Annotated in this window: 57 protein-coding genes and 1 riboswitch (1 of these 58 cut by a window edge); of the genes, 24 read left to right on the top strand and 33 right to left on the bottom strand. The window is 72.8% G+C overall.

Annotated elements, in window-relative coordinates:
- Nucleotides 1–396: 396 nt before the first annotated feature.
- Together ACFW2G_RS13890 and ACFW2G_RS13895 are read right to left on the bottom strand one after the other, a co-directional pair.
- The gene (locus ACFW2G_RS13890; protein WP_384455734.1) at nt 397–1752 is read right to left on the bottom strand and encodes an acyltransferase family protein; all 1356 of its coding nucleotides are present in this window, start codon (nt 1750–1752) and stop codon (nt 397–399) included.
- A 232-nt stretch (nt 1753–1984) separates the two neighbouring features.
- Complete coding sequence (locus ACFW2G_RS13895) at nt 1985–2059, bottom strand: 50S ribosomal protein bL37 (protein WP_099895366.1); 75 nt, start codon at nt 2057–2059, stop codon at nt 1985–1987.
- 124 nt (nt 2060–2183) lie between these two features.
- On the opposite strand from ACFW2G_RS13895, the gene ACFW2G_RS13900 reads away from it, so the two are divergent.
- Together ACFW2G_RS13900 and ACFW2G_RS13905 are read left to right on the top strand one after the other, a co-directional pair.
- Nucleotides 2184–2828 carry a hypothetical protein gene (locus tag ACFW2G_RS13900; RefSeq protein ID WP_384455731.1) on the top strand — a complete coding sequence of 215 codons (645 nt, stop codon included), beginning with the start codon at nt 2184–2186 and terminating at the stop codon, nt 2826–2828.
- Nucleotides 2829–2844: 16 nt separating this feature from the next.
- A complete protein-coding gene (locus ACFW2G_RS13905) occupies nt 2845–3069 on the top strand; it encodes a DUF2277 domain-containing protein (protein ID WP_037927469.1) in 225 nt (74 codons plus the stop codon).
- A 20-nt stretch (nt 3070–3089) separates the two neighbouring features.
- On the opposite strand, the gene ACFW2G_RS13910 is transcribed toward ACFW2G_RS13905, so the two are convergent.
- The 4 genes from ACFW2G_RS13910 to ACFW2G_RS13925 form a co-directional block, all read right to left on the bottom strand.
- Nucleotides 3090–3620, bottom strand: coding sequence for a hypothetical protein (locus ACFW2G_RS13910; RefSeq protein WP_384455728.1), 531 nt, complete (start codon nt 3618–3620; stop codon nt 3090–3092).
- Between the two features lie 191 nt (nt 3621–3811).
- A complete protein-coding gene (locus ACFW2G_RS13915; RefSeq protein ID WP_384455725.1) occupies nt 3812–4453 on the bottom strand; it encodes a DedA family protein in 642 nt (213 codons plus the stop codon).
- A 207-nt stretch (nt 4454–4660) separates the two neighbouring features.
- Nucleotides 4661–6319 carry an alkaline phosphatase D family protein gene (locus ACFW2G_RS13920; RefSeq protein WP_384455722.1) on the bottom strand — a complete coding sequence of 553 codons (1659 nt, stop codon included), beginning with the start codon at nt 6317–6319 and terminating at the stop codon, nt 4661–4663.
- Nucleotides 6320–6493: 174 nt separating this feature from the next.
- Complete coding sequence (locus tag ACFW2G_RS13925; protein WP_384583674.1) at nt 6494–7138, bottom strand: DUF1524 domain-containing protein; 645 nt, start codon at nt 7136–7138, stop codon at nt 6494–6496.
- 530 nt (nt 7139–7668) lie between these two features.
- On the opposite strand from ACFW2G_RS13925, the gene ACFW2G_RS13930 reads away from it, so the two are divergent.
- Nucleotides 7669–8250, top strand: a complete 582-nt coding sequence (locus tag ACFW2G_RS13930; RefSeq protein ID WP_384583668.1) for a TMEM165/GDT1 family protein — start codon at nt 7669–7671, stop codon at nt 8248–8250.
- 231 nt (nt 8251–8481) lie between these two features.
- On the top strand, nt 8482–9003 hold the full coding sequence (locus tag ACFW2G_RS13935) for a DinB family protein (RefSeq protein WP_384455737.1): 522 nt from the start codon (nt 8482–8484) through the stop codon (nt 9001–9003).
- Between the two features lie 74 nt (nt 9004–9077).
- Here ACFW2G_RS13935 and ACFW2G_RS13940 read toward each other — a convergent pair whose 3' ends face one another.
- Nucleotides 9078–9782, bottom strand: a complete 705-nt coding sequence (locus ACFW2G_RS13940; protein WP_384583664.1) for an HAD-IA family hydrolase — start codon at nt 9780–9782, stop codon at nt 9078–9080.
- 207 nt (nt 9783–9989) lie between these two features.
- Nucleotides 9990–10871 (bottom strand): peptidoglycan-binding protein, encoded by an 882-nt coding sequence (locus ACFW2G_RS13945; RefSeq protein ID WP_052031222.1) that lies wholly within the window; start codon nt 10869–10871, stop codon nt 9990–9992.
- Between the two features lie 224 nt (nt 10872–11095).
- On the opposite strand from ACFW2G_RS13945, the gene ACFW2G_RS13950 reads away from it, so the two are divergent.
- Nucleotides 11096–13165: a DHA2 family efflux MFS transporter permease subunit gene (locus ACFW2G_RS13950; protein ID WP_384583661.1), complete on the top strand. Its 2070-nt coding sequence runs from the start codon at nt 11096–11098 to the stop codon at nt 13163–13165.
- A gap of 16 nt (nt 13166–13181) precedes the next feature.
- On the opposite strand, the gene ACFW2G_RS13955 is transcribed toward ACFW2G_RS13950, so the two are convergent.
- Nucleotides 13182–13649, bottom strand: a complete 468-nt coding sequence (locus tag ACFW2G_RS13955; RefSeq protein ID WP_384455708.1) for a GNAT family N-acetyltransferase — start codon at nt 13647–13649, stop codon at nt 13182–13184.
- Nucleotides 13650–13841: 192 nt separating this feature from the next.
- On the opposite strand from ACFW2G_RS13955, the gene ACFW2G_RS13960 reads away from it, so the two are divergent.
- Entirely contained in the window at nt 13842–14237 is a 396-nt protein-coding gene (locus tag ACFW2G_RS13960) for a nuclear transport factor 2 family protein (RefSeq protein WP_037927737.1), read from the top strand.
- Nucleotides 14238–14434: 197 nt separating this feature from the next.
- On the opposite strand, the gene ACFW2G_RS13965 is transcribed toward ACFW2G_RS13960, so the two are convergent.
- Both ACFW2G_RS13965 and ACFW2G_RS13970 read right to left on the bottom strand, forming a co-directional pair.
- On the bottom strand, nt 14435–14779 hold the full coding sequence (locus tag ACFW2G_RS13965) for an antibiotic biosynthesis monooxygenase family protein (RefSeq protein WP_384583658.1): 345 nt from the start codon (nt 14777–14779) through the stop codon (nt 14435–14437).
- Between the two features lie 344 nt (nt 14780–15123).
- A complete protein-coding gene (locus ACFW2G_RS13970) occupies nt 15124–15429 on the bottom strand; it encodes a hypothetical protein (protein WP_037927455.1) in 306 nt (101 codons plus the stop codon).
- A 326-nt stretch (nt 15430–15755) separates the two neighbouring features.
- Between ACFW2G_RS13970 and ACFW2G_RS13975 the strand changes: the two genes are divergently transcribed.
- The gene (locus ACFW2G_RS13975; protein WP_384583655.1) at nt 15756–17828 is read left to right on the top strand and encodes a bifunctional glycosyltransferase 87/phosphatase PAP2 family protein; all 2073 of its coding nucleotides are present in this window, start codon (nt 15756–15758) and stop codon (nt 17826–17828) included.
- A gap of 291 nt (nt 17829–18119) precedes the next feature.
- Here ACFW2G_RS13975 and ACFW2G_RS13980 read toward each other — a convergent pair whose 3' ends face one another.
- Complete coding sequence (locus tag ACFW2G_RS13980) at nt 18120–19364, bottom strand: cytochrome P450 (protein WP_037927452.1); 1245 nt, start codon at nt 19362–19364, stop codon at nt 18120–18122.
- 242 nt (nt 19365–19606) lie between these two features.
- Between ACFW2G_RS13980 and ACFW2G_RS13985 the strand changes: the two genes are divergently transcribed.
- Nucleotides 19607–20776 carry a steroid 3-ketoacyl-CoA thiolase gene (locus ACFW2G_RS13985; RefSeq protein ID WP_384456164.1) on the top strand — a complete coding sequence of 390 codons (1170 nt, stop codon included), beginning with the start codon at nt 19607–19609 and terminating at the stop codon, nt 20774–20776.
- A gap of 168 nt (nt 20777–20944) precedes the next feature.
- On the opposite strand, the gene ACFW2G_RS13990 is transcribed toward ACFW2G_RS13985, so the two are convergent.
- The 7 genes from ACFW2G_RS13990 to ACFW2G_RS14020 form a co-directional block, all read right to left on the bottom strand.
- On the bottom strand, nt 20945–21349 hold the full coding sequence (locus ACFW2G_RS13990; protein WP_052031221.1) for a transglycosylase SLT domain-containing protein: 405 nt from the start codon (nt 21347–21349) through the stop codon (nt 20945–20947).
- A gap of 311 nt (nt 21350–21660) precedes the next feature.
- Entirely contained in the window at nt 21661–22527 is an 867-nt protein-coding gene (locus ACFW2G_RS13995; protein WP_384456168.1) for an ECF transporter S component, read from the bottom strand.
- Nucleotides 22524–24362 (bottom strand): ABC transporter ATP-binding protein, encoded by a 1839-nt coding sequence (locus tag ACFW2G_RS14000; RefSeq protein ID WP_384583652.1) that lies wholly within the window; start codon nt 24360–24362, stop codon nt 22524–22526. Before ACFW2G_RS14000 ends, ACFW2G_RS13995 begins: the two co-directional genes overlap by 4 nt.
- On the bottom strand, nt 24359–25519 hold the full coding sequence (locus ACFW2G_RS14005; protein ID WP_037927441.1) for an energy-coupling factor transporter transmembrane component T: 1161 nt from the start codon (nt 25517–25519) through the stop codon (nt 24359–24361). Before ACFW2G_RS14005 ends, ACFW2G_RS14000 begins: the two co-directional genes overlap by 4 nt.
- Nucleotides 25520–25632: 113 nt before the next feature.
- The gene (locus tag ACFW2G_RS14010; RefSeq protein WP_384583649.1) at nt 25633–26286 is read right to left on the bottom strand and encodes an SCO2322 family protein; all 654 of its coding nucleotides are present in this window, start codon (nt 26284–26286) and stop codon (nt 25633–25635) included.
- A complete protein-coding gene (locus tag ACFW2G_RS14015; RefSeq protein ID WP_384583646.1) occupies nt 26286–27560 on the bottom strand; it encodes a prenyltransferase/squalene oxidase repeat-containing protein in 1275 nt (424 codons plus the stop codon). Before ACFW2G_RS14015 ends, ACFW2G_RS14010 begins: the two co-directional genes overlap by 1 nt.
- Nucleotides 27561–27688: 128 nt before the next feature.
- Nucleotides 27689–27770: riboswitch (cobalamin riboswitch) on the bottom strand.
- 155 nt (nt 27771–27925) lie between these two features.
- Entirely contained in the window at nt 27926–28975 is a 1050-nt protein-coding gene (locus tag ACFW2G_RS14020) for an MBL fold metallo-hydrolase (protein WP_037927435.1), read from the bottom strand.
- A gap of 181 nt (nt 28976–29156) precedes the next feature.
- On the opposite strand from ACFW2G_RS14020, the gene ACFW2G_RS14025 reads away from it, so the two are divergent.
- Nucleotides 29157–30620, top strand: a complete 1464-nt coding sequence (locus tag ACFW2G_RS14025) for an aldehyde dehydrogenase (protein ID WP_384583644.1) — start codon at nt 29157–29159, stop codon at nt 30618–30620.
- Nucleotides 30620–30853, top strand: coding sequence for a ferredoxin (locus ACFW2G_RS14030; RefSeq protein WP_037927426.1), 234 nt, complete (start codon nt 30620–30622; stop codon nt 30851–30853). Before ACFW2G_RS14025 ends, ACFW2G_RS14030 begins: the two co-directional genes overlap by 1 nt.
- A gap of 57 nt (nt 30854–30910) precedes the next feature.
- Here ACFW2G_RS14030 and ACFW2G_RS14035 read toward each other — a convergent pair whose 3' ends face one another.
- Nucleotides 30911–31282 carry a VOC family protein gene (locus tag ACFW2G_RS14035; protein WP_384452349.1) on the bottom strand — a complete coding sequence of 124 codons (372 nt, stop codon included), beginning with the start codon at nt 31280–31282 and terminating at the stop codon, nt 30911–30913.
- Between the two features lie 158 nt (nt 31283–31440).
- Complete coding sequence (locus ACFW2G_RS14040; protein WP_037927420.1) at nt 31441–32064, bottom strand: TetR family transcriptional regulator; 624 nt, start codon at nt 32062–32064, stop codon at nt 31441–31443.
- Nucleotides 32065–32281: 217 nt separating this feature from the next.
- Between ACFW2G_RS14040 and ACFW2G_RS14045 the strand changes: the two genes are divergently transcribed.
- The 3 genes from ACFW2G_RS14045 to ACFW2G_RS14055 all read left to right on the top strand — a co-directional run bounded on the left by ACFW2G_RS14045 (nt 32282) and on the right by ACFW2G_RS14055 (nt 35479).
- The gene (locus ACFW2G_RS14045) at nt 32282–33601 is read left to right on the top strand and encodes a glycosyltransferase family 4 protein (RefSeq protein WP_384452354.1); all 1320 of its coding nucleotides are present in this window, start codon (nt 32282–32284) and stop codon (nt 33599–33601) included.
- Between the two features lie 64 nt (nt 33602–33665).
- Nucleotides 33666–34400, top strand: coding sequence for a class I SAM-dependent methyltransferase (locus ACFW2G_RS14050; RefSeq protein ID WP_030852354.1), 735 nt, complete (start codon nt 33666–33668; stop codon nt 34398–34400).
- Nucleotides 34397–35479, top strand: coding sequence for a prenyltransferase (locus tag ACFW2G_RS14055; protein ID WP_037927409.1), 1083 nt, complete (start codon nt 34397–34399; stop codon nt 35477–35479). Before ACFW2G_RS14050 ends, ACFW2G_RS14055 begins: the two co-directional genes overlap by 4 nt.
- 88 nt (nt 35480–35567) lie before the next feature.
- On the opposite strand, the gene ACFW2G_RS14060 is transcribed toward ACFW2G_RS14055, so the two are convergent.
- Nucleotides 35568–35870, bottom strand: a complete 303-nt coding sequence (locus ACFW2G_RS14060; RefSeq protein WP_384452360.1) for a hypothetical protein — start codon at nt 35868–35870, stop codon at nt 35568–35570.
- A gap of 112 nt (nt 35871–35982) precedes the next feature.
- Between ACFW2G_RS14060 and ACFW2G_RS14065 the strand changes: the two genes are divergently transcribed.
- The gene (locus ACFW2G_RS14065; RefSeq protein WP_037927401.1) at nt 35983–36618 is read left to right on the top strand and encodes a hypothetical protein; all 636 of its coding nucleotides are present in this window, start codon (nt 35983–35985) and stop codon (nt 36616–36618) included.
- A gap of 123 nt (nt 36619–36741) precedes the next feature.
- Nucleotides 36742–37125: a hypothetical protein gene (locus ACFW2G_RS14070; protein ID WP_037927398.1), complete on the top strand. Its 384-nt coding sequence runs from the start codon at nt 36742–36744 to the stop codon at nt 37123–37125.
- A gap of 128 nt (nt 37126–37253) precedes the next feature.
- Here the strand turns inward: ACFW2G_RS14070 and ACFW2G_RS14075 are convergent, their stop codons facing one another.
- The 5 genes from ACFW2G_RS14075 to ACFW2G_RS14095 all read right to left on the bottom strand — a co-directional run bounded on the left by ACFW2G_RS14075 (nt 37254) and on the right by ACFW2G_RS14095 (nt 43108).
- The gene (locus tag ACFW2G_RS14075) at nt 37254–38264 is read right to left on the bottom strand and encodes an LLM class F420-dependent oxidoreductase (RefSeq protein WP_384452367.1); all 1011 of its coding nucleotides are present in this window, start codon (nt 38262–38264) and stop codon (nt 37254–37256) included.
- Nucleotides 38265–38495: 231 nt separating this feature from the next.
- Entirely contained in the window at nt 38496–39317 is an 822-nt protein-coding gene (locus ACFW2G_RS14080; RefSeq protein WP_037927392.1) for a membrane protein, read from the bottom strand.
- A 154-nt stretch (nt 39318–39471) separates the two neighbouring features.
- A complete protein-coding gene (locus ACFW2G_RS14085; protein ID WP_384583639.1) occupies nt 39472–40467 on the bottom strand; it encodes an N-acetylmuramoyl-L-alanine amidase in 996 nt (331 codons plus the stop codon).
- 83 nt (nt 40468–40550) lie between these two features.
- Nucleotides 40551–41192 (bottom strand): class I SAM-dependent methyltransferase, encoded by a 642-nt coding sequence (locus ACFW2G_RS14090; RefSeq protein ID WP_037927386.1) that lies wholly within the window; start codon nt 41190–41192, stop codon nt 40551–40553.
- A gap of 92 nt (nt 41193–41284) precedes the next feature.
- On the bottom strand, nt 41285–43108 hold the full coding sequence (locus ACFW2G_RS14095; RefSeq protein WP_384583636.1) for a protein kinase: 1824 nt from the start codon (nt 43106–43108) through the stop codon (nt 41285–41287).
- Between the two features lie 111 nt (nt 43109–43219).
- Here ACFW2G_RS14095 and ACFW2G_RS14100 point away from each other — a divergent pair, with 111 nt between their 5' ends.
- From ACFW2G_RS14100 to ACFW2G_RS14110, 3 genes are read left to right on the top strand one after another with little or no spacing between them, the layout of a single operon-like run.
- Nucleotides 43220–44065: a helix-turn-helix transcriptional regulator gene (locus tag ACFW2G_RS14100; protein WP_037927380.1), complete on the top strand. Its 846-nt coding sequence runs from the start codon at nt 43220–43222 to the stop codon at nt 44063–44065.
- Nucleotides 44025–44291 carry a DUF397 domain-containing protein gene (locus ACFW2G_RS14105; protein WP_037927377.1) on the top strand — a complete coding sequence of 89 codons (267 nt, stop codon included), beginning with the start codon at nt 44025–44027 and terminating at the stop codon, nt 44289–44291. The genes ACFW2G_RS14100 and ACFW2G_RS14105 overlap by 41 nt, the downstream gene beginning before the upstream one ends.
- Nucleotides 44292–44325: 34 nt before the next feature.
- Nucleotides 44326–44616, top strand: coding sequence for a hypothetical protein (locus ACFW2G_RS14110; RefSeq protein WP_384583633.1), 291 nt, complete (start codon nt 44326–44328; stop codon nt 44614–44616).
- Between the two features lie 57 nt (nt 44617–44673).
- Here the strand turns inward: ACFW2G_RS14110 and ACFW2G_RS14115 are convergent, their stop codons facing one another.
- Nucleotides 44674–45015: a hypothetical protein gene (locus tag ACFW2G_RS14115; RefSeq protein ID WP_384452383.1), complete on the bottom strand. Its 342-nt coding sequence runs from the start codon at nt 45013–45015 to the stop codon at nt 44674–44676.
- A 147-nt stretch (nt 45016–45162) separates the two neighbouring features.
- Between ACFW2G_RS14115 and ACFW2G_RS14120 the strand changes: the two genes are divergently transcribed.
- Together ACFW2G_RS14120 and ACFW2G_RS14125 are read left to right on the top strand one after the other, a co-directional pair.
- Entirely contained in the window at nt 45163–47295 is a 2133-nt protein-coding gene (locus ACFW2G_RS14120; RefSeq protein ID WP_384583630.1) for an acyl-CoA dehydrogenase, read from the top strand.
- Nucleotides 47296–47310: 15 nt separating this feature from the next.
- Nucleotides 47311–48498, top strand: a complete 1188-nt coding sequence (locus ACFW2G_RS14125) for a lipid-transfer protein (RefSeq protein WP_037927366.1) — start codon at nt 47311–47313, stop codon at nt 48496–48498.
- Nucleotides 48499–48602: 104 nt separating this feature from the next.
- Here ACFW2G_RS14125 and ACFW2G_RS14130 read toward each other — a convergent pair whose 3' ends face one another.
- From ACFW2G_RS14130 to ACFW2G_RS14145, 4 genes are all read right to left on the bottom strand, one after another.
- Nucleotides 48603–48785, bottom strand: a complete 183-nt coding sequence (locus ACFW2G_RS14130) for a hypothetical protein (RefSeq protein ID WP_384583627.1) — start codon at nt 48783–48785, stop codon at nt 48603–48605.
- 9 nt (nt 48786–48794) lie between these two features.
- Nucleotides 48795–49133 (bottom strand): hypothetical protein, encoded by a 339-nt coding sequence (locus tag ACFW2G_RS14135; RefSeq protein WP_078556972.1) that lies wholly within the window; start codon nt 49131–49133, stop codon nt 48795–48797.
- Nucleotides 49120–49665, bottom strand: a complete 546-nt coding sequence (locus ACFW2G_RS14140; protein WP_384452392.1) for an RNA polymerase sigma factor — start codon at nt 49663–49665, stop codon at nt 49120–49122. Before ACFW2G_RS14140 ends, ACFW2G_RS14135 begins: the two co-directional genes overlap by 14 nt.
- Nucleotides 49666–49822: 157 nt before the next feature.
- Entirely contained in the window at nt 49823–50176 is a 354-nt protein-coding gene (locus tag ACFW2G_RS14145) for a DNA-binding response regulator (protein ID WP_384583671.1), read from the bottom strand.
- A gap of 217 nt (nt 50177–50393) precedes the next feature.
- Here ACFW2G_RS14145 and ACFW2G_RS14150 point away from each other — a divergent pair, with 217 nt between their 5' ends.
- The 3 genes from ACFW2G_RS14150 (at nt 50394) to ACFW2G_RS14160 (ending at nt 53378) form a co-directional block, all read left to right on the top strand.
- Nucleotides 50394–51248: a MaoC/PaaZ C-terminal domain-containing protein gene (locus ACFW2G_RS14150; RefSeq protein WP_384583624.1), complete on the top strand. Its 855-nt coding sequence runs from the start codon at nt 50394–50396 to the stop codon at nt 51246–51248.
- 21 nt (nt 51249–51269) lie between these two features.
- The gene (locus ACFW2G_RS14155) at nt 51270–52346 is read left to right on the top strand and encodes a Zn-dependent alcohol dehydrogenase (RefSeq protein WP_384583621.1); all 1077 of its coding nucleotides are present in this window, start codon (nt 51270–51272) and stop codon (nt 52344–52346) included.
- A gap of 90 nt (nt 52347–52436) precedes the next feature.
- A complete protein-coding gene (locus tag ACFW2G_RS14160) occupies nt 52437–53378 on the top strand; it encodes a 3-oxoacyl-ACP reductase (protein ID WP_384452401.1) in 942 nt (313 codons plus the stop codon).
- Nucleotides 53379–53398: 20 nt separating this feature from the next.
- On the opposite strand, the gene ACFW2G_RS14165 is transcribed toward ACFW2G_RS14160, so the two are convergent.
- Nucleotides 53399–54478, bottom strand: coding sequence for a hypothetical protein (locus tag ACFW2G_RS14165; protein WP_384452404.1), 1080 nt, complete (start codon nt 54476–54478; stop codon nt 53399–53401).
- Nucleotides 54479–54702: 224 nt separating this feature from the next.
- Here ACFW2G_RS14165 and ACFW2G_RS14170 point away from each other — a divergent pair, with 224 nt between their 5' ends.
- On the top strand, nt 54703–54766 hold the 5' portion of the coding sequence (locus ACFW2G_RS14170) for a Nif3-like dinuclear metal center hexameric protein (protein WP_078556970.1). It continues 803 nt past the right edge of the window; 64 of the gene's 867 nt are visible here — the first part of the coding sequence; the start codon lies at nt 54703–54705; the stop codon falls past the right edge of the window.

The following is a 54766-nucleotide window of genomic DNA, read 5'->3' on the forward strand; positions in this document are numbered from 1 at the left end:
GGCTCAAGCCGGGCCCACTGGCCATTCGTCAGATCTCCACGTCCCACAAGACGTGATCATGAACGAACAAGATCCACTTTCGCAACAGACCCTAGAAGTGATGGCGGTCCCACATCCCGCTCGGCCACAGCCGACGCGGCAGCCGGTCCCGGTGCTCCGTATGCTGATGGGCCCGCACGATCCTGGAGTCGACGGAGACGCCCCGGTCGCCCTCGCGCGCTGCGAGGAAGAAGCATCGAAGGGCTGCGCGATAGTTCCAGCACGCCGCATCACAGCCCGAACGCCACCGATGCCCGGCATCGCGAACAAGATCGCCTGCTCGCGGCAGAACCGGTGGTACCTCGTCCAGCCGGCCTGTTGGTCAGGGCGACGGTCTTCGCAGGGCTGCTGTCCTGATCAGCTCCGGGACAGGCTGAACGGGGTCGCGTCGGCCTCGGCAGGAGCCGCAGGTGCGGCGGGTTCGATGGGTGGCCAGCGGCGGTCCGCCGCCTTCTGTACGCGGCGGCCCAGGCGCTGCATCGGCATCTCGACCAGGCGGTACATCAGATGGCTGACGGCCACCACGACACCGAGGAAGATCGCAGTCCAGGCGATCTTGCCGAAGGTCGAGGACGGCTGCGGTGGAACGCCCAGCAGCGGTTCGATGGTGCGCAGCAGCGGGATGTGCAGCAGGTACACGGAGAAACTGATCGCACCGAGCCAGGTCAGCACCTTCGGGAAGCGGCGGGCCCGCAGGAGGAAGCCGACACCGAAGAGCGCCCAAGCCGTGAGGTAGGCGACCGACCAGGCCTTCCAACCGGAGGACCAGGTCAGGTCGAGGACCCTGCCGTGGTTGTAGAGCCGGCCGACCAGGACGCCCGCGACGACGACGAACCCGCAGGCGAGCAGGGCCGGTACCCGGGCGAGCTGTCCGTGCTGCGCCCGGTAGACGACCGTACCGGCGAACATCGTGGCGAAGATCATCCAGGTCTCGAAGGCGGGGGCTCGGCTGTTGAGCGTGACCAGAACCAGTCCGATGCCGCCGAGTAGCAAGGCGCCCACCCCGCTCAGCCGGCGGTTTCCGCTGAGTACACCGGCAAGGCCTAGGAGCACGATGGGCGTCACGATCAGCAGGAGCTTGCGGGTCGAGCCGAGTTCCGTGTTCAGGAGCTGGGTGCCGACGGCCGTACCTGCCAGCAGCGCCACGCCGGCCAGGCCCACGGCGATCGGCCCGCTGTGCCGGTGCAGACCACGGGTGAACAGGGCGGTGACGAGGAAGTAGAAGACCATCTCGTAACAGAGCGTCCAGGTGACGTTCATGCCATTGATCACGCCGAGCAGGTCCTGGAGCATCAGGCCGTTCGCCACCAGCGAGGCCAGGTCGTCTCCCGTGCGCAGCAGCGCGACCGACCCGTCCCCGTCCGGCAGCATCATCATCGACAGGACGAACGCGGCGATCAGCGCCGGGTAGATGCGGAAAATCCGGCCGATCCAGAAGGCCCGGACGTCCCCCCGCCGCTCCAGCGAGGCGGGGATGATGTAGCCGCTGACGATGAAGAAGAGCATGACGCCGAACAGGCCCATGTCGAAGTTCCGCCAGACAGCACCACCGAAGGGCAGCATCCTCAGCACGTCGAAGTGGTGCAGTGCCACGATCAGCGCGGCGATGCCGCGCAATGCGTCCAGCCAGCCGAGCCGGGCACCCGGCGTGGGTGCCCGTGGCGCATCGGACGCGTCTGACATCCGCCGGGTGAGTTTGGGTATGAGCTTCACCGCAGGGACGATATCTGATGCCTCGGCGGGCCACCCGTCGTCCACGAACCGGCCGCGGCCAGCGGCTCGACCCGGGCGTCATGCCGCAGGATGCCTTGGTCGCTGTGCATGCAGTTCGCACAGGCCCCGGGCCGGGCGGGTGACGTCGTGGCCGACATCACCGACGATCACGATGCACGCACATGGCATGCGAAGACCCCCGGCCCGGTGGGTCGAGGGTCTTGGGGTCGGCTCAGGCGTTGGGACGCTTGCCGTGGTTCGCCTTCTTCTTCTTGCGGGCCCGCTTCTTGTTGCCTCGCTTGGCCATGGTGACAGTCTCCCTACTCTCGGTGACGTTCACGACGCCGCCAGTCTAGGCGCCGTCCGGGACGGCCGCATCAGTATCCGCGCGCGCCCTTGGCCGTCGCCGCGGTGCGTGGGATCGTCGGGGGATGGGCGACTGGCTCGCATGGGGTGCGCCGGCCGCGGCAGTGGTCGCGGCCGTGCTGGTAGTGGTGGTCACGGAGCGTTCCCTCGGAGGAGCCTTCGAACGGAAGCGGAACGAGGAGCGGGAGCGGTTGCTCGCGCACCTCGCCGAACCCACCGCCGCCGTACCGGGCCCCCGGAAGTTCGAGGACGTCGGCGGCATTCGGGCCCCGGACCCGCAGGTGCAACTCGGCGACCGGCGGGACGACTTCACCCCGATCCTCGTGGAGTACTACGCCTACGGGCTCACTCAGGCGCGCAGCAGCTTCGGGACGAGCCAGCGGTTCGCCGGCGCGGGGGCCGCCATCCTGCTCCTCGGTATCGGGCTCGCCGTCCGGAAGGCCGAAGCCGGCGGCGAGCTGTACCTCGGCATCGTCACCAGTGCGACAGGCCTGGTCACGACCCTGATCGGGCAGCTCTTCCACCGGCGGGCCGACATCGCACTGCAACACATGGCCGACCAGACGGTCGCGCTGCGCGACGACCGCCGGGCCGCCGCGACGACCCAGCAGGCCATCGGGCTGCTGGGGACCGTCGACGACCCGGAGCTGAAAGCCCGCCTCCAGGCAGGCCTCATCATGAAGCTTTCCGGGGCCGAACTGCCCCGGTGAGCGGGATAGTGGAAACATGTGCCGATCGATCAAGACCCTGCGTCCGCCCGCCATCCCCGAGAAGGCGACCGAGGAGGAGATCCGGGCCGCCGCCCTGCAGTACGTACGGAAGGTGTCCGGGTTCCGGGTGCCCGCCGCGCACAACCGCGAGGTCTTCGACGCGGCGGTGGACGCCGTCGCCGAAGCCACCGCGGCCCTGCTCGACGGGGTGCACGTACGGGGGCAGACCGCACCCGGGTGATCCCGGTCCGGGTGTGTGTCCTACGAGGCCGCGCGGCGGCGCAGTACCCACACACCGCCGATCAGGGCGCCGGTGGCGAGCGTGGCGCCGACGGCGACCTGGGCCGTGCTCATCGAGCCGACGCTGCCGCCCGTTCCGCCGCGCGCGGCACCCGGGGTGACCTGGAGGGAGACGGTGACGCTCTGGCCGCCCGGGCCGCCGCACTCGAACCGGACCGGGTGGGCGCCGGGGTTGGCGTTGGAGAACACCGTGGCGCTGCCGAAGAGGTTGCTGGCCTCGAGGTTGCCGGGAGTCAGCCGCACCTCGCTGAACGCGGTCGACGTGACCCTGGCGACCTTGGTCCCGCACCCGGCGATGTTCAGGGCGACCCGGCCGCCCGGGGCGACCGTGGTGGGGGAGACGCTGGCGGAGGGAGCGGCGTGCGCGAGCGTGACAGGGGTGGCGGCGGCGATGAGGACGGCGGCGGCCGCGGCGGTGATCAGACGGCGCGGAGCGGCGGACCGTGAACGGTGGGCGATGGCCGGCGACTGGGCGAGCGGCATGGCGGGCATGGAGACAACTCCTCGGCTCCTCGAAACGGCGCGGCCAGGCCACGGATGTGACGCGGATTCGGTCCGCACCGTTCTCCGGACGCTAGGAGCCAGCCCCGCGGGCGGCGATCGGGGCCGGGTGAACGGGTGAGCCACTGCTCCGCCCGGGGGAGCCCGCCGCCCGAGACCGGTGCCCGGGACCGGTGCCCGCCCTACGCCGCGGGGGTCGCGCCCGGAGCCGAGGGCGGGCGGCGTACCAGGAACGCCGCGAGGGCGCCCGCGGCGAACAGCGCCACGATCGACACAGCGGTGCCGAGCCACTGGGTGCCCAGCCACTGGGTACCGAAATAGCCGAGGGCCACGCTGTAGCCGGCCCATGCCATGCCCGCCAGGACCGACCAGGGCAGGAACTCCGCGACCCTGCGCTGGGTCTTGCCCGCGCCGAGCGACACCACCGAACGCCCCGCGGGGGCGAAACGGGCGATCACCACGAGGGCGCCGCCACCGCGGGTGAGTGCCGCGCCCAGGCGCTCCTGGGCGCGCGTCAGACGGCGCGAGCGGGCGATGGCCCGGTCCAGCCGGGGCCCGCCGCGCCGGCCCAAACGGTAGGCGGCCATGTCACCCAGCACCGATGCTGTTGTCGCGATCACGAGCAGCAACAGGATGTCCGGCACCTGCTCGGGCCCCGGGACCTGCACCGGCCCGGCCGCCCCGGCGGCAGCCGCTGCCGCCGCGGCGGTGATCACCAGGACCCCGCTCGGCAGCACCGGAAGGAAGACGTCGAGCAGGATGGACAGCGCCACCAGGGCGTAGATCCATGGGCTCGTGGTCAGCGACCCCAGAGTCTCAAACACAGCGGGACTCCCCAGTCCGGTTGACGTGCTGCGGCATGAAGCGCCGCGACGTCGCGGGGGAGCGGCAGGGGCGGCTGACAGCCATACAGCGTACGCCCGGCATTCCCGCCCCGGCGGCCGGCCCGGGGCGGATCCCCCACCACGGCCGCGTCGACCCCGTCGACCCCTGCCCCTCCGGCCCGCCGACGTTGTGCCCGCCCGGACCGCCTACTCGACCGCCGTAAGCTCCCGGTCCAGCACCGTCACCAAGTGGGCCCCCGCACGCTTCTTGCGCGCCTGGTCCAGCCGTAGCCGCGCCGTCCGCCCAGACAGTGCCAGCGTCATCAGCTGGTTCCCGAACCAGGGACCCCCCGTACGCCGCCAGTTCAGCGGCGGCCGTCCCGTGCGCCCGTGCAGGGAGAAACCGCGCCCCAGCCACCGGCCGGTCCGCGACCAGCCCAGCCGGAACCCCCACTTGACCAGGGTGTGGATGGAGTTGTGAACCGGCGAGCACGTCAGCTGGAACACCCGCGCCGTACTGGGTATGTGAGGCTCGGCCACATACGCGTGGTGCACGTCCCCCGACAGCACGCACACCGTCGCCGGCGCCCGGGGCCCCGTCCCCACCTCCTCGATCAGATCGGTCAGTGCCGCGAACGATGCCGGGAAGGCCGCCCAGTGCTCCAGGTCGCTGCGCCGCCGCAGATCCTCGCCGATCCGGGCCCACCGCGGACCGCGCTCCCCGCGGCACAGGGCCGCATTCCACGTCTCCGCGTCATGGACCAGCGGTGGCATCAGCCAGGGCAGTGAGGACCCGATCAGCAGGTGGTCGTAGCCCCCGAGCCCGGCGAGGGCGTTCTCCCGGAGCCACTGCTGCTCCGCCGGATGGAGCATCGCCCGCCCGCCCTCGGCCAACACCCGAGCGGTCCGCGTGTCCACCATCAGCAGCCGGGTCCGCCCGAAGTCTCGCCGGTAGCTCCAGCGCACCGCGGCCGGATCGGCGTCCGCCGCGGACGCGAAGGCCCGCAGCGCGTCCGTGCCGTCGGGGTCCTCGCGGACCGCCTCGTACAGTTCGTCCGCCGCGAGCTCGGCAACCGAGAGATTGCCCAGGTGCTGGTACACCCAGTACGACATCAGGCCGCTCAGCACCCGCTCCCGCCACCACGGGGTCGCCCGCATCTCCGCGAGCCATGCCGCGCTCGTGTTCCAGTCGTCGATGACGTCGTGGTCGTCGAACATGTGCAGGCTCGGCACGGTTGACAGCAGCCAGCGGATCTCCGGGTCGCGCCACGACTCGTAGTAGAGCCGGGTGTACTCCTCGTAGTCCGCGACCTGGGCGCCGGGTGCCTCCCGCAGGTCCCGGCGGGCGGCGAGCCACTTCCGGGTCTCCCGCGACAGGGCATCGGCGTACACCTGGTCGCCCAGCAGGAGCAGGAGGTCCGGGCGCTCCGCGGCCGGGTCGGCGGCCAGCCTCGCTGCGAGGGCGTCCAGGGCGTCCGTGCCGTGTGGACCGCGCCGGCCGGCGGGCGGGGCGGCCTGCCGGCAGGAGCCGAAGGTGACGCGCAGCCCGGGCGCGGGCCTGCCGGGTCCGGGCGCGGCCGGAGTGGTGATCGTGCTCGGCGGGAAGCCGCTGCCGGGCAGCGGCCACACCTGCCGGCCGTCGAGCCGTACCTCGTACGGCGACGTGGAGCCCGGGGTCAGGCCGGTCACCGGCACCAGCGCGTAGTGGTGCCCGGCTATCTGGAAGGTCCGCGTGCTCCCGCCGGCCCCGCCCGCGCAGCGCACTTCGGCCGTGCACGGGCGGTCCGTCTCGACCCATACGGTGGCCGATCCGCCCGTTTCCCAGTCGACGTGGCGCAGCAGCGGCCCCAGACGCAACCCGGCCATGCGACTCCCCCTCCTCCGTAGCCCCTTCGATCACGGTACGACGGGGAAGGGGAGCCACGCCTCCCCCTGACGGGGGAAAGGCGGGGCCGGCGGCCCGGCGGGCACCGCCGGCGGCCGACCGGCGGTCCGACGGTGTTCCAGCCGAGAGGCGAGTGGGCGTGGGTCAGCCGCCGGTCAGCAGCCGTTGAGGACGTTGACCAGGGCCGTCTTCTCGCCCGAGTCCATGCTCAGGCCCCAGTACTGCTTCACGTTGACCCACATCCGCGCGTAGGTGCAGCGGTAGGCCGTCCTGGGTGGCAGCCACTTGCCGGGGTCGAGGTCGCCCTTGGCCTGGTTGACGTTGTCGGTGACCGCGATGAGCTGCGGGCGGGTGAGGTCGTTGGCGAACTGTTGGCGCTTGGACGTCGTCCAGGAGGAGGCGCCGGAGCGCCAGGCCTCGGCCAGCGGGACGACGTGGTCGATGTCGACGTCGGAGGCGGCCGTCCACGTGGCGCCGTCGTACTCCGAGTACCAGCTTCCGCTGACCGCGGCGCAGGAGGAGTTCTGGACGACGTTCACCCCGTCCCGCTTGAGCACGGTCTCGCGGGTGTTGCAGGTGCCGGAGACGGTACTCCAGTGGGGGAAGAGGGAGCGGCTGTACCCGCTGGTGGATCCCTCCGCCCTGGGGGTGACCGTGGCCAGGTAGGCGCGGGCGGCCGACGCGCTCATGGGCGTGGGCGGGGCGGCCTGGGCGGTCGGGGCGTTGAGGAGGGAGGTGAGCGCCGCCAGCGTGGCTGCTGACGCGAGCACGCCAATTCGACGCGCGTAGACGTTGGGCATGAGTGCCATGAGGGGCTCCCAGGGTGCGGGGGGTCAGGCCGATTCGCCCCGGCGGGGCGTGGCCATGCTGGCGCCATCGGGTTGCGAGGGGATGGGCGCCAGGTGACAGCGTGGCGACATGAACACGTCACATCAAGCCATGCAAGGCCCCGGATTTAAATGGCAATTGAGGTTCCGCCGATGTCCGACCGGCCAGGCCGGAGTGCGGCACGGGCAGGGCGGGGCATGGCGGGACGAAAGGCCCATTCCAGCCGGGCGTCGGCATCGCGTACTCTGTCGGGAGCAGAAGGGGAGTAGCTCTTCGCCGGACCGTCGACATACTGCTGGGTCACCCAGCCGGCGCCCGGAGGCAGGTCGCGCACCAGCGGCCGGCCAGCGAGACCTTCGGCCGCAGTGTCCTGTCCCGTCGTGGGCGCGTTTCGCATGCGCACGCACACACCAGGGCGCCGCCGAGCCGAAGCGACCCCTGACACACCCCAGGTCTCTCGGTACCGATGGCGTCCTGCCCGACCGATTGAGGTTCCGCCTCCGTGTTCAGCTTCACCGTCACGGCGATCGCCTTCGGCGTCGTCTTCCTCGCCGAACTCCCCGACAAGACGGCCCTGGCAGGGCTGATGCTCGGCACGCGCTACCGCGCCTCCTACGTCTTCGCGGGTGTCGCCGCCGCCTTCGCCGTACACGTCGCCCTCGCCATCGCCGCGGGCAGCGTGCTCACCCTGCTTCCGCACCGACTCGTCCAAGCCGTCGTCGGCATCCTCTTCCTCCTCGGCGCGGCCATGCTGCTCCTGAAGAAGGACGACGGGGACGAGGAGATCAAGCAGCCCGCCGACCAGTCCTTCTGGAAGGTCTCCGGGGCCGGCTTCATGCTCATCCTGGTGGCGGAGTTCGGCGATCTGACCCAGATCATGACCGCCAACCTGGCAGCGCGCTACGACGACCCCGTCTCCGTCGGCATCGGCGCCGTGCTGGCGCTGTGGGCGGTTGCGGGCATCGGCATCCTCGGCGGCCGCACCCTCATGAAATACGTTCCGCTGCGGCTCATCACCAAGATCGCCGCTGCCGTGATGGCGGCGCTCGCCGTGTTCTCGCTGTACGAGGCGATCGCGGGCTGAACGGACCGGGAGGGGCGGGGGAGGGGGTCACGGGGCGGTGCGGGCGCCCGCGGTGGAAACTCCGTTGCGGACGGTGCGTGCGGGCGGCACGCTCTGCGCGTGATCGACTCGACCTCCTCCACCGGCCCCGGCTCTTCCACCTGCCCCGGCCCCTCCGCCGACACCGGCCCCGACGCTGACACCGGCCGTGGCCCCGTGCCCGCCCCGCACCGCCGCTTCGGCTGGTCCAACATGTTCGTCGACCCGGACGCGGACCCGCGCGCCGACGGCGGCTTCCGGGGCGAGCGGGACGTGCTCATCGGCTACCTCACCGACCAGCGGCTGACGCTGGAGCTCAAGTGTGCGGGGCTCGATGCCGAGGCCCTCGCGCGGCGCTCCGTGGAGCCCTCCGACCTCTCCTTGCTGGGCCTCGTACGCCATCTCGCGGGCGTCGAGCAGTACTGGTTCCGGCAGGTCATGGCGGGGCAGGACGTACGCCGGCACTACCGCTCGGAGGAGGAGCCCGCCGGGGAGTTCACGGGCGCGGTGGCCGACCCGGAGGTGGTCGCCGACGCATGGGCGACGTGGCGGGCCGAAGTCGCCTTCGCCGAAGGGTTCGTCGCGCAGGCACCCGGCCTGGCCGTCACGGGCGACTGCGGCGGTGAGCCGATGGAACTCCGTGAGGTGCTGGTCCACATGATCGAGGAGTACGCCCGCCACAACGGCCACGCGGACTTCCTGCGAGAGCGCATCGACGGGCGCGTGGGCCAGTAGGTCGCCGGGGCCGGGGCCCGGACCCGGATCAGGGCCCGGGCAGCCCGGGCCGGAGCCGTGCGGGTGTCGCGCCGCTACCGTGCGGGCGTGTCCTGGTGCTCGGGCCGCAGCGTGACGCGGACGGAGCCGTCGGGGTCGGCACTGACGGTGAGGGACGTCAGGTCCGGGACGTGCACGGTCGGGCCGTGTGCGGCGGCGCGGGGACCCACGCCGATCACCCGCATGCCCGCCGCCCGGCCCGCGGCGATGCCCGCGGCCGAGTCCTCGAAGACGATGCACTCCGCCGGGTCCACTCCCAGCGCGGCGGCGCCCTTGAGGAAGCCTTCGGGGTCCGGCTTGCTGGCTCCGACGGACTCGGCCGTGACCCGTACCTCGGGCATCGGGAGCGCGGCGGCCGTCATCCGGGCGGTGGCGAGTGCGGCGTCGGCGGACGTGACCAGGGCGTGCGGCAGGCCGGCGAGCGAGGCCATGAAGGCCGGCGCGCCCGGGACCGGGACCACGCCGTCGGTGTCGGCCGTCTCGCGCGCCAGCATCTCCGCGTTCTCGGCGAGGTTGATCTCCATGGGGCGGTCCGGCAGGAGCACGGCCATGGTGGCGTAGCCCTGGCGGCCGTGGACCACCTTGAGGGCTTCCTGCGGGTCCAGCCCGTGGGAGAGGGCCCAATCGCGCCAGCAGCGTTCGACCACCGCGTCGGAGTTGACGATCGTGCCGTCCATGTCGAGGAGCAGGGCCCTGGCGGTGAGGGTTACGGGTGCGGTGGTGGTGGTGCTGGCCGGCATCGACGGGGCTCCAGACGGGCGGGAAAAGAGAACAAGTGGTTCCGTCCACCGGTCAGGGAGTGAGGACGGAACCACTTTGTTCCATCACGATACAAAACGCGGGGCGGTCTGCGCCACTCGCGGGCGTGTGACCCCTGTCGCCCGACCCGACCCGACCCGACCCGACCCGACCCGGCCCCGACCCGCTCGCTCTGCCGTACTTCCCGCCTATCCCTCCAGCGCCTTGCGGGTGAGGGGCCCGTAGACGCCCCACTCCTGGTGGTCGATCCCGTTGTAGTACTGGAACATCGACAGCGCGTCCTCGACCTTCGAGTCGAACCTTCCGTGGAACCTGCCCCGGTAGAGGCCTTCCGCCGCCAGCAGCCGCTGGAGCTTCTCCACCTCCGGCCCCGAATCCCCGTAGCGCAGGATCGGCGCCTGGGTGGGCGGGGGCGTGCTGGCGGAACGGCTCGTGCGGGGCGATGCGCTCGGCGACGGGGGCGCTGAGGAGGCGGAACGGGACGCGGACGGCGACGGGGACGCGGACGGGGACGCCGACTTCGAGGCACTCGGCGACGCGGACACCGACGGGGACGCACTGTCGAGGCTCGGGCTGCCGGTCGGTGCGACCGAAGGCGCGCTCACCGCAGGCGCCGCGGCTTTCGCGTCCAGCAGGGTCGTCTCGCTGTCCGGGGAAGCGGGCAGCACCAACACCGCCACGGCCGTGCCACCGAGGGCCACCGTCGCCGCGGCTGCGACCAGCAGTGCCAGCGGTCGACGGCGGGAACCGGAGCCGGAACGATCCTCCGGGCCCCCGCCCCCTCCTCCGCCGGTTGCGGGAGAGGGCGCCTTGATCGCGCGGAGCCTGACCGTCTCCGCCGGATGCGGTGCGGCCTCCTGTCCGGCCTGCCAGGGGCCCTCCTGCCATGGCCCGCCCCCCGGCGCCACGGGTATGCCGTACGCCGGGGTGTCGTCCTCCGAGCGCGTCGGCGGCGCGGGCGCGGACGACTGCGGCGGAGGAGCCGCCGAGGGGCCCACCACGCCGGACACGCGCTGCGGGGACGGCGGCGCAGCCTCGGCGGGAAGCTCGCCCGGATCGGACAGCGTCACGTACGGACGGATGCGCAGAGGGTTGAAACCCCCACCCGGTGCACACCCGCAGGCGGCGCCAGCAGCGTCGCAATTCGGACAGTGCTCACCGTTCACTGGGGACTCCCTCCCTGGCCATTGCCTGCGATTATGCAGACCCGCCGCGACCCTCCCAACCGCCCGAGAGGCCATAACCGGACACACCGCTCAGGATGGAAATGTTGATCCGGCCGGAGGAGGAATCGATGGCTCAGGATGCGACCAAAGGCGCCGCGGACCCCGTTCCCGGCCCGCACCAGGCCGCCCCCGCCGGCGAGCACAGCGCCCGGGAGGTCCTCGTACCCATCGGCGCCCTGCTCCTGGGTCTTCTGATCGCGGCGCTCGACCAGACCATCGTCTCCACAGCCCTGCCGACCATCGTCAGCGACCTCGGTGGCATGGCCCACCTGTCCTGGGTCGTCACCGCCTACATGCTCGCCGCCACCGCCGCCACACCCCTGTGGGGCAAGCTCGGCGACCAGTACGGGCGCAAGAAGCTCTTCCAGTACGCCATCGTCCTCTTCCTGATCGGGTCGGCCCTGTGCGGCCTGGCCCAGGACATGCCCCAGCTCATCGGTTTCCGTGCCCTCCAGGGCCTGGGCGGCGGCGGACTGATCGTGCTGTCGATGGCCATCGTGGGCGACATCGTCCCGCCCCGCGAACGAGGCCGGTACCAGGGCCTCTTCGGCGGCGTCTTCGGCGCGACCAGCGTGCTGGGCCCCCTGCTGGGAGGCCTGTTCGTCGACAACCTCTCCTGGCGCTGGGTCTTCTACATCAACCTCCCCATCGGTCTCGTCGCCCTCGTCGTCATCGCCGCCGCCCTGCACATCCCGGCGAGCAGGGCCAAGCACACCATCGACTACCTCGGCACCTTCCTCATCGCGTGTGTCGCCACCTGCCTCGTCCTCGTCGCCTCGCTCGGCGCCACCTGGGGCTGGGGCTCGGCCCGCATCATCGGTGTCGCCGTCCTGGGCACCCTGCTGCTCGTCGCCTTCCTCCTCGTCGAGCGCAAGGCCGCCGAACCCGTCCTGCCGCTGAAGCTCTTCCGCATCCGCACCTTCGCCCTCTGCTCGGCGATCAGCTTCGTCGTCGGCTTCGCGATGTTCGGCGCGATGGTTTACCTGCCGACCTTTCTGCAGATCGTCCAGGGCGTCTCACCGACCATGTCCGGCGTCCACATGCTGCCGATGGTCATCGGCATGCTGATCTCCTCGACCGCCTCCGGCCAGATCGTCAGCCGGACCGGCCGCTGGAAGGTCTTCCCGATCGCCGGCACCGCCGTCACCGCCCTCGGACTGCTCCTCCTCCACCAGCTCCAGCGCACCAGCTCCACCTGGGAGATGAGCGTCTACTTCTTCGTCTTCGGCGCCGGACTCGGCCTGGTCATGCAGGTCCTCGTCCTCGTGGTGCAGAACGCCGTCAGCTACGCCGACCTGGGCGTCGCCACCTCGGGTGCCACCTTCTTCCGCTCCATCGGGGCCTCCTTCGGCGTCGCGATCTTCGGCACGGTCTTCACCAATCAGCTGGACGACAAACTGGCCGCCTCCCTGGCCGGCGTCACCCTGCCCGCCGACGCCGGCATCCCCCAGCTGGAGGCGGACCCCCGGGCCATCGGCGCACTCCCGGCGAGCCTCCGACCCCGCGTGCTCGACGCCTACGCCACCTCCATCACCGACGTCTTCCTCTACGCCGTCCCTGTCGTCCTGGTCGCCTTCGTCCTCGCCTGCTTCCTGAGAGAGGACAAGCTCCGCGCCTCCGTCACCGCACCCGACGTGACCGAGACCCTGGCCTCCAACCCGGTCCAGCGCTCCTCCCGCGACGAGGTCGCCCGCGCGCTGTCCGTCCTCGGCACCCGAGAGGGCCGGCGCCACGTCTACGAGAAGATCACCGAGAAGGCCGGCTACGACCTGCTGCCCGCCTCCAGCTGGCTGCTGCTGCGCATCAACAAGTACGGCTCGGCGGAACCTGCACTGCTCGCCGAGCGGGTCAACGTGCCGGTGAAGGTGATCACCGATGCTGCCCGCCAGGTCGAGGAGCGCGGGCTCGCCGTCCGCGAAGGGCTGCCGCTGGTGCTGACCGAGCAGGGCAGCGAGGCCGCCGCGAAACTCAGCACGGCACGGCAGGAGTCCCTCGCCGAACTGCTCGGCGACTGGTGGGGCCCCGACCGCCCGACCGACCTGGTCAAGCTGGTTGAGGAGATCAACACGGAGCTGTGCGGATCGGACTCCGAGGAGCCCTACGACGCCGAGCCGCGCCGCGACCACGCCGCGCCCTGAGTCGTCCCGGCCGCGATCAGCCCAGGATTTTTTCGAACCAGTGCTCCGCATACGGGCCGGAGTTGTACGCGGGTATCTCGGTATAGCCATGACGCGCGTACAAGGCGCGTGCCTCCACGAGATCCGACCGGGTGTCCAGCCGGATCCGCTCGGCGCCCAGCGCACGGCTCTGCGCCTCCAGGGCCCGGAGCAGGGCCGCCCCGCCGCCCGTCCCACGGGCGCGCCGGTCGACGTACACCCTGGTGAGCTCGGCGGTCATCGCGTCGAGCATCCGGACGCCGCCGCACGCGAGCGCCTCGCCTCCCAGGCGACCGACGACGAACTGTCCTGTCGGCGGCGCCAGCCCGTCGTCCGGGAAGTCCAGCAGTCCTTGGTCGATCTCCGCCTCGGTGACCCCGCGTTTCCAATACCGGCCGGCTACTTCGGCGTAGTAGGCGCGGCGCAGCCGGGTGGCGTCGACCGTCGTGAACGGTTCGGGGCACACGGTCCACGACGGGGAAGAGGGAGGGCAAGGGGAAGGGGAGGTGGAAGGGGCCGGTGTCGGCGGGCGGGGTTCGCTGTGCGTGGTCATGGCGTCATTGTGGAGTCGGGGTGCGATCTCCCGCGTGGAATATCCACAACGGCAGGCTGATGATAGGAAAAACGACATTCTGCCTCCCTGGAGGGTGTGAACGCCATGGCAGAGCATGCGGACTGTGCCCTGATCCGCCGCGGCTACGAGGCCTTCGGCAAGGGCGACATGGAGGCGTTGGGCGCGCTCATGACCGCCGACGTCATCCACCACGTGCCGGGCAGCAACCCCATGTCCGGACACCACAAGGGCCGGGAACACGTCCTCGACTTCTACCGCCGTCTCGGCGAGGAGACCATGGGCACCTTCCAGGTTCACCTGGAGTCGGTGCTCGCGGACGGGCGCGGACATGTGATGAGCTTCCACACGGCGCGCGGCGACCGCGGTGACCGGGGCATCGAGATCCGCCAAGGCCTCTTCTTCACGATCGTCGGTCACAAGATCACCGACATCGACCAGTGCACCGCGGACATCGACGAGGAGGACACCTTCTGGAGCTGACGCGACTCCGACTCCGACCCCGCTCCCCCGGTCCCGACCCCGCCCCGCCCGACCTGTGCGGCCGTCCCCGATGGCCCGCCCGCCCGGGAAGACGCCCGGTAAGACCGTCGGGGGGACCGCTCGGCAGCATCCGCCCGGGGCGGCGGAGCGTGGGGTACGGGCGCCCGCACGCGCTCCGGGCGCCCGGCCGGTAGGCGTCAGGCCTGCTTCGGCCCCGCCTGCTGCACGACTTCGAACGACCACACCGTCGAAGCCGAAGCCGCCGGTGCCGGACGCTCCGCACCGGCCGGGCCGCCCGCCCCGCCGCCGCCCTGGTGAGCAGCCTTCATCGGCCCCTCCATCCAGGCCTGGAAGTCCTCCTCCGAACGCCACCGCGTGTAGACGAGGTACTGGTCGGTGCCCTCGACGGGGCGCAGCAGCTCGAACCACTCGAACCCGTCCGAACTCTCCACCGCCCCGGCCCGCGACGCGAAGCGCCGCTCCAGGACCTCCCGCTGCTCGGCGGGAACCGTCAGCACGTTGATCTTCACGATGCTGGGCACATGACACCTCTCGGGAAACACAGGCCGGGCACTGCACCCGGCCTTGATCACGTGCGTGCAGTCTCCTACATCCCCCGGTCAAAGCACCGTGAGGACGGTGCGCCGGCCACCCCCGTGGCGCGGCGGGATCGACGCCTGCCGGTCGTCGGTCCGAGAGCGTGGAACGGCCCGAGGGGCGGAACGGCCGCAAGGGGGGTGAGCCCGACCGGTCCGCTGTCGGGGCGCCCCTCGCCGCCGCGCCCCTCGCGGCCGCGCCTCTTGCCGCCGCGCCCCTGCCGGTGCGCGGCTCCCCTCGAATCGTCGATCTCTGACCCCGCTGCTGGCACGGGGCACAACCCCACCGGCTATGCGCCGGGGGCGGTGTAGCGGACTCTGACGTCGAACAGCCCAAGCTCGGGTTCAGCGCCGACGTCACGGAAGAGTCGAGGTGCTGCCGGGCCCTCGGGGGCCGCGCGCATGGCGTCGAGGGCGGCGAGGTCCCGCCACAGCGTCTGGATCCGCCAGCGCCCGTCCGGCCCGCTCAGCAGCTCGGTTCGGATCAGCCCGTCGGGCAGCGGGCGGGCGACGAGCTCACGGTAGGCCGTGACGAGGTCCGCTTCGCGGCCAGCCGGGACGACCGCGCTGACCTCGGTCAGTATCGGTCCGGTCATGACCCTCACCTCCTGTGTTCCCACGCTACGCGGCAGACCCCGGAGTCGACCGCGTCACTGCACGCCGCCAGCCTTCACCGGATCCGCCGCGATCCCCGCCCGCCCGGCCGGCCTCTCGCGCACCACTGGTCTCTGCCGGGCCGGCCGGGACGGGGATCGTGCCAGGTGAGCCCGTACGCGAGGGCCGTGGCGCCGTTCGCGGGCCATCACGATGCCCATCGAGCCGTCCCGGGGATCCCGCGGGGGATATCGTCGTGCGGGTAAGGGAGCGCGGCAGCCAGGCGAAGTCGGGGTTGCGGTCAACAGGGGCGGGAGGCCGGCGGGGCGTGGCGAACGCGGCGGAGCACGGCACAGCTAACGGACATGCCGGGGGCATAGGCGACGGCAGCAGACTCGGCGCGGCGCGGCTCCTGCTGTGGGCGCTGGCCGGCGCCCTCGCCGTCAGACAGGCCGCCGCGGTGCTGCGCGTGCCACCGGCCGAGTGGCTGGGCGGCTTCCACCTCCCCGGCAGCCTTCCGGCCTCCGGCGGCGCGGGCGGCGGCGGAGGCTCGCTCTACGCCTCCGGACAGTTCGCCGGCACTCCCTTCGCCGGGCTGGTCCTCAGGCCGATCGCCGGACTCGCTGCCCCCTCCCTGGAGGTGGCATGGACCTGCGTGACGCTGCTGTGCGTCGCCGCCATCGGCCTCGTCGCCGCCCGCGGCCTGCCCGACCCTGTGCCGCGTCGCACCGCGCTGCTGGCCGCCCCCGTCCTGACGGCCCTGATGATGGTCTCGCTGCCCGTTCGCGAGGCCGCCTCGCCCGGCCGGACCGCCGTCGTCCCCGTCCTGCTGGTGCTACTCGCCGTCTTCCGGGCGCCCGGCGGCCGGCCGGCCGGCCTCCTCGTCGGTGTTGGCGCCGCGGTCCAGCCGGCGCTGCTGCTCTTCGCCCCACTGCTGTGGCTGACCGGACGCCGCCCCGCCGCCCGGACCGCCGCCGCGGCGTTCGGCGCGGCCACCGCCCTGTCGTGGGCGGCCCTGCCGCGCGACTCCTGGACGTACTGGGTGCACCACCTGGGCGGCACCGGGCTCGGCGGCTCGCCCGAAAGCCTCGCCAACCAGTCCGTGCACGGCGCGCTGCTGCGCCTGGGCCTGAGCGGACCGGCAGAGGTCCTGCTCTACGCCGTCCTCGCGGGCGCCATCGTCTGGTTCGGCCTGCGCCGCGCGGTCCGCTATGCCCGCGACGGCCAGCTGCTGCTCGCCGTCGCCGTCACCGGCTGCGCGGCCGTCGCCGTGTCCCCGACCGGCTGGCGCCACCAGCTGCTGTGGGTGCTCCTCGCCGTCGCGGGCAAGGTGGGCAAGCGTGCCGCCGACCGGCGGGTGTGGCCGGTGGCCGTGGTCCTCGCCATGACCCTGCCGAGCGCGGTACTGCTGCCGAACCTGGCCGTGCTGGCGCCCGTACGCGACAACGTGCTGCTGCTCACCGCGGTGGCGGCGGCCTGCGCGGTGCCGTTCCTGCCCCGCTCGTCCCCGTACTGGCGCGACCCCGTGCCGACCGACCACGCCCGGCCGGCGGCGGCCCGCTGGTCGCGCGTGCCGCTGATGCCGTTCTGGCGGCGGGTGCTGTCCCGCCCGAACCTGCTGTTGGAACTCCTGCTGATACGGGTCGGCTACTCGCTCTACTCCCACATCCGGGCGGCCGCGCCCACCAGCCGCTCCCTCGCCGAGGGCAACGGCCGCCAGATCCTCGGGATGGAGAGGGCGCTCGGGCTCGACATCGAGCACGCCGTGAACCAGGCCGTGGTGGCGACGCCCTGGCTGGAGGCCTTCTTCAACTTCTACTACACCTCCTTCCACTTCGTGGTCCCCCTGACGATCCTGGCCGTCCTCTACTGGCGGCGCCCCGGCGACTACCGCTGGGCCCGTGCCTCCCTGGGCCTGGCCACCGTCCTCGCCCTCGCCGGGTTCTGGCTCTACCCGCTCGCCCCGCCGCGCCTGATGCCCGGGCTCGGCTTCGTCGACACCGTGCACGGCCCACAGGACCTCGCCAACCCGTCGTACGGGGCCATGACCGCGATCTCCAACCAGTACGCGGCGATGCCTTCGCTGCACTTCGGCTGGTCCCTGTGGTGCGGGATCGTCATCGTGATGCTGGCCCCGAAGGGCGGGCTGAAGCTGCTGGGGGCACTGCACCCGCTGATCACGGTGTGCGCGATCGTCGCCACCGCCAACCACTGGGTGCTGGACGCGGCCGGCGGAGCGGTCGTCGTGACCGCCGGCTTCGGGCTCGTCCACGTCCTGTCCGGACCTCGCAGCCTGCGCGTGGACCTCCCGGCGCAGCCGAGCGGGGACGGTCCGGAGCGTGCCGCAGCGGTTGCCGTGCCGGCGACGGCGGCCGAGCCCGTCGCAGGCCCGCGCCTCTAGGCGTGCCCCCAGGAGGCGGCCGGGCGACCCGGGCCGCGCAGGCCGAAGGGGCGCCGGGGCGCATGCCGCCCCGGCGCCTCTTCGGCTGGATCGCCGCTGTGAGTCAGGATCACCCCGTCCGGGTGGTGGCGCCACTCGAAAGGCGGTCCGCGGCGACCGGTGGACGCCAGGAGCCGGTGGACGGCCGGGACCGGGCCAGGGACCGGGCCAGGGATCGAGACCGGGGTCGGGGCAGAGGCCGGGCCGCGGGCGGGCGGAGCGGACCTCGCCGCCGCTGCCCCGGGCTCCGGGTCAGCCGTGGCTGACCCGGAGCTCCTTGATGCCGTTGAGCCACGCGGCCCGCAGCCTGCGCGGGTTCTCCCCGGTCAGCCGCAGTCCGGGCAGGGCGTCGGCCAGGGCGTTGAAGATCAGGTCGATCTCCATGACGGCCAGGGACTTTCCGAGGCAGAAGTGCGGACCGCCACCGCCGAAGCCCAGGTGCGGGTTCGGGTCGCGGGTGATGTCGAAGACGTCCGGGTCCCGGAAGACCTCGGGGTCGTGGTTGGCGGAGGAGTAGAACATCCCCACCCGGTCTCCCGCCTTGATCTTCTGGCCGCCGAGCTCGGTGTCCTGGGTGGCAGTGCGCTGGAAGGACACCACAGGGGTGGCCCAGCGGACGATCTCCTCCGCGGCGGTGGACGGCCGGGCCGCCTTGTAGAGCTCCCACTGCTCGGGGTGGGTCAGGAAGGCGTGCATGCCGTGGCTGATGGCGTTGCGCGTGGTCTCGTTGCCCGCGACAGCCAGCAGCAGTACGAAGAAGCCGAACTCGTCGGAGCCGAGGTTGCCCTGGCCCTCGGCGGCCACCAGCTGGGTCACGATGTCGTTCGCCGGGCACTCCTTGCGCTGCGCCGAGAGGTTCATCGCGTAGCCGATGAGTTCCATGGCGGCGTTGGAGCCGACCTCGGCCGTGATCGCGTACTCCGGGTCGTCGTAGGCGATCATCTTGTTCGACCAGTCGAAGATCTTGGAGCGGTCCTTCTGCGGCACGCCGATCAGTTCGGCGATGGCCTGCAGCGGGAGTTCGCACGCCACCTGCGTGACGAAGTCGAAGCTTCCGTCGGCCGCTGCCGCGGCGGCCTCCTCGACGATCTTCCGGGCCCGGTCGCGCAGGGCCGCCTCCAGCCCGCGGATGGCGCGCGGGGTGAAGCCGCGCTGCACGATCTGGCGCACGCGGGAGTGCTCCGGCGGATCCATGTTCAGCATGATCAGCCGCTGGGCGTCGATCGCGTCGCGCTCGATGTGCTCGTTGAACCGGATGATCGCGGTGTTGGTGGTCGAGGAGAACAACTCGGGGTGCGTGGAGACGTATTTGACGTCCGCGTGCCGGGTCACGGCCCAGTACCCCTCGTCGTCGAAGCCGGTGACCCCCCGGGGTTGCGCGCACCACCACACGGGAGCGGTCTGTCGCAGCTGTGCGAACTCCGGGTGGGGGACCCGGCTCTGGAGGAGGTCGGGGTCGGTGGCGTCGAAGCCGTCGGGGAGCGCGGGGCAGGACATCGGGCAACTCCAAAGTCTGACGGACCATCAGAAGTTGGCCTCGAAGGTAGTAACGAGTTCCAGAAGTCACAAGGGCCGGCGCGTCAACTGTTGCGTGTGGAATCCGTGCAGGGCACGTGCAAGACCCTTGCGTGCCGGGCTCCGCGTCACGAGACTGCGGATAGAACTAGAACGCGTACTAGTTCGGGGCGGGGCGCCGGGACGGCCCGCCGCGCTGGCGCTGTGCAGGAGAGGACGAGCTCATGGCCGCGGAACCCGTCATCGTCGAAGCCGTACGCACCCCCATCGGCAAGCGCGGAGGTGCGCTCGCCAATCTCCATCCCGCCTACCTGCTCGGCGAGACCTATCGTGAGCTGCTCGCCCGTACCGGAATCCAGCCGGACTGCGTCGAGCAGATCGTCGGCGGCACCGTCACCCACGCCGGCGAGCAGTCCATGAACCCCGCGCGCAATGCCTGGCTCGCCATGGGGCTGCCCTACGAGACCGCGGCGACGACCGTGGACTGCCAGTGCGGCAGCTCGCAGCAGGCCAACCATATGGTCGCCAACATGATCTCCGGCGGTGTTCTGGACATCGGCATCGCCTGCGGGGTCGAGGCCATGAGCCGAGTGCCGCTGGGTTCGGGATCCAAGCACGGCCCGGGCAAGCCCTTCCCGGATGAGTGGAACGTCGACCTCCCCAACCAGTTCGAGGCCGCCGAACGCATCGCCCGCAACCGAGGCCTGGGCCGGGAGGACGTCGACCGCCTCGGCCTGCTGTCCCAGGAGCGGGCCAACGCCGCCTGGGCGGAGGAGCGGTTCAAGCGTGAGACCTTCGCCGTGCAGGTGCCGACCACGGAGGAGGAGCAGGTCGCCGGCCAGGGCATGTGGCGCCTGGTCGACCGGGACGAGGGTCTGCGCGACACCAGCATGGAGGCCCTGGCCCGGCTCAAGCCGGTCATGCCCACCGCCGTGCACACCGCGGGAAACTCCTCGCAGATATCCGACGGCGCCGCCGCCGTGATGTGGGCCTCGCGCAAGATGGCCCGCGCCCTCAAGCTCAGGCCGCGCGCCCGGATCGTCGCCCAGACCCTCGTCGGCGCCGACCCCCATTACCACCTCGACGGGCCGATCGACGCGACGCGGGCCGTCCTCGGCAAGGCGGGGATGTCGCTCAAGGACATCGACCTCGTCGAGATCAACGAGGCCTTCGCCTCCGTCGTCCTCAGCTGGGCCAAGGTCTTCGACCAGGACCTGGAGAAGGTCAACGTCAACGGCGGCGGCATCGCCCTCGGCCACCCCGTCGGCGCCACCGGCGCCCGCCTGATCACGACCGCCCTGTACGAACTGGAGCGCCGCGACAAGGAGTTCGCCCTGATCACCATGTGCGCCGGCGGTGCGCTCGCGACCGGGACGATCATCCAGCGCCTCTGACCGCGCCCCGCGCGCCCCGGCGCGCAGGGCGCCTGCGCTCCCGTGGGATGGGATGCGGAAGGCCCCGGTGGCCGGACCTGGGGAGGCCGGCCACCGGGGCCTTCGAACGTCCTGTTGCTGCTGTTGCTGCTGTCGCTGCCGTCGCTGCTGTTGCGGACGGGCCGCGGCTTAGTACCAGTGGTTGGCCTGCCAGAAGTTCCAGGCCTGGACCGGGCTGCCGTAGCGCTCGTTCATGTAGTCCAGGCCCCACTTGATCTGGGTGGCCGGGTTGGTCTTCCAGTCGGCGCCCGCGGAGGCCATCTTCGAGGCCGGCAGGGCCTGGACCAGGCCGTACGCGCCGGAGGAGGCGTTGGTGGCGGTGTGGTTCCAGCCGCTCTCGTGCGAGACGATCTTGTCGAAGGCCGCAAACTGCGCCGGGTCCTTGATCATCTGCTGCGCGATCGCCTTGGCGCCCGTCGGAGCGGCCTGGGCGGGAACCGCGGCCAGCATGGAACCGGCGACGCCCAGGGCGAGCACGGAACCGACGAGGGTCTTCTTGGAGGCGGCGATGCGGCGGATGACGGTGTGGGACACGGATGAACCTTCCGAAGGGGACAAGGGCGGTCGCACGCACGCCGAAGGCGTGCGTGAGCCACTCACGCGGGGGAGAGGGGTTCGTCGGCGGGGGGTGGAGCACCCCTGCCGCCTTGCGACACGTTCAGTTCTACCGACGCCCCGACGGCCTGGCAAAGGCCCCGCCTACTAGCCCGCCTCGTACGCCTGGGCCCCCCACGCCTCGCCCAAACCTTACGAAAAGTGGTCGAAAGGGTGCTCCTTGACCTCCTAGCCGCCGTCGTATGTGACCTGCGTCCTGTGGGCCGCCTCACCGGCGAGGGCCCCCGACCTCACCCTCGGTGGTCCGACGCGTACCGCTCCGCGGCAGCCGTACGGCCGTCACCGTCCCCGGAATCGAAGGAGACGGGTGCATCGAACGCCGCCCTGCGCGTCGCCCGCCGCAAGGCCCTGAGCAGGGTGCCGCCGAGCGTGAGCGTCAGGACGACCGTCAGCGCCGCCCGGCCCAGGTCCCAGCCCAGCGACGTCGCCAGGCAGTAGGCGAGGAAGCGCACGAGGTTCGCGGCCACCGGATCCCCCGGATGGAAGGAGACGCCCTGCCCCATGCCCTGGAGGATCACCCACCCCTGCAGGTTCATGATCGTGCCGTACCCGAAGGCACCCGCGAAGCCGTACGCGGCCAGCATCAGCAGCTCCGCCCGGCCCCGGATCCGCTCCGGGCCCGGCAGCAGCCCCGCGCCCAGCGCGAACCAGCCCATCGCCAGCATCTGGAACGGCATCCACGGCCCGACGCCGCCCGTCAGCAGGGCGGAGGCGAACATCGTCACCGAGCCCAGCACGAACCCGAAGCCCGGACCGAGGACCCGGCCGGCCAGCACCAGCAGGAAGAACATCGGCTCCAGGCCGGCCGTGCCCGCCCCCAACGGCCTCAGCGCCGCCCCGACGGCCGCGAGCACGCCGAGCATCGCCACCGCCTTCGCGTCCATGCCGTTGTCCGCGATCGTCGCCACGACGACGGCGACGAGGAGGGGCAGCAGCGCCGCGAAGAGCCACGGCGCGTCCTGGGAGTGCGCCAGCCCCGACTGCCGGTCCGCCAGGAGCGGCCAGCCGAAGGCCGCGATACCGATGAGACTGACCAGCACCAGGGCGGCGGCGGCCCGGGGACCGATCCGCACCGGCCGGCTGACCGGGCGGGTCATCGGGTCGCCGCCGTGTCGAGGGCCTCGGCGACCTGGCCGACGGTGAGCCAGTGGCCCGGCGCCAGCACCTTCGCCACCTGCGGCGCGAAAGCCGGGGAGGACACCACGACCTCCGCGGTCGGCCCGTCCGCCACGACCTCTCCGCCCGCCAGGATCACCACGCGGTCGGCCAGCTCGGCCGCCAGCTCCACGTCGTGGGTGGCCAGGACGACGGCGTGGCCGTCGGCGGTCAGACCTCGCAGGATCTCGATCAGGCGGGCCTTGGCGGCGTAGTCCAGACCCCGGGTGGGCTCGTCGAGCAGCAGCAGGGCGGGCCGGCCCGTCAGCACCAGGGCCAGTGCCAGGACCAGGCGCTGGCCTTCGGAGAGGTCCCGGGGGTGGGTGTCGTCGGGGACGCCGGGCAGCAGCTCCGAGACGAGGTCGCGGCAGGTGCCGGGGGGCACGGCGGCGTCGGAGTCGGCGGCGGCGCACTCGGCGGCGACCGTGTCGGCGTAGAGCAGGTCGCGGGGCTCCTGCGGGACCAGGCCGACACGGCGCACCATCTCGGGCGGAGGAGTGCGGTGCGGGGCCCGGCCGCCGACGGTCACCGCGCCGGTGGTGGGGGTGAGCGTACCGACGAGCGTCGACAGCAGGGTGGACTTGCCGGCGCCGTTGCGGCCCATCACGGCGATGGTCTCGCCGGGAGCCACCGTGAGGTCGATGCCGCGCAGCACCTCGGTGCGGTCACGGCGCAGGCCGAGGTTCCGCACCCGAGCGGTGTCGCTTGCGGCGGGCTCGGCACCTTCGGCACCTTCGGCGCGCACGGTGGTGTCCGGCTTGCCGCCGCCCCGGCGCAGTATGCGGGCGAGCAGGCCGGGTGCGGCCCCGCCCCCGATGGGGGCTGCGCCCCCGGCCGCCCCCGCCCCGGACACCGGCGAGGTCGCGGGCGAGGCCGCAACACCAGGCCCCGGAGGCGTGCGGTGCGCCGGTCCGGGCAGAGCCCTGGACACGGCGCCGCGGGCGGCCCCGGGGGCAGGAGTCGACGCCAGACGGCTACGCAGCGGCGCGGCCCGGCGGCGGGCGTCGCGGACCGAGAGGGGGAGCGGGGACCAGCCCGCGACACGGCCCAGGGAGACCACCGGCGGGCAGACGGGGGAGACGGCCATCACCTCCGCCGGGGAGCCCAGGACCGGCGCCGCGCCGCGGGCCGGCAGCAGCAGGACGCGGTCGGCGTACTGCACCACCCGCTCCAGCCGGTGCTCCGCCATCAGCACGGTCGTGCCCAGGTCGTGGACCAGCCGCTGGAGGACCGCCAGGACCTCCTCGGCCGCCGCCGGGTCCAGCGCGGACGTCGGCTCGTCCAGCACCAGCACCTTCGGGTGCGTCGTCAGCACCGAGCCGATCGCCACCCGCTGCTGCTGGCCGCCGGACAACGTCGCGATCGGCCTGTCCCGCAGCTCGTTCAGGCCCAGGAGGTCCAGGGTCTCCTCCACCCGGCGGCGCATCACCGCGGGCGGCAGGCCCAGGGACTCCATCCCGTAGGCCAGCTCGTCCTCCACCACGTCCGTCACGAAGTGCGCCCGCGGGTCCTGGCCCACCGTGCCCACCACGTCCGCGAGCTCCCGCGGCCGGTGCGTGCGCGTGTCACGGCCCGCGACCGTGACCCGGCCGCGCAGGGTGCCGCCCGTGAAGTGCGGGACCAGCCCGCTCACCGCCCCCAGCAGCGTGGACTTGCCGACCCCGGACGGGCCGACCAGCAGCGTCAGCTCGCCCTCCGGGATCTCCAGGTCCACGCCCCGCAGCGAAGGGGCGGAGGCGCCGTCGTAGACGACCGACACCTGCTCGAAGCGGATCACTGCGACGCCTCCTTCGGCGGTACGGGTGCCACGAGGGCGGGCAGCAGACCGATCAGGACCGCGGCCGCCGGCCACAACGGCAGCGAGGGAGCCTCCAGCGGGACCACCCCCGGGTGCATACCGGTCGGATCGACACCGCCGGCATGGATGAGCAGACCCGCGACGGCCGCCCCGGAACCGGCGACCAGCCAGGCGCGCGCCCCCCACCGGTCCGGCCGGTAACGGGTGCGGACCGACCGGCGCCCGCCGAGCCGCAGCCCCGCCAGCGCCAGGACCACCCCGATGCCGAGCACGGGCAGCCCGTACGCGGCGCCCTGCGCGGCCAGCAGACCGTACGTGCCCGCGCACATGCCGAGCAGCCCGCCGAGGGTGAGGACGGTGGTCGTGTGCCGGACGGCCGGCGGGACCCGGGCCGTACGGCCGTAGCCGCGGGCGTCCATCGACGCGGCGACCGCGACCGAGCGTTCCAGGGCGCCCTCCAGCACCGGCAGGCCGATCTGCAGGACGGCCCCGATCCCGCCGGTGGGACGCCCGCGCAGCCTGCGAGCGGTGCGCAGGCGCACGACGTCGGCGACCATGTTCGGCGCGAAGGTCAGGGCAACGACGACGGCGACCCCCGCCTCGTACAGGGCGGCCGGCAGCGACTTCAGCAGCCGGGCCGGATGGGCGAGGGCGTTCGCCGCACCCACGCAGACCAGGAGCGCGGCCAGCTTCGCACCGTCGTAGAACGCGAAGACGACCTGCTCGGCGGTGACCCTGCCGCCGAACCGGATGCCCTGCGCCCACGCGGGCAGCGGCACCTCGGGGAGGACGAAGAGGGTGTGCGTGCCGGGTATGGGCGAACCCAGCAGCATCGAGAAGAGCAGGCGCAGGCCGATGACGACCAGGCCGAGCTTGAGGAACGCCCCGTAGGAGCGGGCCCAGGGAGCATCGGTGCGGCGGGCCGCGACCACGAATCCGGCGACGCCGACGATCAGTCCCAGCAGGAGCGGATTGGTCGTGCGGGACGCCGCGGTGGCCAGACCCAGGGCCCACAGCCACCAGGCCCCCGCGTGCAGGGCGGTGGCCCGGCCGTCACGCGGGGGCCCGAACCGCTCGTATGCCGACCTGCGCGGGGAACGCGCCGCCCCGGGCGCGCTCCGGCGGGCCGGGGGCACGTCGCCGGGCGCGGCTCCGGTGTGTGCCCCGGCCGGGGCTCCCGCGCGTCCTCCGGCGGATGCTCCGGCCGGGCTTGCGGCGGGGCCACCGGCCGGGCGCGGGACGGAAGGGGTCATCGGCCCCGGCGGCGGGACTGCCACACGCCCGCGGCGGCCAGGGCTGCGACCGCGGCGATGCCCACCAACAGACCGGCGGACGGGCCGCCGCCCGGGGCGGACCCGGACGGCTCCGCGGAGGCCCGGGCCGCGCCCGTCTCGGCGATCTGCTCCCCGCAGCCGTGCTGCGGGTAGCCCGAGATCGCGCAGAGCAGCGCCGCACTGTTGTAGCGCAGCGGCTTCGCGACCGCCACCAGCGCCTCGGCCGTCGTCGCCTCCGGCGCCACCTGCGCGCAGGCCGTGCGCGGGGCCTCCTGCGGTACAACCTCACCTGTGGGGGCGTCCGCCTGCACGCCGAAGTCGATGACGAGGGCCACCCGCTTGCGGCCCTCCGCCGGGGCGGTCGCCCCGCACACGGCCTCGAAGTCGGCCGCGGCCCGCGGCGTGGCCGCCTCCGCCGCCGCGTCCCTGCTGACCGCGAAGCGGAAACCCTGGACGGAACCGTCCGCGGGCCGGGCCAGCGACGGCCCCTGCGCGGCGTACGACCACTGGCCGCCCGCGCCGTCCCAGAACGACCAGTAGCGGTAGCCGGCGGCCAGCGCCGGAGCGGCGGCCAGCAGGGCCAGGACGACGCCGAGGGTGAACGCCGCGGCGGGCAGGCGGCGGCGCATCAGAGCTGGTTCTTCCTGCGACGGCCGCTCAGCAGGATGCCGATGCCCATACCGGCAGCCGCGCCCGCACCGATGATCCACCAGATGTTCTGGCCGCCGGACGGCTTCTCCTTCTCGCCCTTCACCTCGCTCGCGCCGGTGTCCGCGCCCTGCGGGGCCGGGCCGGTGGCGTTCAGCGCGGCCACGAGGTCGGTGCCGCCGAAGGACTTCGGGTCGGTGCCGGTGGCGTGCGCAGCCAGGACCAGGGTGCCCAGGGCCGCCGGGGAGCCCTCGGCCCACGCGGCGGAGTTGGTCTTCAGCCACTGCAGCGCGCCCGCCGCCGACTGCTTGTGCCCGGCCGCGGCCAGCGCGATCACCGCGTCGGCGGTGTTGCCGGGGTCCGGGGTCGGCTGGTCCGCCCCGGGGGTGAGGGCGGTCAGGTGGCCGTCCTTCCCGAGGGCCTCGGCCAGGTAGCCCGCGGCGCCCTGGGCGGCGGCCTCGGCGTCGGCCGCCGGGTCCGCGGCCGGCGCCGCCGGACAGGTCAGCGGCGTCGCGGGGGTGTCCGTACCGGACGGGACGACGGCCGCGCCCTTGCCGAGGCCGGCCAGCGCCGCGGCGGCCGTGGCGTCGGCGTTGGCGACCAGCTTGCCCTCGACCGGCTGGAACGCGAAGGCGCCCCGGTCGGCGGCCGGCTCGGTGGCGCAGCCCAGCTGGAAGGAGAGCAGCGCCTCGTAGGGGGACTTGCCCGCCTTCGACTTCGTTTCGGCCGGCTTCTCGTCCGCCGCGGCCAGGGCGCTGATGACGAGGGCGGTCGAGTTGGCGTCGGTGCCGGTGTCCATGGCGCCGCCGGGGTTGGAGCTCCAGCCGCCGTCCTCGTTCTGTACGGACTTCAGCCAGCCGATCGCCTTCTTGACGCTGTCGTCGCGGCCGCCGAGTGCGGTCAGCGCCTGTACGGCCGCGGCCGTCGCGTTGGAGTCGATGTACGCGGTCGCGTCGCAGTCCTTGGTGGTGTCCGCACGGAAGGCGGCGAAGGAGCCGTTCGCGCACTGCTGCCCGACCAGCCAGTCCACGGCCTGCTCGGCGGGCTTGACGCCGACGGTGTCCTGGGCGAGCAGCGCGAAGGACTGCCGCCACACGCCGTCGAAGGAGGGGTCCTTCTTGCCGTAGAGGCCGGAGGGGATGACCGGGGGCGCGGAGGGGGACGGCGGCGCGGTGTCGGCGAGGGCCGCGGGGGCGACGCCCACGCAGAGCACGGCGGAGGCGGCGAGCGCGGCGGCGCTGCGGCGGACGGTCATGGGGGAGGGTGCCTCTCCTGCTGGGGAACCGGGGCAGGCACGCACGGGCACCGGGCTCCGGCTCCGTTTTCCTCGACGGTGCCGGCCGCCGGGAGGACCGGCGGCGCGAGCCGCGCACTCGGCGTACGGGGCATTCCGGCTTCCCGCCCGGGGTGGTGCCGGGGGCGGGTCACGGTTGCGGGTCAGCGTCGGAATCGCACCGGCTTCCCCCCGTACGGGTGTGGACGACCGCCTCACTCTACCGGCCCGTAGCCCCCGGGCCCGGGGTGGCCGGTGCCGCCGAGTGCGGGGCCCTTGCCTGCAGCCCCGTCAGGGGCCGGCGTGCGGCCCCGTCTGCGGCCCCGTGTCCGGTCCTGCGCTCGCCGTCACAGCGCCCGGTACGCCACCGGGTCGGTGCCCGGGACCGCCTCGGCGCGGCCCTGCTTGACCAGGCGCCGCAGATGCGCCTCCGCTTCCGAGACGGCGATGTTGCGGGAGCCGTACGGGATCTGTTCCCAGGGCCGGTTCCACTCCATCCGTTCGGCCAGCGCCCACGGGGTCAGCGGTTCGGCGAGCAGCGCCCGCAGCCCTGCCAGGCGCTCCTCGTGGTGGTGCAGGAGCTCGCGCACGCGGCTGGGAGCGTCGGTGAAGGCGTGCTGGTGGGCGGGTAGCACCTCGGCGGGCTCCAGCCGGCCGATGCGTTCGAGGGAGTCGAGGTAGTCGCCGAGGGGGTCGGTGACGCGGGTGTCGTCGGGGGCCTCGTAGAGGCCGACGTGCGGGGAGATGCCGGGCAGCAGGTGGTCGCCGGAGAAGAGGCGGCCGTTGCCGGGGAGTCCCGCCGGGTGCCGTTCCTCCAGGTGCAGGCAGACGTGGCCGGGGGTGTGGCCGGGTGTCCAGACGGCGCGCAGCCGGCGTCCGGCGAGGGGGAGCAGTTCGGCGGGGACGATCTCCCGGTCGGGGACGGCGGCGCGCAGCCCGGGCAGGGTTCGCATGCGGCCGCTCGCGCGGGCGGCGCGCAGCGGGGCGATGTGCTCCTCGGGCGCTCCGGCGGCGGCCAGCTTCGCGCTCAGGTAGTCGCACCACACGCCGGGCTCGGCGGAGCGGGTGCGCAGGACGACCTCGGTGTCGGCGGCGTGCATGGCGATCCACGCGCCGGCCGCCTCGCGGACCCGGCCGGACAGTCCGTGGTGGTCGGGGTGGTGGTGGGTGATGACCACGCCGTGGACGTCGGCGACCGCGATGTCCAGGGCGGCGAGGCCGGCGACGAGCGCGTCCCAGGACTCGGGGTCGTCCCAGCCGGTGTCGACGAGGACCGGGCCGCGGTCGGTGTCGAGGACGTGGACGAGGGTGTGCCCGAGAGGGTTGTCGGGAATGGGCACCTTGATCCCCCACACGCCTCCGCCGTGATCGGTGACCTGTGACGTGTCCTGAGACATGATCCCTCCGGCTGTCGGCCGTCCTCGGGCGAGAACGTGTTCCATTAGTAGCCCAAGTCGACCATCTGGACGGCTTTCTGGCTAGTCGTTTGATCTTCTCCCTGCTTCCGTCCCGGCCGTGGACTCCTGGAACTAGAACTGGTATCAGTTCGGAAACGCCAAGCCGCAGGAGGCCTCAGCCATGACGGAGCTCGTGGAACACGGACAACTGTTCATCGGCGGCGAGTGGGTCGATCCGCTGGGCACCGACACCATCCGGATCGTCTCCCCACACACCGAGCAGGTCATCGGCTCCGTCCCGCACGCGTCCGAGGCCGATGTCGACCGGGCCGTCGCCGTCGCGCGCAAGGCCTTCGACGAAGGCCCCTGGCCGCGGATGACGTTGGAGGAGCGGATCGCGGTCGTCTCCCGCATCAAGGACGCCATCGCCGTCCGCCACGAGGAGATAGCCCGCTCGATCAGCTCCCAGAACGGCTCCCCCTACTCCTGGAGCGTCCTCGCCCAGGCGCTCGGCCCGATGATGGTCTACGACGCCGCGATCACCGTCGCGCGCGCCTACCCCTACGAGGAGTACCGCCGGGGCGTGCTCGGCCCGATCCTGGTGCGCCGCGAACCCGTGGGCGTCGTCGCCGCCGTCATCCCCTGGAACGTCCCGCAGTTCGTAGCGGCCGCCAAGCTGGCTCCCGCGCTGCTGTCCGGCTCCACCGTGATCCTCAAGCCCTCCCCGGAGGCGCCGCTGGACTCCTACATCCTCGCCGACATCGCGCGTGAGGCCGGAGTGCCCGAGGGCGTGCTGTCGATCCTGCCCGCCGACCGCGAGGTCGGCGAGTACCTCGTCGGCCACCCCGGCATCGACAAGGTGGCCTTCACCGGCTCCGTCGCCGCCGGCCGGCGCGTGATGGAGGTCGCCGCGCGCAACCTCACTCGGGTGACCCTCGAACTCGGCGGCAAGTCCGCCGCCGTCGTCCTCCCCGACGCCGACGTGGCGACCGCCGTCGCCCAGATCGCCCCCGCCGCCTGGATGAACAACGGCCAGGCCTGCGTGGCCCAGACCCGGATCCTCGCCCCGCGCAGCCGCTACCAGGAGGTGGCCGAGGGCCTCGCGGCGGCGGCCGGCGCGCTTGTCGTCGGCGACCCGCTCGACCCGGCGACGCAGCTCGGCCCGCTCGTCGCGCAGCGTCAGCAGCAGCGCTCCTTCGACTACATCCGGATCGGCCAGGAAGAGGGCGCGAAGGTGCTGGCGGGCGGCGGACGTCCGGCCGGCCTCGACCGGGGCTGGTACGTGGAGCCCACGCTCTTCGGCGACGTCGACAACTCCATGCGGATCGCCCGTGAGGAGATCTTCGGCCCCGTCGTCTGCCTGATCCCCTACGGGGACGAGGAGGAGGCCGTACGCGTCGCCAACGACTCGGAGTTCGGCCTCAGCGGCAGCGTCTGGACCGGCGACGTCGAGCACGGCATCGACTTCGCCCGGCGGATCCGCACCGGTACCTTCAACGTGAACACCTTCAGCCTGGACATGCTGGGGCCGTTCGGCGGCTACAAGAACAGTGGCCTCGGGCGGGAGTTCGGCCCCGAGGGCCTGGGCGAGTACCTGGAGCACAAGATGATCCACCTGCCCGCCGGCCACGAGGCGGGTGCCTGATGGCAGACCGCTGGCAGGTCGAAGTGGACCGCGGGGTCTGCATCGGTTCGGGCATGTGCGTGAACCACGCCCCGGAGGGCTTCGTCCTGGACTCGGCGCGCCAGTCCCACCCCCGCAACCCGCGGTCGGACGCGAGCGAACCGGTCCTCGCGGCGGCCGAGGGCTGCCCGGTGGAAGCCATCATGATCACCGTGGCCGCCACCGGCGAACCGGTCTTCCCACCGGAGGAGTAGGCGGCGGGGAAGCGGTGGTGGGGCGGGGCCGGCGACCCCGCCCCACCACCGCAACGATCACTCCCGCTCGGCTGCGCTCCGCTCGACGCAGAACTCGTTGCCCTCAGGGTCGGCCAGGGTCACCCATCCGGTGCCATCGGGCCTGCGGTGGTCGCCGACGACGGTGGCGCCGAGGGCGAGGATGCGCTCCACCTCCTCGTCGCGGGTGCGGTCCTGTGGCTGAAGGTCCACGTGGACGCGGTTCTTGACGCTCTTGGCGTCGGGAACGGTCACGAAGAGCAACGCCGATCCGGGTGCCGTGACCAGTGCCTCGGGATCCCCGGGAACGTCGTCGTCGCCGAGTGAGCCGTCCAGCACGGCGGCCCAGAAACGGCCCAGTGCATAGGCGTCGGAGCAGTCAACAGTGATGTGTCGCACGAGAGAAGTCATGGGGCGCACTATCGGACGCGGCGGTGACCCCCGTCCAGCGGGTTTGGCGCGGGCGGACCGGTCGGGCCCGGGGCGGCTCCGGCGGCAGACATCCCCGCGAGCCGCCCCCGCCCCCGACCACGGCCCCGCCCTGCTCCTCGAAGCCTCCGGCAATCGGTTCAGGACTTTTCCGGCGCCGTCAGGTCGATCAGGCGGCAGACCGTTTCGATGTCGATCTTGACCTGGGCGATCGAGGCGCGGCCCGACAGCCACGTGATCAGCGCCGAGTGCCAGGTGTGCTCGATGACCCGGACCGCCGACAGCTGTTCCGCCGTCGGTGGGTTTTCCAGGCCCATCGCGTCCAGGATGATCGCCGTGGTCAGGCGGGACACGGTGTCGACCTCGGGGCTCACGCTGCGGTCCGCGAAGGTCAGCGCGCGCACCATCGCGTCGGCCAGCTGCGGTTCCCGCTGGAGGGCGCGGAAGGCGCGCATCAGGGTCTCCGCGACCCGGGCCGCCGGCTCGTCCTCGGCGGGTGGGCGCTTGCGCAGCGTGGTGTGCATGTGCTGGAGCTGGTCCTGCATGGTGGCGACCAGCAGGTGCACCTTGGACGGGAAGTACCGGTAGAGGGTGCCCAGGGCCACCCCGGCGGCCTCGGCGACCTCGCGCATCTGGACGGCGTCGAAGCCGCCCCGGCTGGCCAGCTGGGCGCTCGCGTGCAGGATCCGGCGGCGGCGCGCCTCCTGGCGCTCCGTCAGGGGAGGCGATGCCGGTGTGGTGACGGCCTTCACTTCCGCACTCATGTGTCCCGTTCCGTGTCGTTGCGCGGGCTGGCCCCGAGCTGATCCGCAGCCAGCATCTCAGGCGCCGTTGTCGTGGCGTGAATCACCTGCTCCACCTCTTACGGTGTGGTTTCCGGCCGGTAGATTCAATGCTCTTGGACGGATCAAGTCTGAAACTTGTTCTACATTATCCGAGCGGTTACGCTCCGGCGAAAGTGCAGTGAGAAAGGGGCCGAGAGTGACCGCTGAGGCCGTGGCGACGAGCCCTTTCACGGGTCCCGCCGACGACGGTGAGCGTCCGCTGCGCATCGCCCTCCTCACCTATAAGGGGAACCCGTTCTGCGGCGGTCAGGGCGTCTACGTCCGCCACCTCTCGCGCGAGCTGGTCCGCCTCGGGCACTCCGTCGAGGTCATCGGCGCGCAGCCCTACCCGGTGCTCGACACGGGTGCCACGCTCACCGAACTCCCGAGCCTCGACCTGTACCGCAGCCCGGACCCGTTCCGCACGCCGGGGCGCGACGAGTACCGGGACTGGATCGACGCGCTGGAGGTCGCGACGATGTGGACCGGCGGCTTCCCCGAGCCGCTGACGTTCTCGCTGCGGGCCCGCCGTCATCTGCGCGGGCGGGCGGGCGAGTTCGACGTCGTCCACGACAACCAGACCCTCGGCTACGGTCTCCTCGGCGACCTCGGCGCGCCCCTGGTGACGACGATCCACCACCCCATCACCGTCGACCGCAGGCTCGACCTCGATGCCGCGCAGGGCCGCCTGAAGCGGGCCTCCGTACGCCGCTGGTACGCCTTCACCCGCATGCAGGGCCGGGTGGCCCGCAGACTGCCGTCCGTGCTGACCGTCTCCGGGTCCTCCCGGCAGGAGATCGCCGACCACCTCGGCGTCCGTGACGAGCGCATCCACGTCGTGCACATCGGTGCCGACACCGATCTGTGGTCGCCGGACGCGTCGGTGGCCGAGGTGCCGGGCCGTATCGTCACGACCTCCAGCGCCGACGTTCCCCTGAAGGGCCTCGTGTTCCTCGTCGAGGCGCTCGCGAAGCTGCGCACCGAGCAGCCCGACGCCCACCTCGTCGTGGTCGGCAAGCGTGCCGAGCAGGGTCCCGTCGCCCGCGCCATCGAGACGTACGGCCTCCAGGACGCCGTCCGCTTCGTGAAGGGCATCACCGACGCCGAGCTCGTCGACCTGGTGCGCAGCGCGCAGGTGGCGTGCGTACCGTCGCTGTACGAGGGCTTCTCGCTCCCGGCGGCCGAGGCCATGGCCACCGGCACCCCGCTCGTCGCCACTACCGGCGGTGCGATCCCCGAGGTCGCCGGCCCGGACGGGGAGACCTGCCTCGCGGTGCCGCCCGGCGACGCCGGCGCCCTGGCGGGGGCGCTGGGCCGGATGCTGGGCGACCCGCAGCTGAGGGCCCGGCTCGGCGCGGCCGGACGCGAACGGGTCCTGACCCGTTTCACCTGGGCCGCGGCCGCCGAGGGCACCGCCGCGCACTACCGTGCTGCCATCGAGCGGTCCCGGTCCGACCGCAGCCGCCGCGCGCGGTGACCTCCCGCCTCCTCCCCACCGTCCCCACCCCCGAACACCCCCGCGACCGCGAAGGCAGGACCCCGTGCTGACCGTCGATTTCTCCCGGTTCCCGCTCGCCGCAGGCGATCGCGTACTCGATCTTGGCTGCGGCGCAGGCCGGCACGCCTTCGAGTGCTACCGGAGAGGCGCCCAGGTGGTCGCCGTCGACCGCAACGGCGAGGAGATCCGCGAGGTCGCCAAGTGGTTCGCCGCTATGAAGGAGGCCGGTGAGGCCCCGGCCGGCGCCACCGCCACCGCGATGGAGGGTGACGCCCTGGCGCTGCCCTTCCCCGACGACTCGTTCGACGTGGTCATCATCTCCGAGGTGATGGAGCACATCCACGACGACAAGGGCGTGCTCGCGGAGATGGTTCGTGTGCTCAAGCCCGGCGGGCGCATCGCCATCACCGTTCCGCGCTACGGTCCGGAGAAGATCTGCTGGGCGCTGTCCGACGCCTACCACGAGGTCGAGGGCGGGCACATCCGCATCTACAAGGCGGACGAACTGCTGGGCAAGATGCGGGCCGCGGGCCTCAAGCCGTACGGCACGCACCACGCGCACGGGCTGCACTCCCCGTACTGGTGGCTCAAGTGCGCCTTCGGCGTGGACAACGACAAGGCGCTGCCGGTCAAGGCGTACCACAAGCTCCTGGTCTGGGACATCATGAAGAAGCCGCTGGCCACACGGCTGGCGGAGCAGGCCCTCAACCCGCTCATCGGCAAGAGCTTCGTGGCGTATGCGACCAAGCCGCACCTCCCCGTCGGCGCGGCCCAGTGAGCTCGCCCGGGCGTACCGAACACCTCGTCCTGGACGGCGTGCTGACGGCGGAGCAGGCCGCCCGGACGGTGGCGGGCATCCTCGCGGTGCAGCGGGCCGACGGTGCCATCCCGTGGTTCCGCGGCCACCACCTCGACCCGTGGGACCACACCGAGGCGGCGATGGCGCTGGACGCGGCCGGTGAGCACGAGGCCGCCGAACGGGCCTACGCGTGGCTGGCCCGGCACCAGAACCAGGACGGATCCTGGTACGCGGCCTACGCCGACCGGCCGGGTGGTGTGGACACCGCCGAGCCGCAGGACGCGAGCCGCGAGAGCAATTTCACCGCCTACCTGGCCGTCGGTGTCTGGCACCACTACCTGTCCACCGGCGACGATGCCTTCCTCGACCGCATGTGGCCGTCCGTCTACGCGGCCGTGGAGTGGGTTTTGGCGCTCCAGCAGCCCGGCGGTGAGATCGGATGGAAGCGGGAGGCGGACGGAACGGCGGTCACGGATGCGCTGCTGACCGGGTCGTCGTCCATCCACCAGGCGCTGCGCTGCGCGCTGGCCATCGCCGAGCACCGCGAGGAGCCGCAGCCGGACTGGGAGCTGGCGGCGGGCGCGCTGCGGCATGCGATACGCCGTCACCCCGAACGGTTCCTGGACAAGGACCGCTACTCGATGGACTGGTACTACCCGGTCCTCGGAGGCGCCCTGACCGGCGCGGAGGCGAACGCGCGGATCGAGGAGCGCTGGGACGAGTTCGTGGTTCCGGACCTGGGGGTGCGGTGCGTCCTGCCGAACCCGTGGGTGACGGGCGGCGAGTCCTGCGAGCTGGCGCTCGCGCTGTGGGCGACGGGGGAGTCGGACCGGGCGCTGGAGATCCTGCGGTCGATCGGGCACTTGCGCGCGGACAACGGCATGTACTGGACGGGGTACGTCTTCCAGGACGAGGCGGTGTGGCCGGTGGAGCAGACGACGTGGACCGCCGGGTCGCTGCTGCTGGCCGTCGCCGCGCTGGGCGGGGACGAGGCGACCACCGAGGTGTTCGGCGGCGGTGCGCTGCCGGCCGGGCTGGAGCCGGACTGCTGCGGCTGAGCTGGACCCGACGGACGGATCGGGGTCCTTCCCGCCCGTGGCGGGGAGGACCCCTTCATCTGTGCGGGCGGTGCGGGGCCCGGCGGCGTCAGCGGCGGTAGAGCCAGCCGGCCACGGCGTGGCCGATCAGGACGTAGACGACGGCGGCCAGGCCGTAGCCGACGACGACCTGGACCCATTCGCGGCTGAAAGTGAACAGGTCGTAGGACCAGCCGGCCAGCCAACTGGCGGCGTCGTGGATGAAGTTGACCAGCTCGTTGCCCTGGTTGGCGTCCAGGAACCAGAGCAGGATCCACAGGACGATCACGAAGGCAAGCACGTCCGCCACCAGAGCGACGGCCCGGCCTGCCTGACTGCTTCCTCGGGTGCGTACTCGCGTGTGTGAGACCATGCTGCGCGTGTTGCCGCCCGGGCGCGTCGCAAACCCGAACGGGTCCGCCGGGTGGCGGGCCCCGGGAGGCGGGGTGAGGCTGCGGGGGACGTCTGAGTCCCCGGAGGAAACCGTGTCCGTACCCACGACCGTCCGATTCCGTCGCGCCCTCACGGCGGTGGTCCTGTCGACCGCGCTGCTCGCCGGTGCCACCGCCTGCGGCAGCGGTGGCGGTTCCCAGCGGGAGGAGCTGTCCGCCGCTTCGATGGGTGAGCTGGCCGCGCTCGCCGCAGCGGAGCCGGCGGCGGCGGAGGCCGACGAGCGGGCGGCGGTGACGCCCTCGCCGAGCACGTCCGCCGAGAAGCAGAAGTTCGCCAAGACGCGGTTCGTCGCCAATGCGTCGCTCGCGGCGGGTGCCACGTACCAGTGGATCGTCAAGCCGTACCGTGAGGGCAAGTTCAAGAAGGGCGCGAAGGGTCGGACGTTCGCGCTGATCAAGGCGGGTCTGGCGGGCGCGTTCGCGTACAACCGGCTGAAGGCGGCGGCCGACAACGCCCAGGGCGACCCGCTGCTGTCGAAGGCGATGGCCCCGCTGACGGCGGGCATCGAGTCGTTGAAGGACCTCGGCAGCAAGCTGCGCAAGGGGCAGGCGGGCGACGCCGACATCTCGTCCTTCGACGACGTGATCAAGAGCGTGAAGGAAGCCGGTAGGAGCGCGGGTGCCGAGGTGACCGACAAGGTTCCGAGCACGTCCGAGCTCGGTGGCTGAAGCCGGCCCGCTGGGCCGTGGCCGTGGCGGTGGCCGCGGTCCCGGCATCCCTGCGGCCGGGTCGGCCCCGTGGCCGGGGCGGGCGTCACAGCCCCCCGGCCGCGGGGCTGTTTCAATGGGCGGGTGATCGAGTACGTGGTGCTTGCCGGCGGGGTCGTCGGGGTCGGATGGCTGGTGCGGCGCAAGCACAGGGCGCGGCTGGCCGCCGGGCCCGTGCCCGGGATCCCGGGGATGGCGCGGCAGCCGGCGGGTACGGGTCGCTGGCGGCCGGGGCGGGTGTACGCCGACGGGGGCGCGGCCCGCTGGGTTCCCGACCGTGGGGAGGTCGTGGCGCTGCCCGGGGGGCGGGCGACCGGCCTGCGGGCGCCGTCGATGAAGGAGGGGATCTCCATCCATCCCGGCTCGCGGATCGTGACCTGCTGCTACGACGGCGGCGGGAGCATCGAGATCGCCGTGATGCCGCTGGACGTGCGGGAGCTGCTGGAGGCCCTGCCGCAGGCGGGGTAGCCGAGGATCGGCCGTCTCCGGGCTCCAACCTCCCGATTCCGTCCTCCGGTCCGGGGCTGACGGGCTGACGGGCTGACGGGCTGACGGGCTGACGGGGTTCCGGGGCACCGCGGCTCCGGGCGGGTGCCTCAGCCGTTGAGCTCCGCCAGGACGCGCAGGGTGTGCGGGTCCGGGGCCGTGACCAGGAGGTCCGTGACCGGGCCGGTGCGCCACAGGTCCAGCCGTTCCGCGATCCGCTCGCGCGGTCCGATCAGGGAGATCTCGTCGGCGAACGCGTCCGGGACGGCGAGGACCGCCTCCTGCCTGCGGCCCGCGAGGAAGAGCTGCTGGATGCGGTGGGCCTCCTCCGCATAGCCCATGCGGGCCATCAGGTCCGCGTGGAAGTTGCGGGAGGCGTGGCCCATGCCGCCGATGTAGAAGCCGAGCATCGCCTTGACCGGCAGCAGGCCCTCGGAGACGTCGTCGCAGACGCGCGCCCGGGCCATCGGCGCGATCATGAAGTCTTCGGGGAGGTCGGCCAAGGCGGCCCGGTAGACGTCCGTGCGGGTCGGTGACCAGTACAGGGGCAGCCAGCCGTCCGCGATCCGCGTGGTCTGGGCGATGTTCTTGGGGCCTTCGGCGCCCAGGAGGAGCGGCAGGCCGGCGCGCAGCGGGTGGGTGATCGGCTTGAGGGGCTTGCCGACCCCGGTTCCGTCCTCGCCGCGGTACGGGTGGCGGTGGAAGCGGCCGTCGAGGGCGACGGGCCCCTCGCGGCGCAGGACCTGGCGGATGACGTCGACGTACTCGCGGGTGGCGGTCAGCGGGCTGGCGGGGAACGGGCGGCCGTACCAGCCCTCGACGACCTGCGGGCCGGACAGGCCCAGGCCCAGCATCATCCGCCCGCCGGAGAGGTGGTCCAGGGTGAGGGCGTGCATGGCGGTGGCGGTGGGGGTGCGGGCGGCCATCTGCGCGATGGCGGTGCCCAGGCGGATCCGGGTGGTGTGCGCGGCGATCCAGGTCAGGGGGGTGAAGGCGTCGGAGCCCCAGGCTTCGGCGGTCCACACCGAGTCGTAGCCGAGGCGCTCGGCCTCGGTGGCGAGGCGCAGGTGGGCCGGGTCGGGGCCGCGACCCCAGTAGCCCAGTGCGAGTCCGAGGCGCATGGCGGGTCCCTCCGGCCGTAACTGACGATGCGTCAGGTGACTGTAGGGCAACGGCCCCCGGCCCGGAAGGGCGGCGTCCACGCACCGGGCCGCACCGGGCCGCACCGGGCCGCACCGGGGCGCACCGGGCCGGGCCGGCGCGGCTGCTCCGTGCAGGCAGTGCCGAGAACGCGCTTCGCCCCACCGGAGACCGGTGGGGCGAAGCGGTGGGACTGCGGACGCGGGCGCGGATCAGCCGCGCTGGATGCCCGAGGTGTCGTTCAGGATGCCGCGACGGCCGTCCTGCGTCTGCGCGACCAGGGCGGCCGCGCCGCGCTGCTCGACGGCCAGGTACCAGGTGCCCGGGGCGAGTTCGGCGATCTGAGCGGACGAGCCGTCCTCGGCGAAGAGGGGGCGGGCCACCGGCACCGCGAACCAGAACGGGCTGAAGTCCGTCGCCGGGGCGGGCGCTGCGGCCGCGTGGTGGCCGGCGCCCGAGTCCTGCGGGCCGGGTGCCGGAGTCGGCGTGCCCCCGTACGGCGGGACCGGCTGCGGGGTGGAACCGTAGGGCTGCTGCCCGCCCGGGTAGCCGTAGCCGGCACCCGGCTGCGGCTGGCCGCCGTAGGGCTGCGGGGCGGCGGGCCGCGACTCCGGCACCAGCGCACCGGCGAGCGCCGGGAGCTTCGCGCCGAAGAGGGCCACACCGGCCAGAGCCAGGGTGGCGAGGAAGGCGATGACGGCGCCCGCGCCCAGGTCGAGCGTGCTCGGGCAGGTGATCAGGGCCCACAGCGCGGACCAGGCGGACGAGACGGCGAGGACCGTGCCCCACGCCGACATCGGCAGGCCGAGCACCTTGCGGCTCTCCGGCAGGAAGCGGCCCGCGACGAGCAGACCGGCGGCGATGAACCCGAGCAGGAAGACGCTGGGCAGCACCAGGCGGTAGGAGTCGGTGTCCCACGCGCTCGGTAGGTCGCCACCCGTGGTGGAGTAGAAATCGAGGAACGAGGCGATGAACAGCAGCGCCGCTGCTCCGATCACCACGCCGTCGCCTCGAGTGAGGGAGCGGATGTTCACGTCTTAGGTGTCCTTCTCGGTCTCGGTCGTCTCGTGGTGCCGCGGTCGCAGCGCAGTTCGTGCCTGCAGCAGACGGGCGGCACCATGGTACGGATGTATCCCGCAACCGAGAGGATCGGGGCGGCGGGCGCCCCGGCGGGACGCCCGAGAGGGACTACCCGCCCAGGAAGCCGACGATGCCGTCCGCGATGCCCTGAGCCGCCTTCTGCCGCCACTGCGGACTCGTCAGCTGTGCCGCGTCCTTGGCGTCACGCATGTTGCCGCATTCGATGAACACCTTGGGCCGAGTTGACAGGTTCAGCCCGCCCAGATCGTCGCGGACCACCAAGCCGGTACCCCCGCCCAGGTAGTTGGCGGGTGCCGAACCGGTGGTGCGGGCGAAATTCCCGGCGATCCGTTCGCCGAGATCCCGTGAGGGACCGACGATCTTCGTGGTGTCGGCGGCGCCGCTCTTGACCTTGGCCGGGAGGATCACGTGGAAGCCGCGGTTGCCGGCCGAGACGCCGTCGGCGTGGACGGACACGACCGCGTCGGCGTTCGCCTCGTTGCCGATCTGGGCGCGCTCCGTGATGCACGGCCCCCAGGCGCGGTCGCCCGTCTCGTGGGTGAGGACCACCTTCGCCCCCTGGGCCTCCAGGGCGGTCCGCAGGCGCTTCGACACGTCCATGGTGAACTCCGCTTCCATGTAACCGGAGTTGGTGGTCGTGCCGGTGGTGTCGCACTCCTTGCGGTGGGTGCCGACGTCGACCTGCTGGTCGATCTCGCCGGTGTGCCTGAAGTTCCCGGTGTTGTGCCCCGGGTCGACGACCACCGTCTTGCCGGTGAGCGGACCCTTGGCCGGAGCCGGTACGGGCGCCGCCGCGGGTGCGTCCGGGCTGCCGCTCGGGCTGCCGCTCGGCGTGGAGCCCGGCTTCGCGTCCCGCTGGCCCGGCGACAGGGACGAGTGCGAGGCGGGCTGCGGCGCCGCGCCGGACCGGCTCGCCTCCGGCCCGGCCCCGGACAGGGCCTGCGTCAGGACCCAGCCCGCGAGGCAGGCCGGGGCGAGTGCGGCGATCCCGACCACGAGCGTGGAGCGTCGGGTGAACCAGTGCCGGTCCGGATTCGCCGAGGAGCCGGACTCGGGGGGCGGGGGGCTGTCGTCGTAGCGCACGTCCGCGATGCTAGACCGCAGCCCCGCGGCCCGGCCGGTACTGCGCCATCCGGGGGCGTGGTGCGCTTATATGAGCGGTGGTGTCAGATTCCCGGGCCTGTGCGGCGCAGCACGCGCAGCGAGTCGGTGACCGAGACCTCCTCGAAGGCCCCCGAGGCCAGGGCCCGCAGATAGATCCGGTACGGAGCCTGGCCGCCGTCCGCCGGGTCCGGGAACACGTCGTGGATGACGAGCGTGCCGCCCTCCGCGACGTGCGGGGCCCAGCCCTCGTAGTCGCCGGCGGCGTGCTCGTCGGTGTGGCCGCCGTCGATGAAGACGAAGCCCAGCTTGCCGCCCCACGCCGCCGCGACCTGCGGGGAGCGGCCGACGATCGCGATCACGTGCTCCTCCAGCCCGGCCCCGTGCAGGGTGCGGCGGAAGGTGGGGAGGGTGTCCATCAGGCCGACCTCCGGGTCCACGACCGTCGGGTCGTGGTACTCCCAGCCGGGCTGCTGCTCCTCGCTGCCGCGGTGGTGGTCCACGGTGATGGCGGCCACGCCGGCCTCGCGGGCGGCGTCGGCCAGCAGGATCGTGGAGCGCCCGCAGTACGTGCCGACCTCCAGCAGCGGCAGTCCGAGCGCCCCGGCCGCGGCGGCCGCCTCGTACAGGGCGAGGCCCTCCCGTACGGGCATGAACCCCTTGGCGGCCTCGAAGGCGGCGAGGGTCTCCGGCTTGGGGGTGGCCATGTCGTTCCTCCTGCTGAGCTCCGTGTGGCGGCCCATGCTGCCCTACCGCCGGGTAGGGGTCCATGCCGGGGTCGCCGCGGGTGTGCGGCGGGTCAGCGGCCGAACAGCCGGGACAGCCCGCCGCTCCCGCCCGGCCCCTCGACGCGCCGCTGCTCGCGTACGGCCCGCCGGAATTCCGACCGGGTGTCGGAGACCTCCTGCGCCAGCCACTGCATGCCCGAGAGGAAGGGCAGCCGGTGCAGCAGCAGGTCCATGTGCGCCAGCGCGCTCACCGGGTCGCCCGCCTCGCCGATGCTGCGCAGGACGCGGTGTGCCACTTCGGGATCGCCGTACTCGGCCAGCTCCGCCAGGTCCGGGAAGAGGCGCCAGTACAGCTCGGCGGCCCCGGTGAAGTCGCCGACCAGCCAGGCGTCGTGCGCCAGTCGGCGCCGCACGTCGAGCAGGACGGGACTGTCGGCGGTCAGTGCCCACTCCAGGTCTGGCAGCAGCGGCGCCAGCCAGGCACGTTCGCTCTCCGCCCGCTCCCGCGTGCGCATGTCCCACTGGCCGTCGCGGTCGCGGGCGCCCCGGTGCATGGCCGAAGCCAGGTGGTAGCGGGCGGTCAGCGTGACGATTCCGTGCGCGCCGAACACCCTCCCGGCCTGCCCGATGAGCTCGCGCAGCTCCGCCTCGTGGCGCCGGCCGTCGCCGGGGCCATGGGCCGCGGCCTCGCCGACGCAGGTGACACGGGCGGTGATCGTCTCCGGATGTTCCAGACCCAGGACCCGAACCATGCGCGGCAGGATGCGTTCCAGGTCGGTCGCGGACCGCCGGCGGAGCCGCACCGCCCGGTGGTAGGCGGCACGGACCGTGAGCGCGTCGTGTGCGCCCAGCTCCTCCGTCAGGTCGTCGACCAGCATGGCGAGCCGGTCGACGACATCCGTGGGGGAGTCCTCCAGCAGCTGCGTCAGCCGCCGGTCCAGCATCAGTCGGACCGCGTCGTCGGCCGCCGTGTGCACGGTGGGCACGTACGAGGGCGGAGGTGGGTACGGCGAAGCCTCCTGCGGTGCGGGGGCGCCGGGGACTTCGCCGCGGGTGGCTCCGGCGAGCCGCCGGGAAACCTCCGCCGCGTCCGCGGGCCGGTCACGGGGGTCCTTCGCCAGCAGGTCCCGTACGAGGGAGTCCAGCGCGGCCGGCAGCCCCGCCCGCAACGCACTCGGCGCGGGCGGCTCGGCCGTGAGGTGCTGCGCGAGGAGCTCGTGCATCTCGCCGGCGGCGAACGGCCGGCTGCCGGTGAGCAGCTCCATCAGCACGCAGCCGAGGGCGTACAGATCTGCCCGGCCGTCGACCGGGACCCCGCCCGCCCCACCGGTCCACCGCTCGGGAGCCATGTACGGGAACGAGCCGATGACCATCCCGGTGCCGGTCAGATCCGTACCCGCCCCGGCCCCGGCCCCGGCCCCCGCCCCGGCCTTGGCGATACCGAAATCGAGGACCTTCACCGTGCCCGCATCGGTGACCATGACGTTCGCGGGCTTGACGTCCCGGTGCACGATCCCGGCGGCGTGCGCGGCCCCGAGCGCGTCCGCGATCCGGCCGGCCCACTCCAGGGCGTCTGCGAGCGGCGGCACACCGTCCGCCAGGACGTCGGCCAGGCTGCGGCCGCGCAGCAGCTCCATGACCAAGAAGACGGCATCGCGCCCGTCGCGTTCCATCCGGCCGAAGTCGTGGACGGTGGCGATGTTGGGATGGGCGAGGTTGCCGGCGAGGCTCGCCTCCCGCTCGAAGCGGCGGGTGTCCTCGGGGGTCTGGGGATAGCCGATCTTGACGGCGACCCGACGCCCGATCCGTCCGTCCTCGGCCCGCCACACCTCACCGAAGCCGCCGCGGCCGAGCAACTCCTCCAGTGCGTACCGGTTTTCGATCAGTTCCCCCACGTGGGCATTATCGCCGAAGGCCGGTCCGGCTCGGCGAATCGGGTCACCGAAAGAGGTGGCGACGGCTACGCTCGGCCACGGCACCGGCAACCGGCTTGGGGGTGACCGTCCATGGTCGGCGTGCGCGATCTCGATCCCAGCGCCTCACCGCTGGACTACTACGGCTCCGAACTGCGCCGCCTGAGAGAGGACGCGGGCCTCAACCAGGCGCAGCTCGGCAGCATCGTCTTCTGCACGGGCTCGCTGATCGGCCAGGTCGAGACCACGCGGAGGGTCCCGACACGGGACTTCTCGGAACGCGTGGACGCGGCGCTCGGCACGGGCGGGGTGTTCTCGCGGCTGGTGGGGCTCGTGCTGCGGAGCCAGCTGCCGACGTGGTTCCAGGCGTATGCGGAGATGGAGGCGCGGGCGTCCTATCTCTCCACCTACCAAGCGCAGTTGGTGGATGGGCTGCTGCAGACGGAGGAGTATGCCCGGGCGGTCTTGGGGGTGTGGAGCGACGATCTCGACGCGAAAGTCGCCGCGCGGATGGAGCGACAGCGCGTACTCGACCGCGAGAACCCGCCACTGATGTGGGTGGTGATGAGCGAGGCCGTGCTGCATCAGGAGATCGGTGGCCGGGACGTCATGCGGAATCAACTCGCCCATTTGTTGGCCCAACAGGGGCGGCAGTGGGTGCAGGTGCAGATCCTGCCCTTCGAGGCGGGCGCCCACGCTGGGCAGCCGGGGTCGTTCAGCCTCCTGCGGTTCGACGACGACCCGGACATTGTCTATACGGAGGACTTTGTCCAGGGTCATATGACGGCCAATCCGCAGGCTCTCAGGGAAGGTTCACTCCGTTACGATCATTTGCAGGCTGCCGCCCTCTCGCTGGAGGAATCGGCGGTCCGGATCGCCCGCGTAATGGAGGAACGTTATGGAGCTCATCCAGAACCTGCCGGGCGCACGGTGGCGTAAGTCCTCGTACAGCTCCGACACCGGCGGACAATGTGTCGAGTGTGCCCCGCTCGGCGCCCTGGCCTGGCGCAAGTCCTCGTACAGCGGCGACACCGGCGGCAATTGCGTCGAGGTCGCAGCCCAGCCGTGCCTCGTCGCCGTGCGGGATTCCAAGGTCCCCGAGGGGCCCGTCTTCACCGTCCGCCCCGCCGCTTTCGAGGCGTTCGTGAGGGCCGTCTCTGTGTGATCCGCCCTCTACTCGGGGCGAGGGAGCGGGGGACATGGAGCAGGTGCAGCCGTTCCAGGCCGTCGGCGTGCTCGGGCAGGGCGGGACGGGGCGGGTGCATTTCCAGTCGGAGGCCGCCGGTCAGCGCGAGGCGCCCCGCATCGGGTTCGGCACCGAGGCCTCCTGGGGGTCGGCCACTGCCGACTGGACCTGCGTCCTCGCCGTGCGGGAGGGCAACCTCTCGGTCTGGGTGGGCCTCCGGGCGAAGCCGTACACCAGGGGTGCCTGCGAGACGCAGGCGAAGGACGGCGCCCGCGCCGCCCTGAAGGCCGCCCGGCGAAGCTGACCCGCGCGGCCGCGGCCCGCCCCCTCCGGGCGGCCGGCGCTGCTTTGCGGACGCTCCCTAGCGGGAGGGCGGGCCCAGGCGGCGGCCGTTGCTCGTGCCGCACGCCAGGCAGACCATCCAGTCGCCGAGCAGGCCGTCCTCCCGCAGGTGCGGCTCGGAGGCGACGTTCGACTCCTCCTCGCCGCAGAACATGCAGTCACCGTCCTCGCCCTCCAGGCGCCGCATGGGGACGGGTGGTGTGCCCGTGCGGTGCTCGCAGCCGAGCCAGCCGCACCCAGGGCATTCCCACCACGCCTCGGGGCGTCGCGCCGGTGCCGCTCCGCCCCAGCGGTTGCGGCGGAGCGCGACCGTGAAGGGCGTCAGTGTGCGCCCGCAGCGCGGGCAGTCGGGGGTGGTCATGCGGACCTTCCTTTCCGGGGTGGAACCTCTCCCCATGGTCTGCCCAGGGGCCGCGGGCGGGGACCCCGCACCCTGCTGGGCGGTGGACGCGAAGAACGCCTGCATCTGACCTTCCGTCAGATTGCAACGTGTTCTAGTCTGCCGCGCATGGGCATCGGAATCACGCAGGAGCAGCGGGAGTTGGCCGAGGCGATGCGCGGCTGGGTGGCGCGGGTCGTGCCTCCCGAAGAGGTGCGCAAGCTGCTCGACTCCCCGCCGCGGACCGGGGTGCGACCCGGCTACTGGGACGCTCTGGCGGAGTCCGGGCTCCTGGAGCCGCACCTGGAGGGCGGGACCCTGCTCGACCTGGCCGTCGTCGTCGAGGAGGCCGCCCGGGCCGCCCTGCCGGGCGCGTACCTGCCGAGCGCGCTGGCCTCCGTACTGCTCGACCGGGCCGGGGCCGATCCCCTCGCCGGCCGGGTCGGGGCGGTCGCGCTGGAGCCGGGGAGCCTGACCGCCACGGCCACCGAGGGCGGCGGGCACCTGCTCGACGGGCTCGCACCGCCGGTGCTCGGCGCCGGCGAGGCCGATCTGGTGCTGCTCGCCGCGGAGACCGCGCACGGGCCCCGCTGGTTCGCCGTGGACGCCGCCTCGCTGGACATCCGTACGCACGACAGTGCGGATCCGACCCGCCCCACCGCCGAGGTGCGGGCCCGCGGTGCGGTCGTCCCCGCCGGGCGGCTGTTGGAGCTGGACACGGCGCTGGTCCGCGACCTCGCCTGCACGCTGTTCGCCGCCGACGCGTGCGGCACCGCCGCCTGGGCCCTGCACACGGCCGCCGAGTACGCCAAGGTGCGCGAGCAGTTCGGTCGGCCCATCGGGCGGTTCCAGGGCGTCAAGCACCTGTGCGCCGACATGCTCGTGCGGCTGGAGCAGGCCCGCGCGCTGGCCTGGGACGCAGCCGGCGCCATGGACGAGCCCGCCGAGGTGCGCTCGCTGGTCGCGGCCCTCGCCGCCGGGACCGCCCTGGACACCGCGTACTCCTGCGCCAAGGACTGCATCCAGATCCTCGGCGGGATCGGCTTCACCTGGGAGCACGATGCCCACATCCATCTGCGGCGGGCCGTCGTCGCCCGCCAGCTGCTCGGGCCCGGCGACGGGCACCGGGTACGGGCCGTGCGGTGCGCGTCGGGCGGTGCGCGACGGGAGCTGCGCCTGGAGCTGCCCGACGAGGCCGAGGCGTACCGCGCGAAGGCCCGCGCCGCCGTCGAGGGCGCGCGCGGCCTCGACCCGGCCGCCGCCCGGCGGGTCCTGGCCCCCACCGGCTACGCGGCGCCCTACCTGCCGCCGCCCTACGGCCTGGGCGCCGGACCCGTGGAGCAGATCGTCGTCCAGCAGGAGCTCGCGGCCGCCGGGGTCAAGGTCTCCGACCTCGGCATCGCCACCTGGATCGTGCCCTCCCTGCTGGCCTACGGGACGCAGGCGCAGCGCGACGCCTACGCACTCCCCACCCTGCGCGGGGAGATCAGCTGGTGCCAGCTCTTCTCCGAGCCGGGCGCCGGCTCCGACCTGGCCTCGCTGCGGACCCGGGCGGACCGGCGGGAGGACGGCTCCTGGCTGGTCAACGGGCAGAAGGTGTGGACGAGTTCCGCGCACAGCGCCGACTTCGGGATCCTGCTGGCGCGCACCGACCCGGCGGCGCCCAGGCACAAGGGGCTCGGGTACTTCGTCGTCGACATGAAGAACACCCCCGGGATCGACGTCCGGCCGCTGAAGGAGATCACCGGCGAGGCCCTCTTCAACGAGGTCTACCTCGACGACGTCGAACTCCCGGCGGACGCCCTGGTCGGCGCGGCCGACGACGGCTGGAAGGTGGCCCGCAACACCCTCGGCAACGAACGGGTGCACATGGCCGACCAGATGACCTTCGACACCGGACTGGAGGCGCTCCTCGCGCGCGCCGCCGACCTCGACGGCGCGCAGCGGGCCCGCCTCGGCGCGCTGGCCGCCGAGGCGCACGCCCTGGCCTGCATCGGGCTGCGCACCACGCTCCAGCAGGTGTCGGGGCTGGAGCCGGGCGCGGGCGCCTCCGTGCGCAAACTCGTACAGACCCCGCACCAGCAGCGGACCGCCGAGTTGGCGCTCGAACTGCTCGGGCCGGCGGGCGCGGTGCAGGAGGAGGCGGGGGAGCGGGCGGTGCACGCCATGCTCATGTCCCGCTGCCTGACCATCGCCGGGGGCACCACGCAGGTCCAGCTCAACGTCGTCGCCGAGCGGATTCTCGGCCTTCCGAGGGACTGAAGGGACACCAGGGGCATGAAGTCGTACATCGTGGGCGTCGGCATGACGAAGTTCGAGAAGCCCGAGTCGCGGGACCGGCAGTACTGGGACATGGCGAAGGAGGCCGGGACCGCGGCGCTCGCGGACGCGGGTGTGGACTACGGGCTGGTGCAGCAGGTGCCGGTGGGCTACTGCTTCCAGGCCTCCACCGCCGGCCAGCGCGCGGCGTACGAGCTGGGGCTGAGCGGGGTGCCGGTCTACAACGTCAACAACAACTGCGCGACGGGATCGACGGCGCTGATGATGGCGCGGCAGTTCGTGGAGGGCGGACTGAGCGACTGCGTGCTGGCGCTGGGCTTCGAGAAGATGAAGCGGGGCGCGCTGGGCGGGGGCGCTGACGGAGGGGACTTCAAGACGTCGCCGGTGGCCCGGCACTACGCGATCATGGCGGCGGGCCACGGCTTCGAGATGTCTCCGCCCACGGCGCAGATCTTCGGCAACGCGGCGCGCGAGCACATGGAGCGGTACGGGACCACGCCCGCGCAGCTCGCGGCGGTCGGCGCGAAGAACCACCGGCACTCGGCGGACAACCCGAACGCGCAGTTCCAGGACGTGTACTCGGTCGAGGAGATCCTGGCGGCGAAGGAGATCCACGCACCGCTGACGAAACTCCAGTGCTCCCCGACCTCGGACGGGGCGGCGGCGGCCCTGGTGGTGTCCGAGCGGTTCCTGGTGGCGCACGGGCTGCACGACAAGGCGGTGGAGATCGTCGGACAGGCCATGACGACGGACACGGAGGAGTCGTTCGCGTCGGGCTCCTGCATCGACGTGGTCGGCAAGCCGATGAGCGCGGCGGCGGCCCGGCAGGCGTACGAGGCGTCCGGGCTCGGCATCGAGGACGTGGACGTGGTGGAGCTGCACGACTGCTTCTCGATCAACGAGCTGCTGACGTACGAGGCGCTGGGCATGTGCGAGGACGGGGCCGCGGGCAAGCTGGTGGAGAGCGGGGCCACGACGTACGGGGGGCGGTGGGTGGTGAATCCCTCGGGCGGGCTCATCTCCAAGGGCCATCCGCTGGGCGCGACGGGGCTGGCGCAGGCGGCGGAACTGGTCTGGCAGCTGCGGGGCGAGGCGGGTGCGCGGCAGGTCGCGGGCGCACGCGTCGGCCTGGCCCACAACATCGGCCTGGGCGGGGCGGCGGTCGTCACGCTGCTGCGCCGCTGACCGCGCCCCCACCGCCCCGCCGCAGCCGCACCCCGGGGCCCGGCCTCGGACACCCCGTTGCCCCCAGACCGACGGGACCCGGCCCCCGGACCAGGCTCCGGGACTCAACCGGGGATGTGCCACACCGCCACCAGCTGGGCACCCTCCGTCGCGGTGCCCTCCCGGAGGGTGAACGGAGCGTCCGGGCCGGCGAGCGCGAACAGGGCGGCCCGGAGCTCGGCGGCGGGGAGCGGCGGCGTACCGGGTTCGGGGTGCCGGGTGCCGGTCAGTCGGTCGAAGAGGCCCATCGGGCCAGCCTACGAAATCCCCTTCCCGGCCCAGGACTTCCGTGCAGCCGGTTTCAGTTCGCAGCGGCCGTCGGTGCACTGCCTGCGGAGGCGGCCCCGGGAGACGGTCTCGGCCAGCCCGATCGCCCAGCACATCGGGCAGCCGCGCAGCGCGACCAGCCCGACCGGCGCGAGGAGCAGGGTGGCCGGGCCGAAGACCGGGATGAGGGCGAAGGCCGCGATCAGCGCGCCGAAGCCCACTGCGCCCCGCGCCAGGTGCCGCGGCACGGACGCGCTCGCGAAGCCGGATCCGGAGGATCGGGAGGATCGGGAGGATCGGGAGGGAGTCGCGGTGTCAGTGGTGGGCACGGGTGTCCCCCAGGGTGTGCTGGAGTGCCGCACGGGCGCGGTGGAGTCGCGACTTCATCGCGGCGGTGCTCAAGCCCAGGGCCTCGGCGGCGGTCCGCCCGCTGTGCCCCTGGACGTCCCGCATGATCAGCACGCGCCGTTGGTCCGCCGGCAGCGCGGCGATGGCCTCCGCCACCCGTCCCGCCTCCAGGCGCCGCAGCACCTCGTCCTCGGCGGACATGACGGCCGTGTCCGGCAGCGGCGGGCGCTCCCTCGGCATCAGCCGGGCGCGGCGCAGGCACTCGTTGCGCACGATGCGGAACATCCACGACGCCAGCGCCCCGGAAGCCCTGAGCATGCCGACCCTGCGGTACAGGATGATCAGCGCTTCCTGGGCCGCGTCCTCGGCGTCCTCGCGCGATGCGCACAAGGAGTGCGCGAAGCGGCGTACGTTCGGATGCGACCCGGCGACCAGCGCAGTGAGCGAATCGAGGTCACCGGCCTGCGCGGCGACCACCAGCGCCTCGCCCGGCCAGTCGGTACGGTCAGCCACGGGCCCGGCCCCGCTTGCGCAGAACGGCGACGGTGCACGCGCAGAGCAGGACGGCCGCGCCGGCGACGGCGAGAGCAGTGATCACGACAACCTCCAGGTCAGGTGCCGACCTCGGCGTCGGCGACATACACAAGAGGCATGGGCACCTCGAAAGGATTCACCCCAGGGCCGGATCGATCACCGTCTCGCCCGTCGAGGCCCGGCGGATCGCCTCCGCCAGGGCCTCCACCCGGTCGTCCCGCAGGACCAGCCCCGCCGCGCCGGCGGCGAGCGCGGCCTCCCGCAGACCCGAGCGCGCCGAGCCCGTCAGGACCAGGATCCGGCACTCCGGATCGTCCTCCAGCAGGGCGGTCACCGCCGCGAGATCCTCCACCAGAGCCACCTCGGGGCGGGCCGCCGCGTCCCGTACGACGTCGATGTCCGGCTGGAGGCCGAGCTGGAGCGCCAGAGCCGGATTATGCGGTTCCAGGAGGACCCGCAGGGTGCGGGTCCGGCGGTGTTCCACGGGCATTTCGTCCACCGGCAAAGCCTATCTGACGGGCAGTCAAGAGTCTTCCCAAGTGCCGGGGCGTGCGTTATACATTCCCTCACCGGCCGAGCCTAGAACGCGTTCTAGAACCGGTCGCCCCGCAAACGACCTCGGTGCGGCCGACGGTGCGGACGGCCGCGCCGAGGTCTTCCAGGGCAGCGATTTTCCCGCCACACCGACGACAGGGAGCCGCATCCTCATGCCGATCGACGCCGCCAGGGCACTCGCCGCAGACCCCCGCCAGGGGGACATCGGCTGGGACCACAAGGACATCCAGCTCTACCACCTCGGCCTCGGCGCGGGCCTGCCGGCCACCGACCCGGAGGAGCTGCGCTACACCCTCGAATCCAAGCTCCACGTCCTGCCCAGCTTCGCGACCGTCGCCGGAGCCGGCATGGCCATGCTCGGCGGCCTCGCCGCCCCCGGCATCGAGGTCGACCTCGCCCACGTCCTGCACGGCGGCCACTCCATCGAGCTGCACCGGCCCATTCCCGTCAAGGGGCGGGCCACCTCCAGCTCCAAGGTCGCCGCCGTCTACGACAAGGGCAAGGCGGCCGTGATCGTGCTGCGCTCCGAGGTCGCCGACGCCGACGGACCGCTGTGGACCAGTGACGCGCAGATCTTCGTACGCGGAGAGGGCGGCTTCGGCGGCGAGCGCGGACCCTCCGTCAAGGAGGAACTGCCCGGGCGGGACCCCGACCGGGTCGAGGAGCGGCACGTCCGCGAGGACCAGGGCCTGCTCTACCGCCTCTCCGGCGACTGGAACCCCCTGCACGCCGATCCCGAGTTCGCCAAGCTCGCCGGCTTCGACAGGCCGATCCTGCACGGCCTGTGCTCGTACGGCATGACCCTCAAGGCCGTCGTCGACACGGCCCTCGGCGGGGACGTCTCCCGGGTCCGCACCTATCGCACGCGCTTCGCCGGGATCGTCTTCCCGGGCGAGACGCTGCGCATCCGGATGTGGCAGGAGACCGGCCGCGTCCTGGTGTCGGTGACCGCCGTCGAACGGGACGACGCGCCGGTCCTCGCCGACACCGTCGTCGAACACTCGTAGCACCCACTAAGGAGCCGCACCGTGCGCGCAGCACTGCAGAGCGAGATCGGCCAGGACAAGCTGGAAGTCGTCGACGACATGGAAGCCGTGGGCTTCGGCCCCGGCAAGGTCAGGATCCGGGTCAGGGCCACCGGCCTGTGCCACTCGGACCTGTCCGCCATGAGCGGTGTCCTGCCGCAGCCCGCCCCCTTCGTCCCGGGTCACGAGGGATCCGGCGTGATCACCGACGTCGGCGACGGCGTCACCGGCCACGCGATCGGCGACCGCGTCCTCGTCTGCTGGCTGCCGCCCTGCGGTCACTGTCCCTCCTGCAGGCGCGGCCAGGGCCACCTGTGCCTGGAGGCGTTCGGGAACGTCGCCACCCCCAACTTCAAGCGGGCCACGGGCGACGTCTTCGGCTTCGCCGGCACCGGCACCTTCTCCGAAGAGATGGTGGTCCCCGCCGCCTGCGCGATCCCGATCCCCGACGACCTCCCCTTCGACATCGCGGCACTGATCGGCTGTGGCGTCACCACCGGCCTCGGAGCGGCTATCAACACCGCCAGGGTGGAGGCCGGCTCCTGCGTCGCCGTCATCGGCTGCGGCGGCGTCGGCATATCCGTCATCCAGGGAGCCAAGGTGCAGGGCGCTGCCCAGATCATCGCCGTGGACCCGGTCGAGTCCCGCCGCGAGGCGGCCCTGCGCTTCGGAGCCACCGAGGCGGTCGCCCCGGAGGAGTTCGCCGACGCCAGACACCGGATCACCGCCGGCGAGGGCTTCGACTACGTCTTCGAGGTCGTCGGCAAGTCCGCGACGGTGCAGAAGGCGTACGAGATGACACGGCGCGGCGGGTCGGTCGTCGTGGTCGGGGCCGGCGCTCTCGACGACGACTTCCGGATCAACATGTTCTCGCTCTTCTTCGACGAGAAGAAGATCCTGCCGTCGATGTACGGCGGCGGTGACGTGCTGCGCTCCTACGAGCGCACCATCTCCCTGTGGCGGGCCGGCCGCATCGACCTGGCCAACCTGATCACGCACCGGGTGAGCCTGGCGGAGGTCAACGACGCCCTGGACCAGATGCGCACCGGCGTCGCCCTGCGCACCTGTATCGAACTCTGACCCGGCCACCGGCCCTTCCCGGCCGCCCCGATCGCCGACCCGTTCTGCAGATCCGTTCCGCCGATCCGATCTCCGAGGGGAACCGTACGGATGTCACTGCCACTTGAGGGACTCTCCGCCATCGTCACGGGGGCGGGCCGCGGGCTCGGCCGGGCCGAGGCGATCGAACTCGCGCGGCTGGGTGCGAGCGTGGTCGTCAACGACTTCGGCCAGCCCGGCCGGGACGGCTCGGGGGAGGCCTCGGCCGCCCCGGCCCAGGAGGTGGCCGAGGAGATCCGCGCCGCGGGCGGGCGGGCCGTCGCCCATCTCGGCGACGTGGCCGACTTCGAGCAGGCCCGTGAGCTGGTCGAGCTGGCCGTCGACCACTACGGGAAGCTCGACATCCTGGTCAACAACGCGGGCATCCTGCGCGACCGGATGGTCTTCTCGATGTCGGAGGAGGAATGGGACGCGGTGATCCGGGTCCACCTCAAGGGCCACTTCAACACCACCCGCTTCGCGTCCGCCCACTGGCGCGAACGATCCAAGGCGGCCGGCGGCCCGGTCTACGGCCGGATCGTCAACACCTCCTCCGAGGCCTTCCTCGGCGGCTCGGCCGGCCAGCCGAACTACGCCGCGGCCAAGGGCGGCATCGTGGGGCTGACGACCTCGACCGCCCTGGCCCTGGCCAAGTACGGGGTGACGGCCAACGCCATCTGCCCGCGTGCCCGCACCCGTATGACGGAGGACGTCTTCGCCGGCTTCGAGGTCCCCGAGGACGGCACGCTGGACGCCCTCGCCCCCGAGCACGTGGCCCCGCTCGTCGGCTACCTGGCCTCACCCGCCTCCGCCAGGGCCAACGGGCAGCTCTTCGTCGTGCACGGCGGCATCGTCGTCGTCATGGAACGCCCCAGGGTGGCGGCGAAGTTCGACACGGGCAAGGAGTCCTTCTCCTACGAGGAGCTCGACCAGGCCCTCACCCCGCACTACGACTCCCGCCCGGCGAACGAGACCTTCGCCGCGCCGGAGGTCCTCGGCCTCAGGCACGGCTGAGCCGCCGCCGAACTTGCCGCCTACTGCCGCCCCGCCAGGGGGGCCTGCTGGAGCGGGACCGGGCGGGGCGACGCCGGGGGCTGCCGGTCCGGGCGGACCGGCGGGGGAGGGGAGGCGGGAAGGCTCATCCCGACGATCCCGCAGGGCGCCTCCGCTGTCGTGCACGGCAGGTGCAGGCGGCCCTGCGGGCTCCACATCCCCGCCCCGCCCAGCCACCCCGTCGGGGCGGCCAGCCGGAAGACACGCCGGTCGGCGGGACGCCACAGGCCGATGTCCCCCTCGGGCAGCCACAGCGCCACCCCGCAGCTCTCCGGCATCAGGGCCTGGCCGGGCTGGAGCGCGAAGGGCAGTGCTTCCCCGAGCCGCAGACACTCCGGGAAGCGGACGGGGCGGGAGCTGCCCAGCACCCCCCAGCCCAGGCGCGGTTCGCCCGGGGCGTCGGAGCGGATCAGCAGCAGCCCGCTGTCGGGCTCGGCCCGCAGCAGCCGGTCGTCGCTGTCCTCGGTGATCTGGAGCAGCGGTGAGACCTCTCCGTCACGTCCCAGGTCCACGGCGACGGCTTTGACGGTGCCGTCCAGCTCGCGGTCCAGCGCCAGCAGCCGGCCCGTCCGGTCGAGCCACACGCCACCCGAGCAGCGTCCCGGGATCCGGGCCACCGGCTGCGGCCCGAACGCGCACCCGGCCACCTGCCACAGCGTGGTCACGGTGTCCGACGCGGCCACGGCGAAGGCACTGGAGCCGTCCGGGGCCGGCGGGAGCAGGAAGACCCGTACGCCCTCCTCCGCGTCCACCCCGCCCAGCCGGAGCTCCCCGGTGCGCGGCCCGGCCGCGGCGCCCGTCGGGTAGAGCAGGGAGAAGGCGTGGCGGTCCGCGACCCGCCGGTGGATCAGCACGCGCCCGTCGGACAGCGGGAGGAGCCCGCTGTCGGCCTCCTCGGGCTGGGCGAGGGGCAGCGGCACCGCGTACGGCTCGGGACCGGCCAGGGTCCAGCGTTCCGCGTAGCGCGCCTCGCCCTCTCCGGCGAGCCGGGCGGCGTACGACCCGTCCGCGGAGATCGCGAACGGGGCCGTGGTCGTCATCTCGATGGCACAGACAGTCATCCGGGCCGTCACCTCCGGTGAGGAAGCTAGTTTTCGGGATTCCTGCCGAACAACACGACCAAGGCGGCTTCACACGTAAGGGTGTCCGGGCGGCGATTCGTCGGTGAGGGGCGGCGCGATTGTGCTGTCCGACATCGAAAGGCAGGCACCGCGGCCGTCGGGCGGGCAGCTCCACCAGGACCGGCGCTGACCGGGCCGGGCGCCACGGACGGTAGCCTTGGCCCGTGCCCCGTCTCTCTGAAGTCATCGCCGCGCTGGACGCTCTCTGGCCCCCCTCGCGGGCCGAGC

It is taken from the genome of Streptomyces sp. NPDC058880, from assembly GCF_042742535.1.
GTDB lineage: Bacteria > Actinomycetota > Actinomycetes > Streptomycetales > Streptomycetaceae > Streptomyces.

Excerpts from the sequence above, each read along its gene's own strand:
- ACFW2G_RS14035 (WP_384452349.1), bottom strand. The coding sequence starts at position 31,282 with ATGACTTCTCTCGTGCGACACATCACTGTTGACTGCTCCGACGCCTAT.
- ACFW2G_RS14025 (WP_384583644.1), top strand. The coding sequence starts at position 29,157 with ATGACGGAGCTCGTGGAACACGGACAACTGTTCATCGGCGGCGAGTGG.
- ACFW2G_RS14010 (WP_384583649.1), bottom strand. The coding sequence starts at position 26,286 with ATGCGCCGCCGCCTGCCCGCCGCGGCGTTCACCCTCGGCGTCGTCCTG.
- ACFW2G_RS14075 (WP_384452367.1), bottom strand. The coding sequence starts at position 38,264 with ATGCGCCTCGGACTCGCACTGGGCTACTGGGGTCGCGGCCCCGACCCG.
- ACFW2G_RS13940 (WP_384583664.1), bottom strand. The coding sequence starts at position 9,782 with ATGCCGGCCAGCACCACCACCACCGCACCCGTAACCCTCACCGCCAGG.
- ACFW2G_RS14030 (WP_037927426.1), top strand. The coding sequence starts at position 30,620 with ATGGCAGACCGCTGGCAGGTCGAAGTGGACCGCGGGGTCTGCATCGGT.
- ACFW2G_RS14090 (WP_037927386.1), bottom strand. The coding sequence starts at position 41,192 with ATGGCCACCCCCAAGCCGGAGACCCTCGCCGCCTTCGAGGCCGCCAAG.
- ACFW2G_RS13995 (WP_384456168.1), bottom strand. The coding sequence starts at position 22,527 with ATGACCCGCCCGGTCAGCCGGCCGGTGCGGATCGGTCCCCGGGCCGCC.
- ACFW2G_RS14115 (WP_384452383.1), bottom strand. The coding sequence starts at position 45,015 with ATGACCACCCCCGACTGCCCGCGCTGCGGGCGCACACTGACGCCCTTC.
- ACFW2G_RS14145 (WP_384583671.1), bottom strand. The coding sequence starts at position 50,176 with ATGCCCGTGGAACACCGCCGGACCCGCACCCTGCGGGTCCTCCTGGAA.
- ACFW2G_RS13905 (WP_037927469.1), top strand. The coding sequence starts at position 2,845 with ATGTGCCGATCGATCAAGACCCTGCGTCCGCCCGCCATCCCCGAGAAG.
- ACFW2G_RS13920 (WP_384455722.1), bottom strand. The coding sequence starts at position 6,319 with ATGGCCGGGTTGCGTCTGGGGCCGCTGCTGCGCCACGTCGACTGGGAA.
- ACFW2G_RS13900 (WP_384455731.1), top strand. The coding sequence starts at position 2,184 with ATGGGCGACTGGCTCGCATGGGGTGCGCCGGCCGCGGCAGTGGTCGCG.
- ACFW2G_RS14125 (WP_037927366.1), top strand. The coding sequence starts at position 47,311 with ATGAAGTCGTACATCGTGGGCGTCGGCATGACGAAGTTCGAGAAGCCC.
- ACFW2G_RS13950 (WP_384583661.1), top strand. The coding sequence starts at position 11,096 with ATGGCTCAGGATGCGACCAAAGGCGCCGCGGACCCCGTTCCCGGCCCG.
- ACFW2G_RS14015 (WP_384583646.1), bottom strand. The coding sequence starts at position 27,560 with ATGACCGTCCGCCGCAGCGCCGCCGCGCTCGCCGCCTCCGCCGTGCTC.
- ACFW2G_RS14110 (WP_384583633.1), top strand. The coding sequence starts at position 44,326 with ATGGAGCAGGTGCAGCCGTTCCAGGCCGTCGGCGTGCTCGGGCAGGGC.
- ACFW2G_RS14020 (WP_037927435.1), bottom strand. The coding sequence starts at position 28,975 with ATGTCTCAGGACACGTCACAGGTCACCGATCACGGCGGAGGCGTGTGG.
- ACFW2G_RS13925 (WP_384583674.1), bottom strand. The coding sequence starts at position 7,138 with ATGCCCAACGTCTACGCGCGTCGAATTGGCGTGCTCGCGTCAGCAGCC.
- ACFW2G_RS14105 (WP_037927377.1), top strand. The coding sequence starts at position 44,025 with ATGGAGCTCATCCAGAACCTGCCGGGCGCACGGTGGCGTAAGTCCTCG.
- ACFW2G_RS14150 (WP_384583624.1), top strand. The coding sequence starts at position 50,394 with ATGCCGATCGACGCCGCCAGGGCACTCGCCGCAGACCCCCGCCAGGGG.
- ACFW2G_RS14100 (WP_037927380.1), top strand. The coding sequence starts at position 43,220 with ATGGTCGGCGTGCGCGATCTCGATCCCAGCGCCTCACCGCTGGACTAC.
- ACFW2G_RS13910 (WP_384455728.1), bottom strand. The coding sequence starts at position 3,620 with ATGCCCGCCATGCCGCTCGCCCAGTCGCCGGCCATCGCCCACCGTTCA.
- ACFW2G_RS14160 (WP_384452401.1), top strand. The coding sequence starts at position 52,437 with ATGTCACTGCCACTTGAGGGACTCTCCGCCATCGTCACGGGGGCGGGC.
- ACFW2G_RS14060 (WP_384452360.1), bottom strand. The coding sequence starts at position 35,870 with ATGGTCTCACACACGCGAGTACGCACCCGAGGAAGCAGTCAGGCAGGC.
- ACFW2G_RS14040 (WP_037927420.1), bottom strand. The coding sequence starts at position 32,064 with ATGAGTGCGGAAGTGAAGGCCGTCACCACACCGGCATCGCCTCCCCTG.
- ACFW2G_RS13970 (WP_037927455.1), bottom strand. The coding sequence starts at position 15,429 with ATGACCGGACCGATACTGACCGAGGTCAGCGCGGTCGTCCCGGCTGGC.
- ACFW2G_RS14165 (WP_384452404.1), bottom strand. The coding sequence starts at position 54,478 with ATGACTGTCTGTGCCATCGAGATGACGACCACGGCCCCGTTCGCGATC.
- ACFW2G_RS13980 (WP_037927452.1), bottom strand. The coding sequence starts at position 19,364 with ATGTCCTGCCCCGCGCTCCCCGACGGCTTCGACGCCACCGACCCCGAC.
- ACFW2G_RS13960 (WP_037927737.1), top strand. The coding sequence starts at position 13,842 with ATGGCAGAGCATGCGGACTGTGCCCTGATCCGCCGCGGCTACGAGGCC.
- ACFW2G_RS13935 (WP_384455737.1), top strand. The coding sequence starts at position 8,482 with ATGTTCGTCGACCCGGACGCGGACCCGCGCGCCGACGGCGGCTTCCGG.
- ACFW2G_RS14130 (WP_384583627.1), bottom strand. The coding sequence starts at position 48,785 with ATGGGCCTCTTCGACCGACTGACCGGCACCCGGCACCCCGAACCCGGT.
- ACFW2G_RS14120 (WP_384583630.1), top strand. The coding sequence starts at position 45,163 with ATGGGCATCGGAATCACGCAGGAGCAGCGGGAGTTGGCCGAGGCGATG.
- ACFW2G_RS13985 (WP_384456164.1), top strand. The coding sequence starts at position 19,607 with ATGGCCGCGGAACCCGTCATCGTCGAAGCCGTACGCACCCCCATCGGC.